This window comes from Jatrophihabitans fulvus (assembly GCF_054781375.1).
Window position 1 is genome coordinate 300041 of sequence record NZ_BAAGUN010000004.1, and the last position, 55675, is coordinate 355715.

Below are 55675 nucleotides of genomic sequence, written 5' to 3' on the forward strand. Positions count from 1 at the left end.
CGCTCCTGCACGTAGTGCGGGCGGTAGCAGTCCCAGAACACGATGCTCAGCCCGGCGGCGCGCGCCCGGTCGCCGGCCCGCCTCAGCCCCGGCGCCATGGACGAGTGGATCAGGCACCGTGCCCTGGTCGGATACAGCCGCACCCGCGTGAAGTTGTCGGGCGTCGCGTACCGCAGGTCGACGACCGCGTCGGGCACGACCGTGCGGACGTCGCGCAGGCCGGCCCGCCGGGCGGCGGCGGACACCGGCGGGATCGCCGCTGCGCGGCGCGGTGCGGACGACGGTGCTGCGGACGGGACTGCGGACGACGGTGCGGACGACGGTGCGGACGGCGCTGCCGTTGACGGTGCCGACGTGGTCACGCCCGCGCTCGTCGGCGTGCGGTCCGGCGCGAACGTATCGCTGCACGCCGACACGCTTCCGGACACCACGAGCAGCGCCGCGGTCACGGCCAGGGCGGATCGACGGGCGCTCACCGCGGCCGATCGTGTCACACCCGTGCCGCAGACTGGTGCCGTGCCGAGCCGCTATCCGACCTGGCCGGCCGCGGCGCGCGCGCTCGCGGACCCGGTCGACGACGCCGTCCGCGCGGCCGGTGTCCACGACGCGGACGGTTTCGCCGATGCGCTCGCCCGGTTGCGCCGCGCCGACCCCGACGTGCTGGCAACGCTGCTCGGCACGATGACGCAACAGTTGATCGAGCGTCGCTTCCCCGACGGTCTCGACTCCGACGACGCGCAGCAACTGCTCGACGCAGCGGCTGCGCCGTGGTTCGGACGGTTCGACTCCGACCATCTGGCCATCGCGCTCATCGGTGCGCTGGGCATGCACGACCCCGCCGAGACGCCCCGCGCCGAGCCGTCGCTCGTCACCGCGCACGGTCTGCTGCTGATCGCCGAGCTGCTGCCGTCCGAGAAGGGGCTGGTCGCCCTCGTCACGGACGCGCTCGGCGAGATCCACCGAGCGCAGACGGTCGAGATGCCCTGAGCCGCCTCACACCGTGCGGCCGTCGCGCTCCGTCCAGTACGGCGCCCGCAGGTCGCGCTTGAGGATCTTGCCGGTGGGGTTGCGCGGCAGCGTGTCGACGAAGTCGACCGACGACGGGCACTTGAACTTCGCAAGATTCGCGCGGCAATGCGCAATGAGTTCCTGCTCGGTGAGCGAGGCCCCCGGCTGCCGTGACACGACCGCCTTCACGACCTCGCCCCACTTCTCGTCGGGCACGCCGATCACCGCGACCTCCATGACGGCGGGGTGCTCGGCGATGACCCGTTCGACCTCGGGCGAGTAGATGTTCTCCCCGCCCGAGATGATCATGTCCTTCAGCCGGTCCTCGACGTAGACGTAGCCGTCCGCGTCGACCTTGCCCATGTCGCCGGTGCGGAACCAGCCACCGTCGACGACCACCTCGGCGGTCGCGTCCGGACGTCCGCGGTAGCCCTTCATCAGCTGGTCCGTGCGCAACCAGAGCTCGCCGTGCTCGCCGACCGGCAGGTCCTCGAGCGTCACCGGGTCGACGATGCGCAGCTCGACGCCGGGCAGCGGCTGTCCGGCCGAGACCAGTCGCTCGGGGTGGGTCGGGTCGCGATGCTCCGGCGGCATGAGGTGCGTGACCACGCCGCACACCTCGGTGAGGCCGTACACCTGGATGAAGTCGGTGTCCGGCCAGACCTCGATCGCCTTGCGCAGCAGCGGAAGCGGCATCGGCGCCGCCCCGTACGTGTACGTCTTGAGCCTGCCGAACACCGCGATCGCCTGCTCGCCCGACTGCAGCACCTGCGCGAGGACGGCGGGCACGAGGAAGATCCGGTTGGCGCCGGCCATGATCGCTCCGGCGAGCGACGGTCCGTCCGGGTCGCGGGTCATGATGCTGGGCACGCCGTCGTGCAGGCCGAACATGATGTAGCTCGACCCACCCACGTGGAACAGCGGCATCGCGACCAGGTTCTTGTCGCCCGGCTCGAAGCCCCAGCCGTCGTGCGCCGCGATCGTGTGCGCGCACATCGAGCGGTGGGTCAGCTCGACGCCCTTGGGGTAGCCGGTGGTGCCGGAGGAGTACATGACGAGCGCGACGTCGTCGGGCGTCACGTCCTCGGCGCGACCGCGCGGGGTGGCGCCGGCCAGCAGCTGCTCGTACGGGTCGGCTCTGCCGTCCTCGCCGCCGTCGGGCGTCACCTCGACCACGTGCTCGACCCCCGGGATGCGCTCGCGGATCGACTTCACCAGCGGCAGCAGGTCGGTGCCGACGACGAGCACCGTCGCGCCCGAGTCGTTGATCGCGTAGTCGACCTCGGCGCCGGCGAGCCTGAAGTTGAGGATCGCGTTCGCCGCCCCGAGCGACGACGCCGCGAGCGACAACTCCACGCACGCGGGATGGTTCTTGTCGAGGAACGCCACCGTGCCGCCCCGTCCGACGCCCCACGCGTGCAGCGCACCGGCCAGCCGCCGGATTCGCTCGTCCCACTGGGCCCACGTCCAGGTACGGCCGAGATACGTGATGGCCTCGGCGTCCGGGGTCGTCGCCGCCCAGTGAGCGACACGGTCGTCGAGGAACACCATCGGCGGCGCTGTGGCGGCGGTCACGATCGTCATGGGACGAGACTGTGACACAAGCACTGTCGGAACGGGCTATGTCTTCGCCGAGGGGTCACGCGTCGTGCGTGAACGAGTGGTGCTCGTGGGTGACGGTCCAGCGTCCGCCGGCCCGACGCAGCCCGATGGTCAGCCGCAGCCGACGGTCGGGATCGGCCGCGAACTCGGCCGGCGTACCGCAGCGGACGAGCGCCCATGCGAAGGCGACCTCGTCCCCCGCGGTCACGTCGAGCTCGTCGATCTCGAACGTCGCACCCGAGCGCTGCCACTCGAAGAACGGCAGCCAGACGTCGCGGTAGGCAGCGTTGCCGCGCACCCCGCGCTGCGGCGGCGGGACGTCGAACATGACGATGTCGGCGGCATGATCGGCCACGACCGTCGCCAGATCGCCGGTGTGGACGGCTTTCGCCCACCTCGCCACCAACGCCCGCACCTCGTCGGTATCGCCCATGGTCCGCTCCTCGTGCAGATCAGCAACATTGCTTGCGGTTTCGCGATGTGCGCGCGCACCCTGCATCCATGACGCACGCGCACCACGACCACGCGACCGACGCCCCCGACCCGGCGACCATGCACACCGCCGCGGTGTGGGACGAGCGGTACGGCACCACCGAAGCGGTGTGGAGCGGCAACGTCAACCAGCGCCTCGCCGAGCAGGCGTCCGACCTGCCGCCCGGCGACGCGCTCGAACTCGGGTGCGGCGAGGGTGCGGACGCGGTCTGGCTCGCGCAGCGCGGATGGACCGTCACCGCGTCGGACGTCTCCGGTGTGGTCGTCGACAAGAACCGCGCGCGCAGCGAGGCGACGCTGCCGGCGGACGTCGCGGCGCGGTTGACCTGGGTGCGCTCCGACATCAAGGAGTGGCAGCCGCCGGCCGCGGCCTACGACCTCGTCTCGATGCAGTTCCTGCACCTGCCGGCCGAACTGTTCGCGGACGTGCAGCGCCGGGTGGCCGTCGCCGTCCGTCCCGGCGGACGGCTGCTCGTCGTCAACCACGACCCGCGCGATCACGAGGCCGGCCTCCGGCCCCACGGCCTGCCGGGCATGATGCCGCGCCCCGAGGAGATCGCCGCCATGCTGGACCCGCACGCCTGGGACGTCGAGGTGGCCGAGACCCAGGCTCGGCGCTGGACGATGCCGGACGGGGACGAGGCGACGGTCCACGACGCGGTCGTGCGGGCGCGTCGCCGCTGACCCGTTGTCGTCCCCGCTGCCTAGGGTTGTGAACATGGCCGACCGCCGACTCACGCTCATGACCGTCCACGCCCACCCCGACGACGAGGCCACCGGCACCGGGGGTGTGCTGGCCAAGGCGGCTGCCGAGGGCATGCGCACGGTGCTCGTCACCTGCACCGACGGGCGCTGCGGCGACGGTCCCGGCGGGGTCAAGCCCGGCGACGACGGCCACGACCCGGCCGCGGTCGTCGAGATGCGCCGCGCCGAGCTCGAGCGCAGTTGCGCCGTCCTCGGGGTCACGGACCTCGAACTGCTCGGCTACGGCGACTCCGGGATGATGGGCTGGGCCACCAACGACGCGCCCGACTCGTTCTGGTCGACGCCCGTCGACGAGGCCGCCACCCGGCTGGCCGCGCTGATGCGCACCTACCGTCCCGACGTCGTCGTCACCTACGACGAGTTCGGCTTCTACGGCCACCCCGACCACATCCAGGCGCACCGCATCACCATGCGCGCCGTCGAGCTGCTGGCCGACCATCCGTCCGACCCGTGGGCGCCCGCGAAGGTCTACTGGACCACCGTGCCGCGCGACGAGATGGAGGAGTTCGGCCGCCGGCTGCGCGAGATGGGCCTCTGGGACGAGGAAGAGGAGCAGGCCGAGGGCGGCGACCAGCCCGAGATGGGGTTGCCGCGCGACCAGATCCACACCTTCGTCGACACCACCGAGTTCGGCCCGGCCAAGTTCCGCGCGCTCGAGGCGCACGGCAGCCAGGGCGACAACATCTTCTTCATGAAGCTCGGCGAGCAGCTGTTCACCGAGATGATGGGCATCGAGGCCTTCGTCCGGGTTCGCGACACCACCGACGCCCCGCTGCCTGAGGACGATCTGTTCGCCGGCCTGCGCTGAGCCGCGTTGCCTGAGTCTCCGCTGGGTTCCCGCTGTGGCGGGAATGTGTTTCGGGACCGTATGGTTAGGAACCGAAGTATTCGGCCCCTAAGTCTGCGGGCCCGAAACATCCGGACGGGGAGGCACTGTGGCCACCGATCAGCAACCCGATCAGAGGCGCGTCGACGCCGCTCAGGAGCTGTTCGACCTGTGGCACGCCATCCGGCGGGTCACGGCGGCCCGGTTCAACGACTACGGCGTCTCGTTCCCGCGGGCGAAGGTCCTCTGGACGCTCGCCGCATCCGGGCCCCTGCGCGCCAGCGCACTGGCCGACCAGCTCGACTGTTCGGGGGCCACCGCCACCGAGCTCGTCGACGCCCTCGTCCGTGACGGCCTGGCCGTCCGCTCGCCCGACCCGAAGGACCGCCGCGCGGTGCTGATCGACATCACGCCCGCCGGCCGCGAGGTCGCCGCCGAGGCGCGGGCGCACAAGCGCGCCGTGCTCGACGACGTCTTCTCGACCCTCTCCACCGCCGAGGTGGAGCACCTCACGGCGCTGTTGCACCAGCTCGCCTCGAGCCCGACCCTGAAAGAAGCATCGGCATGACCGCACCGACACCCACCACTGACCGCCGCTGGGTGCTCATGGCCTTCGTGGCCGTGGCCCAGCTGATGGTGGTCCTCGACGCCACCGTCGTGAACATCGCCCTGCCCCGCGCCCAGGCCGACCTCGGCTTCGGCGACGCCGCCCGCCAGTGGGTGGTGACCGCGTACGCGCTCGCGTTCGGCAGCCTGCTGCTGCTGGGCGGACGCCTGGCCGACCGCATCGGCCGCAAGGAATCGTTCGTCATCGGCCTCGCCGGCTTCGCCGCCGCGTCCGCGCTCGGTGGCGCCGCGACCTCGTTCGGGATGCTCGTCGCCGCGCGGGCGTTGCAGGGCATCTTCGGGGCGCTGCTCGCGCCGTCCGTCCTCTCGACGCTCGTCACGACGTTCACCGACCCCAAGGAGCGTCGCAAGGCGTTCGGCATCTTCGGCACCGTCGCCGTCAGCGGCGGCGCGGTCGGCCTGATCCTCGGCGGCCTGCTGACCGAGTACGCCTCCTGGCGCTGGTGCATGTACGTCAACGTCGCCTTCGCCGCCGTCGCGATCTCCGGGGTGGTCGCGGTCATGCCGCGCACCCGCAGCGAGCACCGTCCGCACATCGACCTCGTCGGCACCGTGCTCGCGTCCGCAGGCCTGTTCGCGCTCGTGTTCGGCTTCTCCCGCGCCGAGACCGAGGGCTGGTCGGCGCCGTCGTCCTGGCTGTCGCTCGCCGCGGCGGTCGTGCTGCTGGCGTCGTTCCTGCAGTCGCAGCGCATGCTCGCCACCCCGCTGCTGCCACTGCGCATCCCGGTCAACCGCACGCGCGGCGCGGCCTACGCCGCGGTGTTGCTCGCGATGATGGCGGTGTTCGGACTCTTCCTGTTCCTCACCTACTACCTGCAGGTCGTCAAGGGGTACAGCCCGGTGCGCAGCAGCCTCGCGTTCCTGCCGATGGTCGGCTGCATCGTGCTGATGTCGAACGTGGCGTCGCTGGTGCTCCTGCCGCGCATCGGCCCGCGTCGCCTGATCCCGCTCGGCATGCTGTCCGGCGCGGTCGGAATGACCTGGCTGTCGACCATCGAACCCGGCTCGGCGTACGCGGTGCACGTGCTGCCCGCGATCATGCTGATCGGCCTCGGCATGGGCTCGATCGTGGCCCCGGCGATGAACACCGCCACCACGGACGTCGCCCCGGCCGACGCCGGCATCGCGTCGGCGTTGGTCAACACCAGCCAGCAGGTCGGTGGCTCGATCGGCACCGCCGTGCTCAGCACCATCGCCGCGTCGGCGACCGCCGGGTACGCCGGCGGGCCGTTCGCCGCGGCCACGCACGGCTACTCGGTGGCGTTCGCCGTCTCGGCCGGCATCTACGTGCTCGGCGCGATCGTGGTTTTCGCCGTCCTGCCGCGCCGCGCGGCGAAGCCGGTCGTCGTCGAGACGCTGCGGCCCGCCGCCGAGAACGAGAAGACCGACAGCGACGCGATCGCCGAGCGGGTCTGACCGTCCGCCGCCGGCCGGTTCAGCGGAACCGGTCGGCGGCGTCCTGCACCCGCGCGCGGTAGGCCGCCCACGCGTCCGCGTCGCGCCCGGGCAGGTTGTCGTTGCCCTGCTGCAGACCGGCGGCACCGTCGATGGTCTCGCGCACGATGTCGAGCTGACCGGCGTGCCGGTTCAGCTCGGCGACGAGGTGCACGACGATGTGGCCCAACGACACCCGGCGCCGCTGCGGCGGCCACCACGGCACCTCGCCCGTCGCGTCGAGATCCAGGTCGTCGATCGTGTCGAGCGCGTGCGCCCACACCCGCCGGAAGAGCCCCACGATGTCGTCGCGGGTCTCGTCGGCGGTCGCCCACATGTCGGCGTCGTCGGGCATGCCCTCGGCCAGCCACGGCAGCGCCTCGGGGAAGGGCCGGCCGAACACGCTGCCGAGGTACTCCGACTCGACCGACGCGACGTGTTTGACGACGCCGAGCAGGTTGGTGCCGGTGGGCGTCATCGGCCTTCGCACATCGTGGTCGCCCAGCCCGTCGAGCTTCCACAGCAGCGCCTCGTGGGCGCGGTCGAGGTGGCGGCGCAGGTCCTGCTTGAGGTCCTCGAGCAGCACGTCGGCCGCGACCAGCGCGTCGGCCTCGGGGGTCTCGTCGGTATCGCCGTCGGTCGGCGTCAGCGGGTCGGTCATGCCCGCTGACCCTGCCATTAGGGTCGGACGCGGACCACCGTTCGACGACGGAAGGACACCCGATGGCCGCCGACCGCACCGAGTTCTACATCGGGGGCGCGTGGACCGCGCCCACCGGCACCGAGACGATCGAGGTCGAGAACCCGGCCACGCGCGAGATCGTCGCCCGGGTCCCGAGCGGGACGGCGGCGGATGCCGACGCCGCCGTCGAGGCCGCCGCCGCGGCGCTGCCCGCGTGGGCGGCGACGCCGCCGGCCGAACGCGCCGCGTACGTGCTGAAGCTGCACGAGGCGTTGAGCGCGCGGTCGGACGAGATGGCCGCGACGATCAGCACCGAGATGGGTTCGCCGATCGCCTTCTCGCAGCGTGTGCAGGCGCAGGTGCCGATCGCCAACCTGCGCGCGTTCGCGGAGAGCGCCGAGTCCTTCGCCTGGGAGGAGGAGGTCGGCAACTCCCTGGTCGTGAAGGAGCCGCTCGGCGTCGTCGCCGCGATCACGCCGTGGAACTACCCGCTCAACCAGATCACCGCGAAGCTCGGCGGCGCCGTCGTCGCGGGCAACACCGTCGTGCTCAAGCCGAGCGAGCTGACGCCGTTGTCGGCGTACCTGCTGTTCGACGCGATCCACGAGGTCGGCTTCCCGGCGGGCGTGCTCAACCTCGTCGTCGGCTACGGTCCCGTCGTGGGCGAGGCGCTGGCCGCCCACCCCCGTGTCGACATGGTGTCGTTCACCGGGTCGACGCTCGCCGGCAAGCGGGTCGCCGCGGTCGGCGCCGAGACGGTGAAGAAGGTGTCGCTCGAACTCGGCGGCAAGTCGGCCTGCGTGATCCTGCCCGACGCCGACCTGAAGAAGGCCGTGAAGATCGGCGTCGCGAACGCGCTCGTCAACGCCGGCCAGACGTGCATCGCGTGGACCCGCATGCTCGTGCACCGCGACCAGTACGACGAGGCCGTCGAGCTCGCCGCCGGCTTCGCCGAGGGCTACACGCCCGGCGACCCGTTCGCCGAGGGCACCCGCATGGGTCCGCTGGTGTCGCAGCGGCAGCTCGACCGCGTCCGCGGCTACATCGAGAAGGGCGTGGCCGAGGGTGCCCGCGTCGTCACCGGCGGCGTCGAGCCGCCCGAGGGTGCGGACGGTGGGTACTACGTCCGTCCGACCGTGCTCGCCGACGTGAAACCCGACGACACCGTCGCGCAGGAGGAGATCTTCGGGCCGGTGCTGTCGGTCATCGCCTACGACGACGAGGACGACGCGGCGGCCATCGCGAACAACTCACCCTACGGCCTGTCCGGCGCGGTCTGGGCCGGCGACACCGAGCACGCGATCGCGTTCGCGCGGCGGCTGCGCACCGGCGCCGTCGATGTCAACGGCGGTCGCTACAACCCGCTCGCACCGTTCGGCGGCTACAAGCAGTCGGGCGTCGGACGGGAGAACGGCGCCTACGGCATCGAGGAGTTCACGCAGACGAAGTCCATCCAGCGCTGACGATCTCTGCCAGACTGCGCCGGTGGTCGACCTGGCGCAGCTCATCGTCCCCGGCTGCCGCATCGCGCTCGGCGACGGCATGGGCGCGCCCCGCAGCGTCTTCGGCGCGCTGAGCGACGCCGCGGCCGCGGCCGGCGACGTCGAGCTCATCCTCGGCTGGCTGCCGCTCGCCGACCCCGCCCTGCGCTACGACGCGTTCGTCGACGTGCGGGCGCTGGTGTCGGGGTGGGGCCTACGGCGCGCCATCGACGCCGGTCAGGTGCACGCGGTGCCGATGCGGATGTCGACCGTCCCCGCGCTGCTCGCCGGCCACATGCGCCCCGACCTGCTCGTGGCCAGCGTCGTCCGCGTGGACGGCGGGTTCGCGTTCGGCAGCGAGGTGTCGTGGCAGCGCGCGGCCGTCGACGCCGGCGCGTTCGTGGCCGCGGTGGTGTCGCACGGCCATCCCCACGCCGATGCCGGCGAGCCGTTGCCCGCCGACCGGGTCACCGTCGTCGCCGAGACCGACGCACCCCCGCTGCCGCTCATGTCCACCCCGCCCAGCGCGGGGCACCACGAGCTGGCCGCCCAGGTGGCGCGGCTCGTGCCCGAGGGCGCGCGGCTGCAGATCGGGCCGGGCCCGCTCGGCTCGGCGCTGCTCGACGCGCTCACCGTGCCGGTGTCGATCGACACCGGTCAGCTGCCGGACGGCGTGATCGGGCTCGAGCGCCGCGGCCTGCTGCTCGGTGAACCGGTCGCGACCTACCTCGCCGGCGGTGACGAACTGCTGGCCTGGGCCGACGGCCGTCCGATCCTGCACCGCATCGAGTACGCGCAGGACGTCACCCGTCTCGCGACCGGCGCGCAGCCCTTCGTCGCCGTCAACCTGGCGGTCGAGATCGACGACCAGGCGCAGGTGAACGCCGAGCGCACCGCCGACGCCACCATCGGGGGCATCGGCAGCCACCCCGACTACGCGCTGGCCGGCACCCGCTCGCCCGGGGGGCTGTCGATCGTGGCGCTGCCGTCGCAGATGCGGGGCAGGTCCACGCTCGTCGAGCAGCTGTCGGCGCCGGTCAGCACGCCCGGCCACGACGTCGACGTCGTGGTCACCGAGCGGGGAGCGGCCGACCTGCGCGGCCTCGACCGGTCCGAGCGGCGCGCGGCCGTCCGCGGGCTGTGGCGCTGACGGCACGCGACCGACGCGAACGGTGCAACAACCGGCGGGGGTGCCGCGTGGAAGGACGTGTCCGCACCACCGTCCCTCGAGCCGCCGGCGGCCGCGGTGAGGCCGCTGCGCCGCGCTCCCGCGCCCCCGGACGAGTCGTTCGACACCTACGTGGCCGAGCACCAGGCGGCGCTGGTCCGCTTCGCGACGCTGCTCGCCGGGTCGCCCTCCCAGGCCGAGGACCTCGTGCAGGAGGTGCTGGTGCGGCTGTACCCGCGGTGGTCGCGCATCGCATCCCTGCGGGACCCGCACCCGTACGTCCGCCGGTGCGTCACCAACGAGTTCCTGTCGTGGAAGCGGCGCTGGAGCACCCGGCACGTGCACGCGGTGACCGACCTCGTGCTCGACCAGGCGGCGCCGTCCGTGCCCGGCCCGGAGACCGGCGGACGGGATCCCGAGTTGTGGCAGCACCTGCTGGACCTGCCCCCGCAGCAGCGTGCCGCGGTCGTGCTGCGCTACTGGGAGGGCCTGCGCGACGAGGAGATCGGCGAGGTGTTGTCGTGCAAGCCCGGCACGGTGCGCGGCCATGTCAGCCGCGGTCTCGCCGCCCTGCGCGCGGCGCTCGGTGAAACGGGGGTGACGCGGTGAGCGGTGACGACCTCGAACACCGGCTGCGCAGGTCACTGGCCGACCGCGCGGGGCAGGTCGACCCGCACTTGTCGGGACCGGCGCTGCGCGCCCGCGCCGCCGGAGCGGCCCACGCCGGACGCCGGCGTGCGGCCACCGTGCTCGCGTCGGCCGCCGCCGTGGTGCTCGTCGCCGCGGGCGCGCTCGGTGTCGCCGTCTGGCAGGGCGATCGCGGCGCGCCGCCGGTCTCACCGGGCGGCCCGGCACCGGCCACGTCCGTCCGGGTCGGGCCGTCGACCGCGAGCGACCCGGCGCGGCCGGCGAGTTCCTCTCCGCAGGTACCGCCCCTGACCGCGACGCCGGCGCCGGGCACGACCCCGGCCGGCACGACCCCGGCCGACACGACCCCCTCCGGGACCGCCACCCGGCCGGGGCTGCCGTCCCGCGTGCCGCCCACCACGAGCCCGTACCCGTCGACCGCGCAGCGGGCGTCCGACTCGCCGTCGCGCCCCGCACGCTGAGAACGGTCCGAGCTCTCGACCGGCCGGCGTCGCAACAGCACGGGGGTGGCGCGCATGGAGGGGGTGCGCGCGGGCGAACGACGCCCGCCACGACCGACTGGAGATCTCCGTGACCGTGACGTCCCGTACCGCCGCAGGCCTGCTCGCCGCCGCCGCGCTCGCCGCCCCGGTGGCCGCGTTGCTGCTCAGCGCCCCGGCGGCGTCCGCTGCGCCGGCCGCACCGGCGGCGGCCCCGTCCGTCGTCCCGTCGACGACGCCCACCGTCGCCGAGCCCGCGATGTCGGCGCAGCCGGCGCCCGGGCCGACCACGCCGGCGCGGCCGGTGCCCTCCGCCTACGACACCGGCGGCACCGGCGGCGACGGGCCGATCGCCGTCCCGGCGGGACACGTCGACGTGGGCCCCGCGTCCGGCGACGGCTCCGGGGGCGCCCCGGTCACCGCGATCGTCGCGCTCGCCGCGGGCGGGGCGCTGGTGCTGGCGGGCGGGTCGGTCGTGGTGGCCCGCGCCCGCCGATGACCGGACGGGCGCGCGCCCTGCTCGGCGGCGTGCTCGCGGCCGGAGTCGTCCTGCTGGGGGTGGGGATCGCGCTGCTGGCCGGCCGCGGGACGGCGGTCGCGGGGGAGCCCCGGCTCGCGCTCGGTGCGCCGGTGGTCGACGTCGGGCAGGTTCCCCTCGGCCGCTCGGCCGCGCCGGGCGGCGGCCGGGGTGACCCGGTCGCCGCGGGGGCCCGGCTCCGGGTGCCGAGGCTGGGTGTCGACGCGCCCGTCGTGCACGTCGCGGTGCGCGCCGCGGGCGGACAGCGGGTGATGCAGGTGCCGCGCGACCCGGGAACCGTCGGCTGGTGGTCGGGCTCGGCCCGTCCCGGAGCGGCCTCCGGCACGGTCGTGGTCGTCGGGCACGTCAACTACGACGGCGTGCCCGGGGCGTTGGGTGTGCTGCCGAGGGCCCGCCCGGGCGACCGGGTGGCGCTGGCGTCGCGGACGGGCCGCGAGACCTACCGGGTGACGGCGGTGCGCACCTACGCCAAGACGGTGGGCATCCCGCCGGACGCCTTCCGCACCGGCGGGGCACCGCGGCTGGTGCTCATCACCTGCGGTGGCCCGTTCGACCCGGCGACCGGGAACTACGAGGACAACGTGGTCGCCTACGCGGTTCCGGTCACCGGGCCGAGCTGAGGTCGCATCAGGCGCGGGTCGCCGGGCGCGAACCCGGACGGACGCCGGAGGCCCGGCGGACGTGCCGCAGCACGCGGCGGGCGCGCCGGGCGGTGCGGACCTCGGCGCGCTGCTGGGCGCGCAGCTGGTGGGCGTGCCCGAGCGCGGCGTAGACCGGCTGCGGGTAGGCGAGCGAACGGGCGGATCGGCTGCTGGACATCGGACTCGGCCCCTTTCCGGTACGGGTCGTGTCCGGGTCTCTCCCGGACACGTCCACCCTCGCGCGGACGGCCGGCCACGGGCAGGGCGTCACCAGGCGGTCCGGGGTGGTGGCACCGCCCGTGGTCCGTCGGGACCTTCGGGCCGCCGGTGACGCGCGAACCTGTGTTTAGGTCGAGTGATGTCGATCTTGCGGGAGGGCGTCCGGGTCCCGACGGTGGACGTCGACCGATTCGCCCGGCTCGCGGCCCGGGTCGTGTCCGCGCCGGGCGCGACCGTCGTGCTCGCCGGGCGCGGCGGTGATTCCGGTCCCAGAGCCGTGGTCGGGCGGCACGACGACCCCTCCGGCCCGCCCGCCGCCCTGACGTCCGCGATCGGCGTGCGGCTCGGCGCCCGGGTCGCACGCGAAGGCGTCCTGTGCACCCACGCGACCCACCCCGACCCCGAGCACGGCGCCGGCTCGTGGCTCGGTGTCCCCGTCGTCGCCGGCGAAGGCGTCGCCGGCGCGGTGTGCGTGCTCGACCCGGCTGACCGCGAGTGGACGTCCGACGAGCTGGAGGACGTCGTCGCCGTCGCCGAGGCGCTCGGCCGGCAGCTCACCGATTCCCAGGGCGGCACGTCCCCGTCCGCCGATCGTGCCGAACTCGAGCGGCGCAACGCGTTCCTCAACGCGGTGCTCGAGAACCTGTCCGAGGGCGTGGCGGCGTGCGACGCCGACGGCACGCTCGTGTACTTCAACCCCGAACTGCGGCGCATCCACGGATTGCCCGAGCGTCCGATCCCGCGCGAGGAGTGGGCCAGCGCCTACGACCTCTACGACGCCGACGGCGAGCGGCTGCTGACCGGTGGCGAGATCCCGCTGGCGCGAGCCTTCAACGGCGAGCAGGTGCGCCGGCAGCAGATGGTGGTCGTCAACGAGCGGGGCCGCCGTCATTTCGTGAGCAGCGGCGACCCGCTCGTGGGCGCCGGGGGCGAGCGTCTCGGCGCGGTCGTGCTGATGCACGACGTGACCCACGAGCACCGCCGTCGCCGGGTGCGGGCAGGGCACCTCGCCGTGGCCACCGAGCTCGCGCAGGCGCCCGAGCGCGCCGCGGGTGTGGCGACGGCGCTCACCCACCTGCGGGCGGCGCTCGAGGCGACCACCGCCGACCTCGTCGGGGTCCGCGAGCCGGTGGCACCCGACGTCGACCGGCGCGTGGTCGCCGAGGTGATCCGCTCGGGCGCGACGGTGCAGCGCGTGCTCGACGACCCGTACGAGGGCCACGTGGTCTGCGTGCCCGTCGCCGTCGACGGCACCACCACTGACGTGCTCTACCTCGCGGGACCGTCCGACGACCTGCTCGACGACCTCAGCGCGACGACCTGGCCCGGGCGGACAACGACGTGCGGCGGCTGGCGGGCCTGACGACCGCGTTCCTCTGGAGCGTCGAGATGCTGCCGTCCGGCTTCTCGGACCTGCGGACGATCACGTCGCCGGTGCACGTTCTCGGTGGCGAGTCACCGGCACCCGGCACCTGGTGGAACGCGATCGTCGCGCGCGCCGAGCCCGAGGACGTTCCGGCGCTCGAGGCGTTCCACCGGCGCATCCTGTCCGGACGTCCCGGCGAGGTGACCGTGCGGCTGCACGGTGCGGACGGCGTCGTGCGCTCGATCCGCACCCGTTGCCGGGTGCGCTCGGACGGCGTCCGCCGCCACCTCGACGGCGTCAGCGAGATCGTGGCTCAGCCCGGCGTCAGCCGGTAGATCGCTCCCGCGTAGTCGTCCGAGATGTAGATCGAGGACGACGCCGGCGACTTGACCGCGCTCACCGGCCGTCCCCAGCGCGAGCCGTCGGCGTTCTGGAAGCCCTTGACGAGCACCTGCCGGCCGCCGAGCGTCCCGTTCGCCCAGTGCATGAAGACCACGCAGGGCTCGCGCGGGGTCGCGCGGTTCCACGACCCGTGCACGCCGATCAGCGCACCGGTGCCGTAGCGGCTGACGGTCGCGAACGACATGCCCAGCGGCGCCGAGTGGGCGGGCAGGCCCTGCTCGATGCGCTTGAGGTTGCCGCACTTCATCGTCCGGCCGCCGCGATTGGTCTCGGCGTCGGCCACGAACGGACGCTTCGCGTAGGCGAGCGCCGACCTCGACCCCTTCGACGGCGTCACGTCCGCGTCGGCGAAGCAGTAGGGCCAGCCCAGGTCGCGGCCCGGGGTGAGGCGGGCGACCGGCTCGATCGGGTGGTTGTCGACGTAGCTCTGGATGACCTTGCCGTAGTCGTTGCTGCCGTCGCCGTTCCAGTCGCGGTTGTGCGGGTAGGGCATGTTGTCGCGGCTGTTCACGGCGGTCCAGAGGCCGCCGTTGGGTGCGAACGCGAGACCGGTGCCGTTGCGGACGCCGCGGGCGTAGACCCGCGCGCGACCGTCGGCGAACTTGTAGACCGTGGCGCGCTGCGGGCTCGAGCGGCGGTCGTTCGAGGACGTGTTGCCGATGCTGCCGATCGAGTAGAACAGCCCGGACGGGCCGGCGACGACGCTCTTGAGCGCGTGCGCGTACTGGCCACCCAGGTCGGGGCTCTTCGCGTCGGGCAGGTTGCGCACGACGATGCGGCGGTTGCTGACGAGCCCGTTCCGGTAGCGGTACGCGTTGATCTGGTTGCTCTCCGCGACGTAGAGCGTGCCCTTGCGGTACGCGAGTCCGTGCGGCTGCCGCAGGCCCTTGATCAGGATGCGGGTGAGCGGCGCCTTGACGCCCCGCGGCACCAGTTTCACGACGTCGCCGTGCTCGGGCCGTGAGATCAGCAGCCGGTGGTCGGGCGTCCAGAGCATGAGGCGCGGGTCGGCGACGCGGGCGAAGACCGACATCTTCCAGCCCTTGGGGATCACCACGCGGCGGGTCGTCGCGAAGGAGCCGGTCCGCATGCTCGCCGGCACGGACAGGACCGTGCTGCCCGCGGCGGCGGCCGCGCGTGCGGCGGGTGCCCGTTCGGGGACGGGCTGCGCCCCCGCCGAGCTCGAGGCGGCGGACGCCGCTGCGAGCAGCCCGACGACCGGGATCGTCAGCCTCAGAGCACGGGAGCGGGGACGTGACGAACGGATCGACATTCGGGCCTCCGGGGGTTCAGCCTGCCGTCCGGACGGACGTTACGCGGAATTCGTCCGGAGCGCCCCCGCCCTCGCCCGATGACTAGGGTCCGGGGAGTGGACCGCGACGGCGACGATCTCGCACGGCGGCTGCTCGATGCCCACGTCCGGTTCCAGGTCGAGCAACTGCGCGGGGACGGGTTCGCGGCGATCGTGGCCGAGGAGGTCGACGCCGCCCTCTCGCTGGCCGCGACGCTGACCCTCGACGACGTCGTCGACCGTGCGGACGTCCGCACGGTCGCCATCAAGTACGTGGCCGGGTTCCGGCTGCCGGGCGCCATCCCCGAACTGGCGGGTGACATCGCGCTGCGGGTGCGGGCCCACCCCGCCGGTGAGGCGCCGATCGCCGACGTGCTGCCGCGCCGCCACGTCGGCGCCCTGCTCGCGAAGCTCGCCGAGGTGCAGCCGGTGCGGGCCCGGTTCGCGGCGGCGCTGGCCGACGCCCCGAGCGTGCAGCTGTGGCTGGCCGACTTCCTGCACTCGCTGACCACCTCGACCGTCGCGGCCAACCGCCGGTTCGCCGAGCGGCTGCCCGGCGTCTCGGCAGCGCTCGCCGTGGGCGACCGTCTCGCCGGTGGCGCCGTGGGCCAGGCCGACCGCGCGGCGCGCGAGGTCGCCGAACGGGCCGCGCGCGGCCTGCTGCACCGGCTGCGTGACGCGGTGTCGCAACCGGTCGACGACGACACCGTCACCGCGTGGCTGCTCGTGTGGGACGACCTCGCCGAACGGTCCGTCGGCGACGCGCTGGCCTCGGTGCCCGAGGACGATCTCGTCGACCTGCTCGCGATCGGTTACGAACTCTGGCTCGAGCTGCGCGAGAACCCCTACCTGCACGCACTGGTCGGGGTCGGCATCGACTACTTCTTCGACACGTACGGCGGCTACCCGCTCGACGCACTGCTCGAGGAATTCGGTCTCGGTCGCGCCGACCTGGTCGAGGAGGCGATGCGCTTCGCCCCGCGGGTGATCGCCGCTCTCGACGAACGCGGGGCGCTCGACGCCGTCGTCCGCCGTCGTCTCGCCGCCTTCTACGAGTCGGACGCCTTCCGTGCCGCCGTCACCGAGTCGGAAAGTCCAACTGTCTGAACTCGCTGGAGTGGAAGACCAGGGGCGGACGGTCGGGGAACGCCTCGAGCTCGTGCACCTCGAGCACGGTGATCACGTGGTCACCGGCGGCGAACTCGGCGAACACGGTGCACTCGAGCCACAGGCAGGCGTGGTCGACGAGCACGGCACCGCCGTCGGCGGTGGTGGTGCGCACGCCGGCGAACCGGTCGATGCCGCGCGCCGCGAACTGCCGGGCGAGCGCGGGCTGGTCGTCGGCCAGCACGCTCACCCCGAGCCGTCCGCCCTGCCGCATGCCGTCGCGCAACGTCGCCCAGGTACCGGACGTGCGGGCGATGTTCACCGACACCAGCGGCGGGTCGAGCGACACCGACGTGAACGAACTGGCGGCCATGCCGACCGGCCCGTCGGCGAATTCGGCGGCGATGACGGTCACGCCGGTGGGGAAGGACGCGTAGGCCGACCGCAGCACCTCGGGTGCGAACCGGGCCGGGGTCAGCCCGGCGTCACCGCCGTCGGCGGCCTCTGTGGTCATGCCCCCATCATGGTCGCCGACCGTGAGGCGGCCCGGTGGCAGGATGCCCGTGTGGCCGATCCCTCGCTCGTCGGAGCGCTCGGCACCGTCGTGCGCGACATCCGCGGCGGACGGTTGCCCGGCGAGATCCGCGTGGTCGACGGCGGCGAAGCGGTGCTGCTCATGGCCTACTGCGAGCGCCCGCTGGCCGCCGGCGCCCGGGTGCGGGTCACCGGCGGCCGCGGGCCGCGCCAGGTCGACGTCCGGCCGTGGCCCTGAGCGTCATCCGTTCGGGATGACGGTGCCCTTGACCTCGCACCGCAGGTCGCCCGCGACGCTCTGCCCGACGACCTCGAGCGACGCGAAGGCGCTGTCCCCGTTCGAGGAGAAGAGGTTGAGCCCCTGCAGGTAGCGATGCGACCGGGACCCCTTGGGTGCGCCGAGCTGGTAGGTCAACGACGTCGCGTCCGAGTCGTCGACGATCGACGTACTCGTGCCGCTGTCGGTCAGGGCGAGAGTCGACGTCCCGCTGATGGACAGTTTGGCCGCCGAGGCAGGTTCGATCCGCACCGACGTGTAGGCGATCCCGCTGTCGATGTAGCACTGCGGGGTGACGAGGAACTCGCCCACGGAGATCGCCTGGGAGACCTCCGTCGAGGTGGCGGAGAAGTAGATGTTCTGCGATCCCGGGCCGGGGATGCCGCGCAGGCCCTGCTTGCCTGCGGGACCCTGCTTGCCGATCGGTCCCTGCTTGTTCAGCGTGACCGCCGTGAAGCCCTTGGGGCACTTGCCCGCGGAGTTCTTCAGGGCCAGCCGGCCCCACTTGTTGGCGCACGCGGCGACGGTCTTCGTGGTCGTGGCGGTGCCGGCCACGGCATAGCCGACGCTGCCGGCACCGAGCGTGAACGCGGTTCCGGCGGCGATGATCAGGGCGACGGTGCGGATGCGGGGCATGGGTCCCTCCCGGGTCTCGTGGACACCGGGAGCCTGCGGGCCACCCCTTCGGGAACCCTTAAGCCGCGCGAGCCGCGACCGCGACGGGAGGGTGTCGCGGCCGCGGCGGTTCGGCGCGTCGCTCAGCCGAGCTGCTTCGCCACCGAGAGCACGCCCGCCGGGTCGTGGACGGCAGCGATCGCCCGCAGCCGCTCGAGCGTGGCCGGGTCCCAGGTGAGCTCGGGGCGTCCGGCCTCGGTCACGCCGCCGAAGTTGGCCAGGCCGCCCACGGACCACGGCTGCATCGCGGCGGTGAGTGCGTCGGCGTCGGCCACGGTGGCCTCGGCGATCGGCGGCGCGAGGACGCCGATCGCGAGCAGCGAGAACGCGGCGTCGCGGTGGCTGACCGCGTTGGCGTGCCGCGGCGAGCGGGCGAACGCGCCGCCGAGCAGGCGCAGCTCGACCATCGCCAGCGGCGTCGTGGCGTGCGGCCCCACCCGGTCGAGGAAGACGTCGATCGCGGCGTCGTCGAGATCGCGCAGCAGGCGGCCCCGCTCGTGCACGGGCATCGGGTCGACCGGGTCCTTGTGCACCGCGGCCAGAGCGGCGAACGGCAGCTCGCCGATCTCGCCGAAGACCACGGGCGCGATGCGGCGCATCGGCGCGAGCACGCGCTCGCCCTCCGCGGCGTCACCGACGTATGCGAAGCGGACGGCGACAGTGGTGCGGCCGGCGAGCGGGGCGGGGACGAACGGCAGGTCGGGCATGCGCATGACCGCGATCGAGGTCGACGCCTGCTCGGGCAGGTCCCGGCACCAGGCGCGCCAGGCGCGGACGACCGCCGGCACGTGCTCGGCGGCGAAGTGCAGCGAGCCGCCGTGGATGCTCGCGACCGGGAACAGGTCGAACTCCATCGCGGTGACGATGCCGGCGGCACCCTTGCCACCGCGCAGGGCCCAGAACAGGTCCGGGTTCTCGAGCGGGGAGGCGTGCCGGATCTCGCCGTCGCCGGTGACGACGTCCAGGCTGCGCACGTGGTCGGCCGCGAAACCGAAGGTCCGTCCGACCGGCGACACGCCGCCGCCGGTGGTGTAGCCGACGACGCCGACGAGCGGGGACGAGCCCGCGAGCGGGGCGAGCCCGTGCACGGCGGCGGCGTCGAGCACCTGCTGCCAGCGCACGCCGGCGCCGACGCGGGCGGTGCGGGCCTCGGGGTCGATGGTCACCGAGTTCATGCGTCCGGTGTGGACGAGCAGGGTCGGGCGGGTCAACGGGGTGGCGCCGTGCCCGGTCGCCTGCACCGCGACCTCGACGCCGTGGTCACGGGCGAAGCGCATCGTGATCGCGACGTCCGCGGCGCCGGTGGCCTCGACGAGCGCGACGGGGGTCGACGCGGCGGCGACGTTGAACGGCAGCGCCACCTCGGCGTACCCCTCGTCGCCGGGCACGAGCACCCGGCCGGTGACGCCGGTGGCGAGCGCGGCGACGTCGGCCTCGCCGACGGGCTGGAGGGCGGGTGCGAACGTGGACATGGCGGGCTCCTGGCTTCGGGCTGTCGGACGGGTCGTGTGGTGGTGTCACAACCCTGGAGCCCGCGGGCGCGTCGGTCAGGCGTGCTGCCCAGCCGGTACGGAGGTGGTGCCAGCACCCCCACGTAGCCTCCCGGGGTGCGATTGATCCTGGTCCGGCATGCTCTGCCCGAACGCGTCGACGTGGTGTCCGACGCCCCCGACCCGGCACTCAGCCCGACCGGCGTGCGGCAGGCGGAGGCGCTCGCCCACGCCCTGGCCCACGAGCGCATCGACGCCGTGTGGTCGAGCCCGCTGCGGCGTGCGGTCGAGACCGCAGCGCCGCTCGCGTCCGCGCGCGGGTTGGATGTTCCGACCCACGACGGGCTGGTCGAGTTCGACTTCGGCCACGGCGTGTACATCCCGGCCGAGGAGGCCGACCACCCGGTGACGCAGCAGATCACCGCGCGCGTCGACGGGCCGCCGGACCCCGAGCTGCTCGCCTTCCGCGACCTCGTCGTCGCCTCCGTCGGTGACGTCGCCCGCGCCACCGCGGCGGACGAGACCGCGGCGATCGTCTGCCACGGCGGGGTGATCAACGCCTATCTCTCGGCACTCGTCGAGGCGCCGCGGATCATGTTCGCCAACGTGTCCTACACCGGGTTCTCGATCGTCACGTTGTCGCGCTCCGGCCCGCCCCGGATCGTCTCGGTCAACGAGCACCAGCACCTGCGCACGCTCGGAGAGTGACCGCAGCTGCGGGCCTTCAGGTCCTCGGCCTCCGCTTCTGCGGCAGAACCGTGACGATGCGGTGTGGGCGATGTGTCGTGCAGCTTTCGTGCAACGTCCCGGTGCCTACTGTCCGGGCCACGGACCTGGCCGATTCCCGTTCCTTCGGCCAGTCCGCCGGCTGACCCGTCGAGTGGGCAGGACGTGCGCTTATGACGATCCCGATCGACCGTGACGAGCGGTTGACGGTGCTGGACTCCGAGCGGCGGCGCATCGCGCTCGAGCTGCACGACGGGGTCGCCCAGGACGTGCTGTCGGCCGGGTTCGCGCTGTCGGCGTGCTGCGCCGAGGCGGTCGAGCGGGGCGACACCGCCACCGCCCGGCGACTCGCCGACGTGCGCGACCTGCTCGCCCACGCGAACGACGAGATCCGTTCGACCATCATCGAGCTGCACCGGCGCGAGTCCACCCGCGTGGCGGTGACGCGTGCCGACGACCTGCCCGCCCGGCTGCGCGAGCTTATCGCGCAGCACCCCGGCGCTCCCGCGGTGCGCCTCGACCTCGCGGGACGGGCGGACGCGCACCCGCTGCCCGCCGATGTCGTGCACGCGCTCGCCCGCGTCTCGGGCGAGGCGCTGGCCAACGTGCGGCGCCACGCCAAGGCGGACGAGGCGGTGGTGCGGCTGTCGGTCCGCCCCACGGCGCTCACGCTCTCGGTCGGCGACGACGGCGTGGGCGATCCCGCCGAACTGCGCCGGCTGCTGCGGCTCGAACGCGACGGCGTGGCCGACGGCGGCCACTGCGGCCTCGCGGGCATGGCCGCGAGGGCGGCGTCCGTCGGCGCCCGGTTGTCGATCCGGCGGGCGCGGCTCGGCGGTGTCTGCGTCGAGGTCCGGTTACCCCTGAGCGTTCCCGAGGAGCAGCGATGACCGGCACGATCGAGGCCCGTCCGCACGACGAGACCGACCCGCACACGGGAACCGACAGGCCTACCCGGCCGATCGGCATCGTCCTCGTCGACGACCACGCGATCCTGCGACAGGGCCTGCGCTCGGTGCTCGAGCGCGAGCCCGACATCGCGGTCGTCGGCGAGGCCGGCGCCCCCGACGACGCGCTGGTCGCCGTGCGGTCCGGCCGTCCCGATCTGGTGCTGCTCGACCTCAAGCTCTCGTCGGGGCCGGGCCTCGAGGGTCTGGACCTCTGCGAGCGGCTGACCGGCCTCGACCCGGCACCGGCCGTGCTCGTGCTGACCTCGACGCTCGAGGACGCCATCGTGGTCGCCGCGTTGCGGCGCGGCGCCCGCGGCTACGTGGTGAAGGACGTCGACACGACCGAGTTGCTGCGCGCGATCAGGGCCGTCGCCGCCGGGCACAACGCCTTCGACTCGCTGAGCGCGTCGGCGATGGTGCGCGGGCTGAACGCGTCGAGCGACGTGGGCGCCCACGCCCTGACCACGCGTGAGATGGAGGTGCTGCGCCTGCTCGCGAAGGGCATGTCGAACCGCGGCATCGCGCGCACACTGTTCGTGTCGGAGTCGACGGCCAAGTTCCACGTCGCCAACATCATGCGCAAGCTCGGCGTCACCCGCCGCGCGGAGGCGGTCTACGTGGCGTCGAAGACCGGAACCGTCTGACCGCGGCTCAGCGGGTGTGCGGCACCTGCTGGGCGGCGGCGGCGCGCGAGTGGAGCTCGAAGCTAGAGTCGAGGCCGTAGTTGCGGTCGACCACGATCGGGGCGTCGTCGCGGCGGTAGAGCCAGACGTGCTCGCAGCGCAGGGCGGGCAGGTCGCCGAGCACGAACCGCTCGCTGCGCCGGCCGTCCGGGCCGATCATGGTGAGTTCGTCGCCGGGCTGGATGGTGTGGATCATCAGTCGCATCGGTGCACTCCCAGGTCGTGCTGTCGTTGCCGTGGTGCACCCCCCGTGTGGTGCCTCGTACGGACGGATCAACGACGCGGCGGGCCGGTTCGTTACGCCCCGGGCCGCGGTTCGGCGACGAGCTGACCGTCCGCGAACCCGGCGGCCAGCGCGCGCAGGGCGGCGTCCAGGTAGACGGTCAGGTCCTGGGCCGACGTGCCCGCCGCGACCCATCGGTCGAACGCGGCGCGGCACACCGCGAGGGTCGCCCGTCCGACCGCGAGCGGCAGCAGCGAGTCGGTGGGCAACCCGCGGCGGCGGCCCACGAAGTCGGCGACCGCCCGCTCCCACGCGTCGTAGTGCACGGTCGCACTGGCCGCGAGCTCGGGCGTCGTGCCGATGAGATGCATGCGGGTGCGCAGGCCGTCGTAGTCGGGCGACGCGGACGCGTCGCCGTCCTCGCGGTAGTGGTTGACCTCGAGCACCGCCCGGCGGACGGCCTCCATCACCGGCACGTCGGCGGGCATCGCGTCCAGGGCGTCGCGCAGTCCGGCGACCTCGACGTCGAAGGCCCGCCACAGCACGCCGGTCTTGGTGTCGAAGTAGCGGAAGAACGTCCGCCTGCTCGTGCCCGCCTCGGCGGCGATCATCTCGACCGTCGTGCCGTCGAACCCGTGCTCGGCGAACAGCCGCAGGGCGATGGCCTCGAGCTCGGCGCGGCTGGTGCCCGGCGGGCGCCCGCGGCGGGGTGCCGGCCCGTCCGACCTGGCCGTCGGGTGGGTTTCGGTCATGGATCCGGTCCCACCCCTTGTGGCGTGCGCAGTGACGTGGCTAACGTTCCGCAGTATTCGTCACACGGTGACGAAAAGCCACCCTCCGAACGAAAGGCGAGCCGATGAGCGACCCCACCACCGACGTCACGGAGACGGCCGGCGTCATCGAGACGGCCATCCCGGTCGAGCAGGCCGACGAGTTGGTCGAGTCCACCCTGGTCGAAGAGGTCTCGATCGACGGCATGTGCGGTGTCTACTGAGCTGAAGCCGGGCTTCGACCTGGACGGCGCCTGGGGCATCGACCCCCGGGTGTCCGTCCGGCCCGAGCGCTTCGGCGCCCTGCTCTACCACTTCGGCACCCGGCGGCTGTCGTTCCTCAAGGACCCGAAGCTGCTGACGGTGCTGCGCGCGCTCGACACGTCGGCGTCCGCGCGGCACGCGTGCGAGGCGGCCGGCGTCACCGACATCGAACTGGCCGCCTACCGCACCGCCCTGCACACGCTCGCCACCTCCGAGATGATCAAGGAGCGTCCATGACCGTCGCCCCGCTCGTCGAGCAGTTCCAGTACGGCCTGGACGCCCCCATCTGCCTCACGTGGGAGCTCACCTACGCGTGCAACCTGTCGTGCGTGCACTGCCTGTCGTCCTCGGGCCGGCGCGACCCGCGCGAGCTCTCGACCGACGAGTGCAAGGCGCTCATCGACGAGTTCGAGCGGATGCAGATCTTCTACGTCAACATCGGCGGCGGCGAGCCGACCGTCCGCTCCGATTTCTGGGAGCTCGTCGACTACGCCACCGAGCACCACGTGGGAGTCAAGTTCTCGACCAACGGCGTCAAGATCACGCCCGAGGTCGCCCGGCGGCTCGCCGCCAGCGACTACGTCGACGTGCAGATCTCGCTCGACGGCGCGACCGCCGAGGTGAACGACAAGGTGCGGGGGCCGGGGTCGTTCGACACCGCCCTGCGCGCCATGCAGCACCTCGCCGACGCCGGCTTCGAGGGTTTCAAGATCTCGGTGGTCATGACCCGGGAGAACGTCGACCACCTCGACGCGTTCAAGGCCATCGCCGACCGCTTTCGCGCGCAACTGCGCATAACCCGGTTGCGCCCGTCGGGCCGTGGAGCCGACGTGTGGGACGACCTGCACGTCACCGACGCCCAGCAGCGCCAGCTCTACGACTGGCTCGTCGCCAACGGCGAGAACGTGCTCACCGGCGACTCGTTCTTCCACCTCGCCGCGTTCGGCGACGCCTTGCCCGGGCTCAATCTCTGCGGCGCCGGACGGGTCGTGTGCCTCGTCGACCCGGTGGGCGACGTCTACGCGTGCCCGTTCGCGATCCACGACAACTTCCTGGCCGGCAACGTCCGCGGCGAGGGCGGTTTCCAGCGGGTGTGGCAGACCTCCGACCTGTTCCTCTCGCTGCGCGAGCCGCAGACCGGCGGCGCGTGCACGCAGTGCTCGGCGTTCGACGCCTGCCGCGGCGGGTGCATGGCGGCCAAGTTCTTCACCGGCCTGCCGCTCGACGGCCCCGACCCCGAGTGCGTGAAGGGTCACGGCACGTCGGCGCTGCAGCTGGTCGACCGGCTCGCCGCGCCGAAGCCGTCGCTCGACCACTCGCACCGCACCACCCGCAAGCCGGTGCCGGTGTCGCTCACCGCCCGGCGTCCCGACCGGGCGTGCGACGAGAGTCCGCTGACGCTGGTGCCCGCGCGGCGATGACGCTGCTGGCCGACCTCAGCTGGCCCGACGTCCGTGACCGGGCGGGTGCCGGGGCGACGCTGGCCGTGCCGCTGGGGTCGACCGAGCAGCACGGCCCGCACCTGCCGCTGTCGACCGACGCCGACCTGGCGTGGGCGCTGTGCCGCGCGCTGGCGACGCAGCGCCACGACGTGCTCGTCGCGCCGGCGCTGCCCTACGGCGCGAGCGGCGAGCACCAGGCGTTCGCCGGCACGCTGTCCATCGGCCTGGACGCGCTCGAACACGTGCTGGTCGAGCTCGGCCGCTCGGCGGGCGAGACCTTCGCGCACGTGCTGTTCGTGTCCGCCCACGGGGGCAACGGCGAGGCGGTGCGGCGGGCGGTCGCGACGCTGCGCGACGAGGGTCGCGACGTCGCGCTGTACGAACCCCGGTGGACGGGTGACCCCCATGCCGGGCACACCGAGACGTCGCTGCTGCTGCACCTGCGTCCCGCCGCCGTCGACGTCGAACGCGCCGAGCGGGGTGACGTGCGGCCGCTGCCCGAGGTGCTGCCGCTGCTGCGCGAGGGCGGGGTCGCCGCCGTGAGCCCGAACGGTGTGCTCGGCGACCCGACGGGCGCGAACGCCGACTCGGGGGCGCAGGTCCACGACGCGCTGGTCGCCGCGCTCGTCGCGCAGGTCGCGGCCTGGCGGGACGGCGCATGAGCCGGGTCGCCGTGGTCACGGGCGCCGCCCGCGGCATCGGCGCCGCCACCGTGCGCGCGCTGGCCGCGGACGGATGGCGGGTGCTGGCCGTCGATCTCTGCCGCGACGACGCCGCGCTGCCGTACCCGATGGGCACCCGCGCCGAGCTGGACGCCGTCGCCGAGGCCACCGGGGCGGTGGCGTTCGAGGCCGACGTCAGGGATGCCGACGCGATGGCGGCCGCGGTCGCCCGGGCGGAGGACACGTTCGGCGGTCTCGACGCCGCCCTCGCGGTCGCCGGGGTCATCGCCGGGGGAGTGCCCCATCACGAGGTGCCGGTCGAGCAGGAACGCGCCGTCCTCGACGTCGACCTCGGCGGTGTGCTCGCGCTCGCCCGGGCCGCGGTGCCGGCGCTGCTGCGCCGTCCCGAACCGCGCTCCGGACGGTTCCTGGCCGTCGCCTCGGCCGCCGCCACCCGCGGCCTGCCGATGCTGGCCGCGTACTGCGCCGCGAAGGCCGGGGTGGCCGGTTTCGTGCGCGCGCTCGCGGCCGAGCTCGGTGGTTCGGGTGTCACCGCCAACGCCGTCAGTCCCGGGTCGACGGCGACGCCCATCCTGGACGAGAGCGCCCGGCTGTACGGGCTGCCCGCACGGGACGCCTTCGCCGCGCAGCAACCGGTGCAGCGCCTGCTCGACCCGACCGAGGTCGCCGCCGTCCTGGCCTTCCTGGCGGGGCCGGCCGCCTCCGCCGTCACCGGCGCGGTCGTTCCCGTCGACGGCGGGCTCGCATTATGAGCACGATCGCGCAAAAACGTCACGACCTGGTGCCGGCCGGGTTTTGCATCGTGCTCGACCCCGGCGCGCGCGAGCTGCGCCGCGGGCTGTGGTTCGGCGGTTCGCCCGCCCGGGTGCTGCGGCTGAGCGCGGCCGCCGCCGACGCCCTCGACCGGCTGCGCGAGCACCCGGCGCGCACCCCGGTCGAGCGGCGCCTGGCGCGCCGGCTCACCGACGTCGGGCTCGCCCACCCGGTGCCGCCGCCGGACGGGGCCCTCGAGCTCACCGTCGTCGTCCCGGTGCGCGACCGCACCGCCGCGCTGGCGAGATGTCTCGCGTCCCTCGGTGCCCGCCATCCCGTGGTGGTCGTCGACGACGGCTCGGCCGACCCCGCGGCCGTCCGTGCGGTGGCCCGCGAGCACGGCGCGCACGCGCTGCGGCACCTGGTGAACGCCGGGCCCGCGCAGGCGCGCAACACCGGCCTCGGGGCGGTGACGACGTCGCTCGTCGCGTTCGTCGACAGCGACACCGAGCCCGACGGGGCGGCCCTCGAGGCGCTCGCCGCGCACCTGGCGGACGAGGCCGTCGCCGCCGCCGCACCCCGGATCGCGCCGCGCGCCGGCGACTCCGCGGCCGGTCGCTACACCCGCAGCCGCGGCACGCTCGACCTCGGCGCACTGCCGGCCCGGGTGCTGCCGTACACGACCGTGTCCTACGTGCCCACGGCAGCGCTGGTCGCACGAACGTCGGCCCTGCGCGAGGTCGCCCGCGACGTCGCGGGGGTCGGTCACGTCTTCGACACGACGATGCGCGTCGGCGAGGACGTCGACCTGATCTGGCGGCTCGTCGCCGCCGGGCACCGGGTGCGCTACGACCCGTCGATCACGGTGCCGCACGACGAGCCGCGCACCTGGCGCGGGCTCACCGCACGGCGGTTCCGGTACGGGACCTCGGCGGCGCCGCTGTCCGAACGGCATCCGGGGCACGTCGCGCCGCTGGTCGTGCACCCGCTCTTCACCGGTGCCGTGGCGGCGGCGCTCCTGCGCCGTCCACTGCCGGCCGCCGCACTGGCGGTCACCGCCGCGCTGCGCACCCGCACGGCCCTGCGGCGCGCGGACGTCCCGGCCGGCGGGGTGCCGCGCGCGACGGCCGACGCGCTCGGCCAGACGTTCCTCGGCACCGCGCGCGCCGCCACGCAGCTGGCCGCGCCGCTGCTGCTCGCCGCCCTGCGGCCGCGCGCCACCCGCGCGGGCGCGATCGCCGTGCTCGCCGTACCTCCGCTCGTCGCCTGGCGACGCGCGGGCGGACGGACGACCGGGCTCGACCCCGTCCGCTTCGCCGCGCTCGCGCTGGCCGACGACCTCGCCTACGGCGCCGGTGTGATCACCGGCTGCCTGCGGCACCGCACGACCGTCCCGCTGCGCCCGAGGCGCGCCCGTTCCACCTCCTGAGGAGCACTCCCATGGCCAATCCCTGGTTCGAGACCGTCGCCGAAGCGCAGCGACGCGCGAAGAAGCGGCTGCCGCCGTCGGTCTACAGCGCGCTCGTCGCCGGCTCCGAGCGCGGCACCACCATCGAGGACAACCTCGACGCCTTCGGCGAACTCGGCTTCAAGCCGATCACCGCGGGCCAGCCGTCCAGCCGCGAGCTCGCGGTGAACGTCATGGGCCAGGACGTCTCCATGCCCGTGCTGATCTCGCCCACCGGCGTGCAGGCCGTGCACCCCGACGGCGAGGTCGCGGTGGCCCGCGCCGCCGCCGCCCGCGGCGTCGCGATGGGGCTGTCCGGGTTCGCGTCCAAGCCGATCGAGGAGGTCGTGCAGGCCAACCCCCAGACCTTCTTCCAGCTCTACTGGTCGGGCAGCAAGGAGCAGATCGCACAGCGCATCGAACGCGCCCGCGCCGCCGGCGCCGTCGGCATGATCGCCACGCTCGACTGGTCGTTCTCGCTGGGCCGCGACTGGGGCAGCCCGCACATCCCCGAGCGCATCGACCTCAAGGAGGCGCTGCGGTTCGCGCCCGAGGCGCTCACCCACCCGAAGTGGTTGGCCGCCTTCCTCAAGACCAAGAAGATCCCCGACCTGACGGTGCCGAACATGCAGGACCCCGGCAAGGACGCCCCCACCTTCTTCGGCGTGTACGGCGAGTGGATGCAGACCCCGCCGCCCACCTGGGACGACGTCGCCTGGGCGCGCGAGCTGTGGGGAGGCCCGTTCATGGTCAAGGGCATCACCCGCGTGGACGAGGCGAAGCGGGCGGTCGACGCGGGTGCCACGGCCCTGTCGGTGTCGAACCACGGCGGCAACAACCTCGACGGCACCCCGGCGACCATCCGCGTGCTGCCCTCGATCGCCGAGGCGGTCGGCGACCGGATCGAGGTGCTGCTCGACGGCGGCGTGCGCCGTGGCGGCGACGTGTTCAAGGCGCTCGCGCTCGGGGCCAAGGCCGTCATGATCGGCCGCGCCTACCTCTGGGGTCTCGGCGCGAACGGCCAGGCGGGCGTCGAGAACGTGCTCGACCTGCTGCGCATGGGCCTCGACTCGGCCCTGCTCGGGTCGGGCAAGGCGTCCGTCAAGGAGCTGACCATCGACGACGTCCTCGTGCCCGAGGGCTTCACGCGGGTGCTCGGAAGCGCCTGACTACCGTGGTCCACGAGCACCATCCGCCTGTCGAGACGAGGTATGCGGAATGCGCGTGAGCGTCGACAACCGTCGCTGCGAGGCCATGGCCCAGTGCGAGGCCGTGGCCCCCGGGATCTTCACCCTCGACGACGACGGCTACAGCACCATCGGCCAGGGCAAGGAGGTCCCGGCGGGGCAGGAGGACGCCGCCCGGGAGGGCGTGGCGTCCTGTCCGATGGCGGCGCTGTCGATCGACGACTGAGCGCGTCCCGGTGCACGCCGAAGCGGGACGCTGGTTCCGCGAGCGCACCTTCGACGTGCCGGCGACACCCGCCCGGCGCGGTGACGTCTCGGTCAGCGTCGTCATCCCCGCCCGCAACGAGGCGGCGACCGTCGGCGACGTCGTCGCACGCATTTGCGCCGAACTGCGCGAAACCGGGTTCGTCGACGAGGTCGTCGTGATCGACTCGCTGTCGTCCGACGGCACGGCCGCCGCCGCGCGCGCGGCGGGAGCCGACGTGCACTCCGTCGCCGACATCCGTCCCGACCTGGGCGTTCGCGCCGGCAAGGGCGAGGCGCTCTGGAAGTCGCAGTTCGTCACGCACGGGTCGGTGCTCGTGTTCGTCGACGCCGACCTCACCGAGTGGGGCACGCACTTCGTCACCGGCCTCGTCGCGCCGTTCGTGCGCGACCCGGCGCTGTGCCTCGTGAAGGGTTTCTACGACCGTGTGCTCGACGACGGCAGCGGCGCCCGCTCGACCGAGGGCGGACGGGTGACCGAGCTGGTGGCCCGTCCGCTGCTCGCCGCCCGGTGGCCGCAGCTGTCGGCCGTCGTCCAACCGCTCGCCGGCGAGTGGGCGATCCGGCGCGACCACTTCGCCCGGCTGTCCGTGCCCGTCGGCTACGGCGTCGAGTTCTCGACGCTCGTCGACACCGCGCGCGACCCCGGTCTCGACGCCATCGCCCAGGTCGACCTGGGTTCGCGCGCCCACCGGCACCAGAACGTGCACGACCTGGGGGTCATGGCCGCCGAGATCCTCGCCGTCGCCGACCGCCGCACCGGCAGCGGATACGCCGACGCGGTCACCCTCGCGCAGTACGACCGCGCCACGCCCGGACGCTGGCACGAGCGCGAGGTGCCCGTCGCCGAGCGTCCGCCCATGAAGGAGGTGGCACCGTGCTGAGGCTCGGGCCGCGCACGTACGGTCCCGGCGAGTTCGGGATCATGGCCATCGTCAACCGCACGCCCGACTCGTTCTACGACAGGGGCGCCACGTTCGCGTTCGACCAGGCGCTCGAGCGCGTGCACACGGTGGTCGGGCAGGGTGCCGACATCGTCGACATCGGCGGGGTCAAGGCCGCCCCCGGCACCGAGGTCGGGGTGGCCGAGGAGATCGACCGCACCGTGCCGTTCGTCGAGGCCGTCCGCGCCGCCCATCCCGGGCTGGTGATCAGCGTCGACACCTGGCGGCACGAGGTGGGCGAGGCGGTGTGCGCCGCGGGCGCAGACCTGATCAACGACGCGTGGGGCGGGCACGACCCGCTGCTCGCCGAGGTCGCGGCGCGCCACGACGTCGGCATCGTGTGCACCCACGTCGGCGGCGTGACGCCGCGCACCCGTCCGCACCGCACCGCCTACGACCCGGCCACCGGCGGCGTGATGGGCGACGTGCTGCGCCACACCCTCGCGCTCGCCGACCGCGCCGTCGAACTCGGCGTCGACCGGGAGCGCGTGATCATCGACCCGACCCACGACTTCGGCAAGAACACCTATCACTCGCTCGAGGTCACCCGGCGGTTGCCGGAGATGGTCGCGACGGGGTGGCCGGTGCTGGTGTCGCTGTCGAACAAGGACTTCGTGGGCGAGACCCTCGGCGGCCTGCCCGTCGGCGAACGCCTCGTCGGCACGCTCGCGACCACTGCGGTGTGCGCGTGGCTGGGCGCCGTGATCTACCGCGTGCACAACGTCGTCGAGACCAAGCAGACCCTCGAGATGGTCGCGTCCATCAAGGGCGACCGGCCGCCTGCGCGCACCGTCCGCGGACTGGCCTGACCTCAGCCGGTCGGCGCCTGGCAGGACGGGCACCAGAACAGGTTGCGGGTGGCGAGCACCGAGGCTGCGATCGGCGTGGAGCAGACGCGGCACGGCAGGCCGGTGCGCCGGTAGACGTAGTGCGCCTTGTCGCGGGTGACGCGGCCGGACGGACGGTCCTCGGGCCGGGTGGTGACGATGCGTCCCGAGCGGACGCCGGCGCGCATGAGCACGACCAGGTCGTCCCACATCTCCTCGGCGAGGCGGGCGGGAACGTCGCGTCCGGGACGCAGCGGGTCGAGTCGGGCGCGGAACAGCACCTCGGCGCGGTAGACGTTGCCCACGCCGGCGAGGACGGCCTGGTCCATCAGCATGCCGCCGATGGGTGAACGACTTTTCGCGACCTTGCGCAAATACGGCCCGGGATCGGTGCGGGGCCGCAGCGGGTCGGGGCCGAGTCGGGCGAGGAGCGCGTCGACCTGGTCGGGCGTGACCAGCTCGCACGCGGTGGCGCCGCGCAGGTCCGTCCACGCCTCGCCGTTGGCCAGCCGCAGCCGCAGCGCGCCCCGCGGCGGCGGCGGTTCGCCCGCGCCGGTGGTGAACTTGCCGTAGAGGCCGAGGTGCACGTGCAGGATGCGGCCGTTGCCGTAGTGGTGCAGCAGGTGCTTGCCGTACGCCTCGGCGCGCACCATGGTCTGCCCGTCGAGCTCGGCCGCGCCCGCTGCGAAGCGGCCCTGCGGGCTGCTCGCCGTCACGACCGTGCCGGCGAACAGGCGGTTCTGGTCGCGTGCCAGACGATGCAGCGTGTGTCCCTCCGGCACACCTGCGACGTTACGTCACCGGTAGCGCACGACCAGCGTCGCGTCCGACCGTCCGCCGGCGGCCACGACGACCTCGGTGCCGCGGGCCGTCGTCCGGACGGTCGCGGCGATCTTCCGGCCGTTCAGGGTGACCGTGGTCGCCTTCGCGCCCGCAGGCATCACGGCGCCGATCGTCAGCGACGTACGCAGGTCGTGCCGGACGACGCGGGTCGTCACCTTCCCCTTCGTCCGCGTGGCAGCGACGTCGGCCGAACCGCTGCCGAGACGGACGTCGCGCACCGAGCCCGCGCCCTGCGGCACCACGCTCAGCGCGCGCCGACCGAGGTCGGGGGAGATGCCGAGCCGGAGGTGCAGCGTCGGCCAGAGGACGCCGTACGTGCCCCACGCCTGCAGGCCCATCGACCGCGTGTAGTACGGCTGGTCGATGTTGGCGTCGAACCCCGGGGACGCGACGATCTCCGGCATCATGCCGGGCGCCTCCCACAGCCGCGGGTCCAGCTGGGTGCGCGCGATGTCGTCGCTGTAGCGGTAGGACTGCGCGGTGCGGCCCATCGCCGCCTCGGCGACCGCGGCGATCGACGTCGTCAGCGTGAACACCTGCGGCAGCGGCGCCAGGGACGACACCACGGTGTCGCAGCTCGGCCCGGTGTTGCCGCCCGACGCGGACGTCGGGCCGTAGCCGGTGTGGTAGAGCCCGTTGGTGCCGGTGAAGCACGGCCGCTCGTGCTGCTTCAGGGTGGTGCGGCCGTGTCCCGTGCTCGCGACCGGACGCGCCGGGGTCGTGCCCGTGGCCGGCAGCTCGGCCTCGGCCGGCACGAGCCCGATCCAGTGCCGCTGGAACAACTTGGTGTTGTCGGGGTTCTCGAGCGAGTCGGCGTACGAGCGGGACGACCCGCCGTACCACCACGTCGACTCGAAGCGCTTCAGCAGGCCGTTCGCCTTCGTGGTCGCCCACGACGCGGTCGCGGAGTCGCCCTTGCTCCGCGCCATGTCGGCCAGGTCGAGCAGGCCGCGGATCGTGTAGACCGCGTTGTCGAGCTTCTCGGCGCCCATGCCCTTCAGCTCGACGTTGCCGGCGCCCTCGGGCCACCCGTCCTTGTCCTGGTCGAGCACCGTGGTCGCGTACTTCATGTTGCGGATCGCGAAGTCGTACATGTCGTCGCGGAACTCGTTGTCGCCCGTCCACCGCCACACCAGGGCCACCGCGCTCGGGAACTTCACCGTCTCGTCGGTGTTGCCGTCGTCGGAGTTCGCGCCGAAGAACACGCTGCCGTCGGGCGTCACCTCGTGCACGACCTTGCCGCTGCGCTTGTTCACGATCTCGCTGATGTTCTTCAGCGTCCGCAGGTGGCGTTCGATCGGTCCGAACTGGCCGGCGGCCACGGCGGCGAAGTTCGTGTACTCGCCGTCGGTCGCGAAGATCCACGTGTAGTCGGGCCAGCCGGCGCCGATCCAGTCGGCGCGGTCGAGGGTGCCCACCGGCGCCGGGTACTTCGTGCCCGCGTTGGTGACGCGCAGCTGCAGGTCACGCGCCTGCTGCCGGGAGTCGAGCAGGTTCTGCTTGGACCACCGGATGGACCGGGCCAGCAGCGGGTCGTCCGGCAGGCTGACGGCCGTCCGCCTGTCGTAGCGCAGCCGCTCGGCGACCTTCGTGCGCAGCAGGTCGGCCGGACGGGTCAACGCCGCCCGCTGCGCCGACTGCGCCTCGCCCAGGCCCTTGTCGGACCCGGAGACGGCGAACCAGACCGTACGCGAGCCGGCCGGCACGTCGACGCGGTAGCGCAGCTGGCCGCCGGTGCCCTTGCCGTAGGCGGTGTCGTCGCACGTCGTCGGCGGCGCCGGGGTGTTCGCGCCGGACTCCGGGCAGATCACGGCCGGGTCCTGCGGGCCACGGTGGTTCCTGCCGAGGCTGCTGCCGTTCGGGGTCAGGGTCGAGCCCACGACGGCGGCGTAGTCGTGGGCGGCGGTCGCGCCCGGGGACGTGCCGCGGTCGCGAAAGACGAGCCTGCCGTTGCTCACGCTGCCGGTGTCCTGCAGGTTGAACGTCTTCTGGTTCGGCGTCGTCTCGCCCCACGGGTAGGCGCTCATGAGCTCGGAGTGCGCGTCGAGCGTCAGGTTCAGTGTCGTGCGCCGGGGCGAGCTGAGGGTGAGGCCGATCAGGCCGGCGCGCAGCCCGTCAGGGGCGACGTCGGTGCGCCGGATACGAACACCGTCCGCGCTGCCGAGGTCCATGCGGGTGTAGCCCCAGCCCTGCGTGAACGCCCGGGCCTGCAGCCATCGTCCGCCGGCCTTGAACCAGACGCCGTCGAGCAGCTTGATCGGCATCGACCAGAACCCGCCCATCTCGCCGCGGGTGTGGAACCCGGTGGCGGGGTAGGTGCCGTCCTCGGCGCCGGTCTGCCAGAACCGGGTGCCGATCACGAACGACCGGCGATCGGCCAGCCGGGTGGTGACCGTGAGCTCGGGCGAGCGGGCCAGCCCCGTCGTCGGGGCCGCCTGGACCGGCGCCGTCACGGCAGCGAGCGGGACGACCAGCGTGGCCAGGGCGAGCGGGACGAACAGCTTTCGGCGCATGGCGCACTCCCCAGGCAGCGGCGACCGGTGGGGACGTCGTACCCGGCGGCGTAGGCGGGCGAAACCCCGCCGGTTAGGCTGGGGAGTCGCCCCGGGGTGTGGCGCAGCTTGGTAGCGCACTCGCTTTGGGAGCGAGGGGCCGTGGGTTCGAATCCCGCCACCCCGACCGCCCATGGAGCAGCACCGCACCCGACCACGGATCCCGAGGAGTACCCGCACGTGAAGAGCACCGTCGAGAACCTGAGCCCGACCCGCGTCCGGCTCGCCGTCGAGGTGCCCTTCGACGCGCTGCAGCCGTCCCTGGACAAGGCCTACAAGGCCATCGCCCAGCAGGTGCGGGTGCCCGGCTTCCGTCCCGGCAAGGTCCCGGCCCGCGTGATCGACCAGCGCGTCGGCCGCGGCGCCGTGCTGCAGGAGGCGGTGAACGAGATGCTGCCGCAGCTCTACACCGACGCCGCGCGCGAGCACGAGATCAACCCTCTCGGCCAGCCCGAGATCGACATCACCAACCTCGACGACGGCAACTCGCTGAGCTTCACCGCCGAGGTCGACATCCGGCCCGAGGTGACCCTGCCCGAGCTCGAGGGCATCGCCGTCAGCGTCGACGACACCGACGTGAGCGACGCCGACGTCGACGAGCAGCTCGAGGAGCTGCGCAAGCGCTTCGGCACCCTCAAGGGCGTCGAGCGGCCGGCCGAGGACGGCGACTACGTGTCGCTCGACCTCACCTCCGTCGTCGACGGCGAGGCCGTCGAGGGCGGCTCGGCCACCGGACGGTCCTACGTCGTGGGTTCCGGCGACTTCGTCGACGGCCTGGACGAGGCGATCACGGGCAAGTCCGCCGGCGAGAGCGTCACCTTCACCGCTCCGCTGCGCCACGGCGAGCACGCCGGCACCGACGCCGAGGTCACCGCGACCGTCAAGTCGGTCAAGGTCCAGGAGCTGCCCGAGCTCGACGACGAGTTCGCGCAGCTGGCCAGCGAGTTCGACACCGTCGACGAGCTGCGCGCCGACCTTCGCGAGCGCCTCGGCCGCGTCAAGCTCATGGAGCAGGGCGCCCAGGCCCGCGACAAGGTGCTCGAGCACCTGATCGAGGCCAGCGAATTCCCGCTGCCCGAGTCGGCCGTCAAGGCCGAGGTCGACTACCGCGAGCACGAGATCGTGCACCAGCTCGGCCACGACGACAAGCAGTTCGAGGCCTACCTCGAGTTCCAGGGCAAGACCCGCGAGGAGTTCGACACCGAGATGCGCGAGAGCGCCGAGAAGTCGGTGCGGGCGCAGTTCATCCTCGACGCGGTCGCCGACAAGACCGACGTCCAGGTGGCCGACGGCGAGCTGACCGCCTACCTCGTACGCCAGGCGCAGCAGTACGGCATGGCCCCGCAGGAGTTCGCGAACCAGATCGTCCAGAACGGCAACCTGCCGATGCTGGTCGCCGACCTGCGCCGCAACAAGGCGCTCGCCGACATCCTCGAGAAGGCCGTCGTCACGGACGCGTCCGGCAACACCGTCGACCTGGCCGCGCTCGACGCCGCTGCCGAGGGCGAGTCGGACGAGTCGGACGAGTCGCAGGACTGACCGTCACGCCCTGAGCGAACGGGGCGGGTGTCGGGACTCCTGGGGTCCCGCGCTTCGTTAGGGTCGAACGAAGCACTTGAGATTCAGCGAGACCCCATCGAGAGAAGGTGCACGTGACTTACCCGGTGAACCGAGCGGGCGGCGGTATGACGCTCAACGACTCGGTCTACGACCGCCTGCTGCGAGAGCGGATCATCTTCCTCGGCCAGGGCGTCGACGACCAGATCGCGAACCAGATCTGCGCGCAGCTGCTCCTGCTCGCCGCCGAGCACCCCGACCGCGACATCAACCTCTACATCAACTCGCCGGGCGGCTCGGTGACCGCCGGCATGGCCATCTTCGACACGATGGAACTCATCGAGTGCGACGTGGCCACGTGGTCGCTGGGCCTGTCCGCGTCGATGGGGCAGTTCCTGCTCTCGGCCGGCACCCGCGGCAAGCGCTACTCGCTGCCGCACTCGCGCATCCTGATGCACCAGGGCTCAGCCGGCCTCGGCGGCACCGCCTCCGACATCAAGATCCAGGCCGAGCAGTGGAACCTCACCAAGCAGGAGATGGCCGAGATCACGGCCGAGCACACCGGCCAGACCGTCGAGCAGATCATCAAGGACGGCGACCGCGACCGCTGGTTCACGGCCAAGGAAGCGCTCGAGTACGGCTTCATCGACAAGATCGTCAGCCGCGTCGGCCAGGTGTCGGACGACAACAGCCCGGCCCCGTCGGCCTGAGAGGGAATCCGATGAGCATGAACCCCCAGTCGCGGTACGTCCTGCCGTCCTTCGTCGAGAAGACGAACTACGGCGTCAAGGAGTCGAACCCGTACAACAAGCTGTTCGAGGAGCGCATCATCTTCCTCGGCGCCCCCATCGACGACGTCGTCGCCAACGACGTCATGGCGCAGCTGATCGTGCTCGAGTCGACCGACCCCGACCGCGACATCCAGATCTACATCAACTCGCCCGGCGGCTCGTTCACGGCGCTCACCGCCATCTACGACACGCTGCAGTACGTCCGGCCCGAGATCCAGACGATCTGCATGGGCCAGGCCGCGTCCGCGGCCGCCGTGCTGCTCGCCGCCGGCAACAAGGGCAAGCGGTTCGCGCTGCAGAACGCGCGCATCCTCATCCACCAGCCCTCGGGCGGCACCGAGGGCGCGCAGCAGATCTCCGACCTGGACATCCAGGCCAAGGAGATCCAGCGCATGCGTGACCTCGAGGAGGAGATCCTCGCCCGTCACACCGGGCAGCCGATCGAGACCGTCCGCCAGGACATCGAGCGCGACAAGATCTTCACCGCGCAGCAGGCCAAGGACTACGGCCTGGTCGACGAGGTCATCACCTCCCGCAAGATGGTCCCGCAGGTCTGATCGTCCGGACCACGGGTCCCCGGGTCCCGGCCGACGGGCGACACCGCCCGTCCGGCCGGGGCGAATCCGGTGCCGACGCACCGTGTTTCCCGGCGACTTCCACGGGATTTCCGGGTACGGTGCGAAATCAGGCCGTGGCCGCGCGAGCGGTCCTCAGCAGCTTTTCCGAGCAGGTTAAGGAGTGTCCCAGTGGCACCACGTGTCGGTGAGACGGGCGACCTGCTGAAGTGCTCGTTCTGCGGCAAGAGTCAGAAGCAGGTCAAGAAGTTGATCGCCGGTCCCGGCGTCTACATCTGTGACGAGTGCATCGACCTCTGCAACGAGATCATCGAGGAGGAGCTCGCCGAGACCAGCGAGTTCAGCTTCGACGAGCTGCCCAAGCCGAACGAGATCTACGAGTTCCTCAACGGCTACGTGGTCGGCCAGGACGTCGCGAAGAAGACCCTCGCGGTCGCCGTCTACAACCACTACAAGCGCGTCCAGGCCGGCGGCGAGGCCAAGCCCCGCAACGCCGACGCCGCGGTCGAGCTGGCCAAGTCGAACATCCTGCTGCTCGGCCCCACCGGCTCGGGCAAGACGCTGCTGGCCCAGACGCTGGCGCGCATGCTCAACGTGCCGTTCGCCATCGCCGACGCCACCGCCCTCACCGAGGCCGGCTACGTCGGTGAGGACGTCGAGAACATCCTGCTGAAGCTGATCCAGGCCGCCGACTACGACGTCAAGCGGGCCGAGACCGGCATCATCTACATCGACGAGGTCGACAAGATCGCCCGCAAGGCCGAGAACCCGTCGATCACCCGCGACGTCTCCGGCGAAGGCGTGCAGCAGGCGCTGCTGAAGATCCTCGAGGGCACCGCGGCGTCCGTCCCCCCGCAGGGCGGCCGCAAGCACCCGCACCAGGAGTTCATCCAGATCGACACCACCAACGTGCTGTTCATCGTCGGTGGCGCCTTCGCCGGCCTCGACACCCTGATCGAGAACCGCGTCGGCAAGAAGGGCCTGGGCTTCGGCGCCGAGCTGCACACCAAGTTCGACCGCGAGACCAAGGACGTCTTCGGTGACGTCATGCCCGAGGACCTCATCAAGTTCGGGCTCATCCCCGAGTTCATCGGCCGGCTGCCCGTCATCACGTCGGTGCGCCCGCTCGACCGCGACGCGCTCGTGCAGATCCTCACCGAGCCCAAGAACGCGCTCGTGCGGCAGTACGCCAAGATGTTCGAACTCGACAACGTCGAGCTCGAGTTCACCGACGACGCCCTCGAGGCCATCGCCGACCAGGCCGTCATGCGCGGCACCGGCGCCCGCGGCCTGCGCGCGATCATGGAAGAGGTCCTGCTCTCGGTGATGTACGAGGTGCCGTCCCGCGAGGACGTCGCCCGCGTCGTCATCACCCGCGAGTCGGTCCTCGACCACGTCTACCCGACGCTGGTGCCGCGCGAGCAGACCAAGCGTCCGCCGCGCGAGAAGAGCGCCTGACCGCTCGCCTCCCGGCGCGACACTGCATCACCGCCCGGCGGACACGCCGGGTGTGGACCGGGTAGCGCTTCACTGTTCCCGCTGCGCCTGCCGTCCACAGGGCGAGCGGCCGTCCACAGCCGTGCGACACCCCGCGCCGCGCCGGCGTCGAAATCGTCATTCTCGCCTGGTGAGAGAGGCCATCGACCAACTGTTGACGGGCACCGTGGCCACGCGCAGCACATTGCTGACGGTGGTGACACCGGCCCAGCTCGATGACGAGATCCGTCGCGGTCACCTCGTTCGCGTCTTCCACCGGACCTACTGCCGCCCGTGGGACGCGGACCTGGAAGAGACCCTCGAACGTGCCGCGGTGGCCAGCGTCGGGCCGCCCGTCGCTCTGACGGGTGTCACTGCGCTGCGGCGCTGGCGAACGCGGGCCACCGCGCCGCTTGTCCACGCGGCGGTGCCGGTGTCTCGGATGACTCGCGCACAGCCGGGACTCGTGGTGCACCGCGTTCGGGCGATGCCGGAGACCGTGCTGCTCGACGGAGTCCCAACGGCTCGGATCGCCCCCGCGCTGGTCGCCGCTTGGCCCACGCTGCCGGCCGACCGGAGACGCGGTCACGTGATCGACGCTGTCCGATCCGGACGGGTCAGCACGCGGCAACTCCGGGCCGAGGTGGCCGTAGCCACGCGACTGCCCGGGCGGCGCGAGTTGGTGCACCTGATCGGCCTGCTCGACGTGGGGTGCGAGAGCGAGCTCGAAATCTGGGGCCACCTGCATGTGTTCGACTCGCCGGGCCTTCGGCATGCCAAGCCTCGTCACTGGGTAACGACGCCCCGCGGTCGGTTCCGCCTCGATCTCGGTTACGTCGGCGAGCGGGTTGCGGTCGAGATGGACGGCGACGCCTCTCACTCGAGCCGGGAACAGCGGGGCCGGGACCGGCGTCGCGATGCGGCGCTCGCCGGCGTCGGCTGGCTGACCCTGCGGTTCACGCACGACCGGCTCCACCATGACGTGGACGGGTGCCGACAGGACACGCTGGCGACCCTCGCTACACGACCGTGAAGCGTCGACAGGCGCAGAGGCGGCGTGTCCTCCGGGTGGTGATGCACTGACCTACCCGCACGACACAGCGCCCCGCACCGACGGGTGCGGGGCGCTGCGCCGGTGGGGTCTAGAAGCTCGTGTAGAGCAGGTCGTTGTTCGGGGTCGCGGGGGTGCAGAGGACGAACAGCGTGCAGCCGCCGGCGGTGTCGGTGACCTTGTCCTTGGTCGTGGCGCCGAGCACGGCGGACGAGACCGTCGACGGCGAGGCGGACGGGTTCGTCTGCAGGTACTGCGCCGCGACACCGGCCACGTGCGGCGTCGCCATCGACGTGCCGCTGATGGTGTTGGTGCCGTTGTCGAGCCAGTCGGACGTGATGTCGACGCCGGGGGCGAACAGGTCGACGCACGACCCGACGTTCGAGAACGACGCCCGCTTGTCGGTGCGGCCGGACGCGCCCACGGTCAGGGCGTTCGGCACCCGCGAGGGCGAGCCCTTGCAGGCGTCCGCGTTGTCGTTGCCGGCCGCGACGGCGGTGGTGACGCCGTCGCCGATGAGCCGGTTGATCGCCGAGTCGACCGCGGTGCTGGCGGTGCCTCCCAGGCTCATGTTCGCGACGGCCGGCGCGCCCGCGGCGTGGTTGCCCACGACCCAGTCGATGCCCGCGATGACGCCGGAGTTGGTGCCCGAGCCGTCGCAGCCCAGCACGCGCACGGCCACCAGCGAGGCCTGCTTCGCGACACCGTGGTTCGACCCGCCGATGGTGCCGGCGACGTGGGTGCCGTGGCCGTTGCAGTCCTCGGCGGCGCCGCCGTCGACGGCGTCGTACCCGGTGACGGCGCGTCCGCCGAAGTCCGGGTGGCCCAGGACGATGCCGGTGTCGATGACGTACGCGGTGACGCCCGACCCGGTCGAGTTGTAGGTGTAGGTGCTGTTCGCGGGGAGGGCGCGCTGGTCGATGCGGTCGAGACCCCAGCTCGGGGTCGGCGACTGCGTTCCGGTGGTGCGCACCGTCCGGTCGAGTTCGACGCTCACGACGCGGGAGTCGCCGCGCAGCGTCGACAGCAACGTCTCGGGCAGAGAACCGGCGAAACCGTTGAGGGCGTTGCGGTAGACGTGCGTGACGTTCCCGCTGCCGCCGAGCAGCGAGGTCGCCGTGGCGCTCGCGTTCGCCGACGGCTCGAGGGTCACGATCACGTTCAGCAGGGGAGCGGCGGTGGCGGGCGCGGCGACGGCCAGCGTCGAGCCGGCGAGCACCACCGCCCCCACCGCTGCGGTCGATGCGGTCAGCAGGCGGCGGCGTGCTCGCATGCACGGACTCCTTCGGTCTCGTTACCACCCAGTAGGGACGAAGTGCCCGAAACGTAGCGAATGACCCATTGAACGGACATAAGGGACGATCTTTCGTCCATGGCGAACACACCGGAAACGCCGAGGTCCCGCTGGCTAGGGTCGGACGGGTGACCGCTGCTGCCCCGCTGGACCTGCCCGCCGACGACTGGACCGCCTGGCTGTCGACCCGCGTCGACGACCACCTGCGGGCGGCGCAGGAGCTGCTCGATCGCCTCAAGGACGGGTCGGCCCGCCCGGCGCAGGAGGTGCTCGCGCTCTGGAACGACGCCGACCTCGAACTGCGCGGCGCCGACTCGGTGGCGGGGCTGATGCAGGAGGTACATCCCGACGAGGACGTCCGCACGCTGGCCGAGACCCGCTCGCAGGACATCGCCCGCGTCGTCACCGAGCGCGGCATGGACGGCGAGCTGTTCGCGGCGATCGAGGCCACCGACCCGTCCGAGCTGGGCGACGACGCCGAGGCGCTGCGACTGCGCGAGCTGGTGCTGCGCGACTTCCGCCGCAGCGGGGTCGACCGGTCCGAGGACGTCCGCACAAGGCTGCGCGAGATCGCCGAGCGGCTCACCGTGCTCGACCAGGACTTCGGCCGGGCGATCCGCGACGACGTCCGCTCGATCCGCATCGGCCCCGACCGTCTCACCGGTCTCCCGCAGGACTGGATCGACGCCCACCCCGCCGGCGACGACGGCCTCGTCACCGTCACCACCGACTACCCCGACTGGCTGCCGTTCGGCGCGTTCGCCGCCGACGCCGCGGCGCGCCGCGAGCTCGCGGTCGAGTTCCTCAACCGCGGGTGGCCGGACAACGACGCCGTGCTGCGGGAGATGTTCGCGCTGCGCCACGAGAAGGCGACGCTGCTGGGCTACGCCAGCTGGCCCGACTACGACGCCGACGTGAAGATGATCAAGACGTCCGCCGCCATCGGCGAGTTCGTCGAGCGGGTCGCCGACGCCGCCGAAGCGGCCGGACGGCGGGACGCCGAGACCGTCCTCGCGCGGCGCCGGCAGGACGAGCCGGACGCGGACGGCCTCGACGCGTCGAGCACCCGCTACTACAGCGAACTGGTGCGGCGCGAGCAGTTCGACGTCGACGCACAGTCCGTCCGCCGGTACTTCGAGTTCCCCAAGGTGCGGGCCGGCCTGCTGGACGTGACCGGACGGCTGTTCGGCGTCGAGTACCGGCCGGTCGACGTGCCGGTCTGGCACGACGACGTCGCCAGCTACGACGTCGTGAAGGACGGGCGGACGCTCGGGCGCATCCACCTCGACCTGCACCCGCGCGAGGGCAAGTTCAAGCACGCCGCGCAGTTCGACCTGCGCGCCGGCATCGAGGGACGGCAGCTGGCCGAGGGCGTCCTCGTCTGCAACTTCTCGCGCGGGCTGATGGAGCACAACGACGTCGTCACCCTGTTCCACGAGTTCGGGCACCTCGTGCACCACGTGCTCGGCGGCGCCGGCCAGCGCTTCGTCCGCTTCAGCGGCGTGGCGACCGAGTGGGACTTCGTCGAGGCGCCGTCGCAGATGCTCGAGGAGTGGGCGTGGGACGCCGACGTGCTGCGCACGTTCGCGACCGACGCCGACGGCGAGCCGATCCCCGCCGACCTCGTCGCGCGGATGCGCGCGGCCAAGGACTTCGGCAAGGGCCTGTTCGTGCGCGGCCAGCTGTTCTACACCGCGCTCGCCTACGAGGTGCACCGCGACCGTCCGGACGACCTCACCGAGCGGGTGAAGCAGCTGCAGTCGCGCTACGACTTCAACCGCTACCTCGAGGGCACGCACTTCCACGCGTCGTTCGGGCACCTCGCGGGCTACACGTCGGCGTACTACACGTACATGTGGTCGCTGGTGATCGCGAAGGACCTGTTCTCGGCGTTCGACCCGTCCGACCTGTTCGCCCCCGACGTCGCCGGCCGTTACCGCGACCGCATCCTCGCCCAGGGCGGACGGAAGGACGCCGCCGACCTGGTCGAGGACTTCCTGGGACGCCCGTTCGGCTTCGACGCGTTCGCCGCGTGGCTCGACCGCGCGCCGGTGCCCGCGAGCTGACCCGCGGGCACCGGACGGTGTCCTAGAGGCGGCCGGGGTTGCAGAACGTCAGGTAGCCGGCGTAGCTCGTCGCGCCGACACGGTTGATGCCGAGCGCGACGAAGCAGCGCCCGTTCGAGCGCGGCACGGCGATGCCGCCGGCGTACTTGTCGTACGTCCCGACGTCGCTGCCGATGTTGGGCAGGTCGCGCCGCTTGAGGGCGACCGTCATCCTGTGCTTCCCGGCGGTGTTGTCGTAGGTCTGGGCGCACACGGTGCCGCCCAGCGCGCCCGAGTAGCGGATGACCAGCGAGCCCTTGACCTTGCCGTCGTTGTGCAGCGCGGTCTTGGCGATCACGCGGCCGGCGCACGGCTCGACGTAGTAGTACGCGCCGGGAACGGACACGCCGGGCGGGAGCGTGGCGGCCTGGGCGGCGGGAGCCGCCGCGACGACGGTCGCGGCCGCGGCCCCGCCGAGGGCGAGGGCGGTGAGGGTCTTGCGGATCATGGTGCCTCCTGGGGAGTCGGTCCTGACCCGTCCGACGCTAGGAACGGCGCATCCCCGGATGAATGGGGCGAACTTCCCGCGGGCAGCAGTTCCCCGAACCTGTGACCGTGCGCTGAAAGCCGTCCGGCGCTGCTTCGTAGGATTGCCGGGTGACCGACACACCCGCCGCCGCCCCGAGTCTGCCGAGCCAGTACCGGCCGGCGGACGTAGAGGGCCCGCTGTACGAGCGGTGGGTCGAGCGGGGGTACTTCACGGCCGACCCGGCCAGTGACAAGCCCCGCTGGTCGCTGGTCATCCCGCCGCCGAACGTGACCGGCAGCCTGCACATCGGGCACGCCCTCGAGCAGTCGATGATGGACGCGCTGTCGCGCCGCGCCCGCATGCAGGGCCACGACACCTTGTGGCTGCCGGGCATGGACCACGCCTCGATCGCGGTGAACAACCTGGTCGAGCGCCACCTGGCCGAGACCGAGGGCAGGTCGCGCACCGACTACACGCGCGAGGAGTTCCTGCAGCACGCGTGGGACTGGAAGAACACCTACGGCGGACGGATCCTCGGCCAGATGCGCCGCCTCGGCGACGGCGTCGACTGGAGCCGCGAGCGTTTCACCATGGACGAGGGCCTCAACCGGGCCGTCACCACGATCTTCAAGAAGCTCTACGACGACGACCTCATCTACCGCGCCGAACGCATCATCAACTGGTGCCCCCGGGACATGACCGCGCTCAGCGACGCCGAGGTCGACCACAGCGACGAGCCGGGTGAGCTCGTGTCGATCCGCTACGGCGACGGCGACGACGCCATCGTGGTGGCGACGACGCGCGCCGAGACGATGCTCGGCGACACCGCGGTGGCCGTCCACCCCGAGGACGAGCGCTACCGGCATCTGATCGGCACCGAGGTGCCCCTGCCGTTGACGAACCGCCGCATCCCGGTGGTGGCCGACGAGCACGTCGACCCGTCGTTCGGCACCGGCGCGGTGAAGGTGACGCCCGCGCACGACCCGAACGACTTCGAGATCGGCCGCCGGCACGACCTGCCGTCGCTGACGATCATGGACGAGCGCGCCCGCATCACCGTCCCCGGCCCGTTCGAGGGTCTCGACCGCACCGACGCCCGCGTCGCGGTGGTGGCGGCGCTGCGCGAGGAGGGCCGCATCGTCGCCGAGAAGCGGCCGTACGTGCACGCGGTGGGCCACTGCTCGCGCTGCGACACCGTGGTCGAGCCGCGGCTGTCGCTGCAGTGGTGGGTGCGCGTCGAGACGCTGGCGAAGGCCGCGGGCGACGCCGTGCGCGACGGACGCGTGACCATCGAGCCGGCCTCGATGAACAGCCGGTACTTCCAGTGGGTCGACGGCCTGCGCGACTGGTGCATCAGCCGCCAGCTGTGGTGGGGCCACCGCATCCCGGTCTGGTACTCGCCCGACGGCGACGAGGAGTGCTTCGGCCCCGACGAGCAGCCGCCGGCGGGCTGGACGCAGGACGAGGACGTGCTCGACACGTGGTTCTCGTCCGCCCTCTGGCCGTTCTCGACGCTCGGCTGGCCCGACGACACCGAGGACCTGCGCGCCTACTACCCGACCACGGTGCTGGTCACCGGCTACGACATCCTCTTCTTCTGGGTCGTGCGCATGATGCTGTTCGGCCTGTACGCGATGGACGGCGAGGTGCCGTTCCGCACCGTCGTCCTGCACGGCCTGGTGCGCGACTCCAGCGGCAAGAAGATGTCCAAGTCGCGGGGCAACGTGGTCGACCCGCTGGTGTGGATCGACGAGTACGGCGCCGACGCCGTGCGCCTGTCGCTGCTGCAGGGCGCGAACCCCGGCGCCGACCAGGCCATCAACGAGGAGTGGGTGGTCGGCGCCCGCAACTTCTGCACCAAGTTGTGGAACGCGACCCGCTTCGCGCTGATGTCCGGCGCGACCACCGAGGGCGAACTGCCCGCGGACGTCACCGGTCCCGACGCGTGGATCCTGTCGCGGCTCGCCGAGGTCAACGCCGAGGTCGACGCGCTCTACGGGCGCTACGAGTTCGCGAAGACGGCCGACGTGCTCTTCCACTTCGCGTGGGACGAGGTGTGCGACTGGTACATCGAGCTGGCCAAGCTGTCGCTCGCCGGCCCCGGCGCCGCCACCACACGCCGCGTGCTCGGCGAGGTGCTCGACCGGCTGCTGCGCCTGTTGCACCCGATGATCCCGTTCGTCACCGAGACGTTGTGGACGACGCTCACGGGTGGCGAGTCGGTTGTGATCTCCGACTGGCCGACGCCGGACGAGTCGCGCCGCGAGACCGAGGCGACCGCCGACGTGCGGACGATCCAGGCGGTCGTCACCGAGGCACGGCGCTTCCGCTCCGACCAGGGCGTGAAGCCGTCGCAGCGGGTGCCGGCGCGCGTGTCCGGCGCGTCCGGCACCGTCGAGCCCGCGGTGCGCTCGCTGTTGCGCCTCGACGAGCCGGCGGACGGGTTCGCCGTGACGACCTCGATCACCACAGCTGTCGGCGTGACGCTCGAGTTCGACCTCTCGGGCGCGATCGACGTCGCCGCCGAGCGGGCCCGGTTGACCAAGGACCGCGCCGCCGCCGAGAAGGAGCGTGCGGTCAACGCCGGCAAGCTGGGCAACGAGGCGTTCACCGGCAAGGCGCCCGAGGCGGTCGTGGCCAAGGTGCGCGACCGGCTCGCCGCCGCCGAGGCGGATCTCGCGCGCATCGACGCCGCGCTCGCGGCGCTGCCCGCCGGATGACGGACGGGCCGCTGCACTACGCGTGCGAGATCGCCCCGGACGACCCGCGCCGGGCGGCGCGCGCGGCGATCCGGCAGCGGGCGATGGCGCCGAACTTCTGGGTGCCCGTCGCGGTGTTCGTCGGCTTCGGGGCCGCGATGCTCTCCCGGCTGACGTGGCTCGCGGTCGTGCTGCTCGTCGTCGCCGGGCTGTCGGTGGTCGCGCTGCTGACCCGCGCCCCCAAACTCGCCCGGCAGCTCGCCGCGCGGGGCCTGCGGCCGGGCACGACCGTCACCGCCGACTACGACGACACCGCGCTCACCGTCACGTCGCCGTCCGGACGGTCGGTGCACCGGTACGCGAGCGTCCGCGACGTGCGCGTCGCCGACGGCATCGCCGCCCTGCGCTTCCACCGACGCGGCGTGCTCGTCCTGCTGCCGGCGGCGCTCGTGCCGGGGGAGGCCGTCCGCCGGTTGCAGGCGGGGTAGACGTCCCTGCCGGTCCGGAGCGCGGAGCGCAGGTCCGTACGATGGGGCGCCGTGGCGTCCCGTTCCGAGAACGACTGGTCCGCAGAGCTGCGGCAGATCGAGCACGACATCTTCTCGCGCCGCGGCGAGGGGCACGTCCACCCGACCAACGAGCGCATGCAGGCACTCGTCGACGTGCTGGGCGAACCGCAGAAGGCCTACCGCGCGATCCACCTGACGGGCACGAACGGCAAGACGACGACCGCGCGCATGATCGACGAGCTGCTGCGCGGGTTCGGCATCCGCACCGGTCGCTACACCAGCCCGCACCTCACCAGCGTCACCGAACGCATCGTGGTCGACGGCGAGCCCATCAGTGACCAGCGCTTCGTCGAGACCTACCGCGAGATCGAGCCGTACATCGCGATGGTCGACGAGCGGTTCGACACCCCGCTGTCGTTCTTCGAGATCGTCACCGCCCTCGGCTTCGCCGTCTTCGCGGACGTGCCCGTCGACGTCGCGGTGGTCGAGGTCGGCCTCGGCGGCGCGTGGGACAACACCAACGTCCTCGACGGTGAGGTCGCCGTCATCACGCCCATCGGGCTCGACCACATGCAGTACCTCGGCCACACGGTCGCCGACATCGCGACCGAGAAGGCCGGCATCATCAAGCCGTCCGCCACCGCGGTGCTCGCGCTGCAGCCGACGGACGCGCAGCGCAAGCTGCTCGAGCGGGTCGTCGAGGTCGACGCCACCGTCGCGCGCGAGGGCATGGAGTTCGGCATCGTCGACCGGTCGGTCGCGGTCGGGGGCCAGATGCTGGCGGTGCAGGGGCTGGGCGGCGTCTACGACGAGGTCTTCCTGCCGCTGTTCGGCGCCCACCAGGCGCAGAACGCCGCCGTCGCCCTCGCCGCTGTCGAGGCGTTCCTGGGCGCCAGCCGCTCGACCGGGCCGATCTCGGTCGACGTCGTGCGCGAGGCGTTCGCGGCCGTCCGTTCGCCGGGACGGCTCGAGCCCATCCGGTCGGCGCCGACGGTGCTGCTCGACGCGGCGCACAACCCGTCCGGCATGAAGGCGACGCTCGAGGCGGTGGGCGAGTCGTTCTCGTTCCGCCGGCTCGTCGCGGTCGTCGGCGTGATGAGCGACAAGGACGTCACCGGCATGCTCGACCTGCTCGAACCGGCCGTCGACGAGATCGTGGTGACCGAGGTGGCCACCGGCGACCGCCGCCTCGACGTCGACGAGCTCGCCGCGCTCGCGGTGCCGATCTTCGGCGCCGACCGGGTGACGGTCGAACCGCGCCTCGACGACGCCATCGCGACCGCCGTGTCGCTGGCCGAGCAGACCGACGACCCGGTCGTGTCCGGCTCGGGCGTGCTCGTCACGGGTTCGGTCGTCACCGTCGGCGAGGCACGCGTGCTGTTGGGACGCCATCGATGAGCCCCGAGACCGACGAGCCCGACGAGGTCGTCGACCCGACGCCGGAGCAGTACGCCGCGCGAGCCAAGCGCGCCGACAGGGCGAGCCGGGGGGCGCTCGCGGGCATCCTCGGCCTCGAGGCGGTGGTGATGCTGCTCGTGCCCCGCACCATCGCCTTCACCAGCGGGCTCGGGCCCGTCCGCACGACGATCGTGTTCGTCATCGTGGCGCTGCTGATCTTCGGGGCGGCCTGCACCCGGCGCAGCTGGGGCATCGGCTTCGGGTCGGGGCTGCAGCTGGTGTTCATCGCGACGGGTTTCCTGATCGGCACGATGTTCCTGGTCGGCGGCATCTTCGCCGCGATCTGGCTGCGCATCCTGATGTTCCGCCACGAGGTGGTCGGCAGCCCCGGCGGCGCCCGGATGCTGCTCGGATAGATCAGCCCAAGCGGTCGAGCTGCATGGACATCGTCCGCGTCACGGCGGCCAGGGGCGCCTTCGTCCCGCTGTAGACGAACTGCTCGACGACGTAGGTGCCGACCTGCGCGTACGCCTTCGTCAGCCACAGTCCGTCCTTGACGGCGGTGTCCGAGGAGAACGCCACGGGGTCGTGCGCGGTGTCGAGAACGGTGCGGCTGAACGCGGTGTCCTTGCCCGCGTTGCTCTCGAGGAACTCGAGCTGGGCGGACGCGCCGGCGGTGTCGCGGAACTGCAGCACCACGACGTCGCTCTGCAGCTCCTGGCTCACCCAGAGCACGTGCGCGATGTCCCGCACGCCCTGCTGCTTCAGCGTGGACGTGACCTTCGGGCGTGCCTTCTTCGCGTAGAAGTAGGCGACGTACCGGGGCAGCGAGGGCTTGTAGTCGCGCGCCCAGTCGCTGCTGCCGGGGTCGGCGCCGCGCGGTGGTTCGACCAGGCGCGCGACGAGGGCGTCGGCCGGGCGGGACGCGAACGTCGAGGGACCGGTCCGGGACGTCCCTCCGCCGCAGCCCGCGAGCAGCATCGCCGCCGCGAGCACGGCGCCGGTCACTCGCGCGCGTGCAGTCATGGTTGTCGTCAGGGTAGTCACGCGGGTTCGTTAGGGTCTGAGGACGTGACCTCCGCCGAAACGCCGTCCGTCGAACGCACCCTCGTGCTCGTCAAGCCCGACGGTGTGCGCCGGGGCCTGAGCGGCGAGGTGATCCGCCGCATCGAGACCAAGGGCTACCGCATCGCGGCGCTGCAGCTGCGCCCCGCCACCCGCGAGCTGCTGGCCGACCACTACGCCGAGCACGTCGGCAAGCCGTTCTACGAGCCCCTCGTCGAGTTCATGCTCTCCGGGCCCGTCGTGGCCGTCGTGGCCGAGGGCGAGCGGGTGATCGAGGGGTTCCGTGCGCTCGCCGGCGCCACCGACCCGACGGCCGCGCTGCCCGGCACCATCCGCGGCGACCTCGGCCGTGACTGGGGCGAGAAGGTGCAGCAGAACATCGTCCACGGGTCCGACTCGCCCGAGTCGGCCGAGCGCGAGATCGCGCTGTGGTTCCCCGAGGGCCGCCGCGGGGGCGACCCCGCCTGACGCCGGCGTCGACCTGAGCGCCGGCTCAGTGTCGTCCCACGAGTAACACGCGCCCCGCGCGTCGCAACAGTCCCGGGCGTGTCGGCGACCATACGATCCCGGAGTGACCTTCACCCCCCTCGCGAAGCGCGCCGTCGTCGCGCGCGTCTCGCAACGCGGGGGCGATCTGCTCGGCGGCGACCTGGCCATCGATCTCGGCACCGCCAACACGCTCGTCTACGCCCGCGGCCGCGGCATCCTGCTCAACGAACCGTCCGTGGTCGCGGTCGACACGTCGACGAACTCGGTGGTGGCGGTCGGCGCCGAGGCCAAGCGCATGATCGGCCGCACCCCCGACCACATCCGCGCCGTCCGCCCCCTGCAGGACGGCGTCATCGCCGACTACGACGTCACGTCGGAGATGCTGCGCTACTTCGTGCGCAAGGTGCTGCGCCGCCGCGGCGCGTTCACCGGCCCGCGCATCGTCGTCTGCGTGCCGTCCGGCATCACCGGTGTCGAGCAGCGCGCGGTGAGCGAGGCCGCGTACGCCGCCGGCGCCCGCAAGGTGCACATCATCAGCGAGCCCATGGCCGCTGCGATCGGCGCCGGGTTGCCCGTCAACCAACCGTCCGGCTCGATGGTCGTCGACATCGGCGGCGGCACCACCGAGGTCGCGATCCTCGCGCTCGGCGGCATCGTCGCCTCGACCAGCGTCCGCGTGGCCGGCGACGCCATCGACCTCGCGATCGTCGACCACGTGCGCGCGGAGTTCTCGCTGCTCATCGGCGACCGCACCGCCGAGGAACTCAAGATCTCGGTCGGGTCGGCGTTCCCGACCGCGGGCCCGCGCACCGCCGAGATCCGCGGCCGCGACGTCGGCACCGGCCTGCCGCGCACCGTCACGATCAGCGGCGACGCCCTGCGCAAGGCCATGGACCCGCCGCTCACCCGCATCGTCGCCGCGGTGCGCGCGACGCTCGACCGCTGTCCGCCCGAACTCGCGGGCGACCTCGTGCAGCGCGGCATCGTGCTCACCGGCGGCGGCGCGCTGCTGCGCGGCATCGACGCGCGCCTGCAGCACGAGCTGGGGGTCCCGGTGCTGGTCGCCGAGCGTCCGCTCGACTCCGTCGTCCTCGGCACCGCCACCGTCGTCGAGCACTTCGACCAGCTGCAGAAGGTCGTCGTCGACGGCCATCGCCGCTGACGGGACGATGCAGTGCGGCAGCCCACCACCCGCCTGACCCGGCGTCAGCGCACCGCGGCGATCGTGCTCGCCACCATCGCCCTCGGCTTCCTCACCCTCGACCTCGGCGGGGGCAGCCTGCAGAACGCCCACGGCGGCGTGCGCGGCTTCTTCGGCGCGCTGTACCGGGGCACCGACGGGGTCATCGGGCCCGTCCGCCGCTGGGTGCAGGGCGTCCCGTCCGCCGGCACGCACGAGTCCGAGATCCGCGACCTGCGCGCCGAGAACGCGAAGCTGCGCGGCCAGGTGCAGGCCGAGAAGCTCGACCGCGCCGACGCGAAACAGATCGACCGCCTCGACCGCGCCGGCACCGTCGCCGGGTACAGCGTGCTGCCCGGACGGGTGGTCGCGTTCGGCCCGGGACAGGGCTTCGACTGGACCGTCACCCTCGCTGTCGGACGCTCCGACGGCGTCCGTCCGGGCCAGACCGTCACCGACGGCGCCGGGCTGGCCGGACGCGTGCTGTCGGTCGACACCAGCAGCGCGGTGGTGCTGCTCGCCGCCGACCCCGGGTCGGGCGTGGGCGTGCGCGACACCCGCTCGGGCGAGCTCGGCGTCGCCACCGGCGCGGGAACGTCCGGGTTCACCTTCACGCCGCTCGATCCGCACGCGTCGGTGAAGCCGGGCGACACGCTGGTGTCCGGACCGGGTGGTGCCTCGACCTTCGTCGCCGGCCTGGCGGTGGGCACCGTGGCGTCGGTGCGGACGTCGGCGGACGGCACCACGACCGCCACGGTCATGCCCGCCGCGAGCCCCACCACCGTCGACGTGCTCGGCGTGCTCGTCACGCGCACGGTCGCCGCGGACGGCGACCGGTGACGCGCGCCCGTGTGGCCGCGGCCGTCGCCGGCATCGTCACCGCGGTGCTGCTGCAGGCCACGCTGATCGGTCCCGGCCTGGCGCCGATCGCCGTCAGCCTGCCCGCCGTGCTCGTCGCCGCCGTCGGCCTGGCGGACGGTCCCGGTGCCGGCATGTCGGTCGGGTTCGCCGCCGGGCTCACCGCCGACCTCGCCTCGCGCCACCCGGCGGGAGTCCTGACGTTGTGCTGGCTCGGCCTCGGCCTGGGCTGCGGCATGCTCGCCACGGGCGGACGGGTGCTGCGCGACGTCGCCGTGGCCGCAGCCCTCTGCGGTGTCTCGGGCGCCGCCACCACCCTCGTGCTCACGGTCGTCGGACGGGGCGGCACGCTGCGCGAGACGTACGTCGAGCTGCTACCGGCCGTGGCGGCGAGTGCCGTGCTCGCGCTGGCGATCGTCCCGTTCGTGCGCCGGCTGCTCGACACCGAGCACCTGCGCGCGCCGCACCCGGTCTACACCGAGCTCGTGCTGGGGCCGCGTCCGTGACCGCGTTGCTGACTCCCCGCACGACCCCGTCGCCGGGACCGCTGCGCCGCACCCCCCGCACCCGCCGCCGGCTCGGCATCGTGGTCGCCCTGGTCACCTCGATGATGGTGACGCTGCTGGCCCGGCTGTACTACGTGCAGGTGCTCGACCCCGACAAGCCGACGCAGACCGCGCACCTCACCAGCGACGCCGCGATCGTCGTGCCCGCGCCGCGCGGCCTGGTCGTCGACGCCCTGGGACGCGTGCTGGTCGGCAACGTGCCCGTGCAGCAGGTCACCGTGAACCGCGAGGCGCTGCAGAAGCGGGCCGACAAGGGCCGTCCGGTGCTCGAGCGGCTCGCGAAGCTGCTGCACACCTCGGCCGACCTGCTGGCCAAGCGCATCACGCCCTGCTCCGCGAGCGTCCCGGCGCCGTGCTCGACCACCGCGCCGTTCGTGCCGGTCACCGTGTCGAAGAACGCGCCGACCGACGTCGTGCTGGCGATCAGCGAACGGCGCGAGGACTTCCCCGGCGTCACCGTGCAGACCGTGAGCGTGCCCAGTTACCCCGGCGGGGACCTCGCCGCGCACCTGCTCGGGTACACCGGACAGATCACCGCCGACGACAAAAAGCGGAACCCGGCCCTGCACGACGTCGACTCGATCGGTCTGGCGGGGCTGCAGGAGCAGTACGACGCCGCGCTGCGCGGCGTCGACGGCGAGCAGACGGTGCTGCTCAACCCGCAGGGCCTCACCGTCGGCTACGGCAAGAAGGTCGCGGCCACGCAGGGCGACACCCTGGTCACGAGCCTCGACGCCCGGCTGCAGAAGCTGGCCGAGACGTCGCTCGCGCAGCAGATCCGCGACTCGCGCAAGGCCGGCAAGCCGGCCCCGTCCGGGTCGGTCGTGATCATGGACCCGCAGACCGGACGGGTGGTGGCGTCGGCCAGCTACCCGACCTACGACCCGGCCGTGTTCACCGGCGGCATCTCGAACGCCGACTACGCCCGGCTGACGTCCGCGAAGGCCAACGTGCCGCTGCTGAACCGGGCGATGGCGGGGCAGTACGCACCGGGTTCGACCTTCAAACTCATCACGTCGACGTCGTTGCTGCGCCACCGCCAGATCAACACCTACGACCGTTATCCGTGCCCGGGCTCGCTGACGATCGACGGCCGGGTCAAGACGAACTTCGAGAGCGAGTCCCTCGGTCCGGTCGACCTGCGCGACGCGCTCGGCTACTCGTGCGACACGTTCTACTACGCACCGACGGCCGCCGAGTACTACGCCGACCAGCGGCGCATCGCGCAGGGCAAGAAGCCGGACGAGTGGCTGCAGGCCACCGCCCGCGCCTTCGGCGTCGGAACGTCACCGGGCATCGACCTGCCGGCGGGGGAGCAGGCGTCCGGCAGCTACGCAGACCGCGAGTCGCGCCTGGCGCGTTGGAAGGCGAACCGCGCGCAGTACTGCGCCGACGGCCGCCGCGGCTACCCCGAGATCAAGGACGCGAAGCAGCGGGCCTACCTCACCCTGCTGGCGAAGGAGAACTGCACCGACGGCTGGCGTTACCGCGCGGGCGACAACGCCGACATGTCCATCGGGCAGGGCGAGACCACCATGTCGCCCCTGCAGCTCGCGGTCGCCTACAGCGCCCTCGTCAACGGCGGCAAGCTCTACCAGCCGACGCTGGGTCGGGCGATCGTCGACGGTGAGGGCAAGGTCGTGAAGACGATCACCGCGAAGGTGCGCGACCGGGTCCCGGCCAAGCAGGGCTGGCTCGACTACATCGCGCGGTCGCTGAGCTTCGGCCGGGGGTATGCGGTGTCGGGCGCTTTTGCGTACATCGGCGCGAAGTACGCCGACCGCATCGGCGGCAAGACCGGCACCGCCGAGGTCGAGGGCAAGCAGGACACGTCCTGGCTCGCGTCCTGGGGTCCGACGTACAACCAGGGCGGGCACGTCCGGGCCCGCTTCGTCATGGTCGGCATGATCGAGCAGGCGGGCACCGGCGCCACGGCCGCCGGACCGATGTTGAAGCGCATCTGGGACGGCATCTTCGGCGTCGGGCAGAAGCCGGTGGTCGCCGGCGCGCGTCCCGCGACGGCCCTGCCGAAGCTCGGCCCGCAGACGAAGGTCACGGGCCGGTGACCTTCGCGCCCGAGCGTCCGTCCGCCCGTGACCCGCGGGAGCCGTTCCGGCTCACGTCACCGGTCCTTCCCCCGCGGCCGCGGGTGCGCGGGTACGACCTGCTGCTCGCCGGCGCCGCGCTCGCGCTCGCCCTGATCGGGGCCGTGCTCGTGTGGGCCGCCACCCACGCCGAACAGGTGCAGGAGGGGGCCGACCCCCAGGCGTTCCTGTACCGGCACCTGACCAACGTGGTCATCGCCGCCGCGCTGATGGTCGCGGCGTCGCGCCTTGACGCCCGCCTGATCCGGCTGTTCGGGCCCATCGTCTACGTGGTCTCGATCGTCGGGTTGCTGCTCGTGTTCGTCGCCGGCTCGACCATCAACGGCGCGCGCGCCTGGATCGTGCTGCCCGGTGGCCTCGAGGTGCAGCCGTCCGAGTTCTGCAAGCTGGGCCTCGTCGTGGGCATGGCCGTGCTCTTCACCGCGGGATCGCGCGACTCCGACCGTCCGGACGATCCCGACCGGGACGAGACCGTGCCGCCGCGCCGTGACATCGTGCGGGCCATCGGGCTGCTGGCGGTGCCCTTCGCGCTGATCATGCTGCAGCCCGACCTGGGTTCGGCGATCGTGCTGTCGTGCGCCGGCTTCGGGGTACTCGTGACGGCGAACGTGCCCGCCCGCTGGACGCTCGGCCTGCTCGCCGCCGGCATCGGGGTGGCGGTCGCGGCCGTGCAGGCCGGCGTGCTCGCCGACTACCAGCTCGCGCGGTTCGCCAACTTCATGCACCCGCTCGCGGACGTCCAGGGGACGGGCTACAACTACCACCAGGCACACATCGCGATCGCCAACGGCGGGCTGTTCGGCACCGGACTGTTCGACGGACCGCAGACCAACGGCGGGTTCGTGCCCGAGCAGCAGACCGACTTCGTGTTCTCGGTCGCGGGCGAGGAGTTCGGCCTCGTGGGCGGCGCGGTCGTCATCGCGCTGGTCGCGCTGCTGTGCTGGCGCGGGCTGCGCATCGCCCGCAACGCCGACGCCGCCGGACGCCTCGTCGCGGTCGGGGTCGTCTGCTGGATCGCGTTCCAGTCGTTCCAGAACATCGGCATGAATCTCGGTCTGACGCCCGTCACCGGCGTGCCGCTGCCGTTCGTCTCGTACGGCGGCTCGTCGATGTTCGCGCAGGCCCTCGCACTCGGCCTGTTGCAGGCGGTGCACCGCCGGTCCCGGCTCGCCTGAACT

Annotated in this window: 59 protein-coding genes, 1 tRNA gene and 1 pseudogene (1 of these 61 only partly in view); 45 read left to right on the forward strand and 16 right to left on the reverse strand. The window is 72.7% G+C overall.

The genetic code is table 11. The features are described from left to right. A protein-coding gene (locus ACYVP9_RS15650) for a M15 family metallopeptidase (protein WP_460605923.1) crosses the window boundary here: on the reverse strand, positions 1–362 show its 5' portion. Its footprint begins 364 nt before the window's first position; the window shows 362 of its 726 coding nt (coding positions 1–362); its start codon is at positions 360–362; its stop codon lies beyond the left edge, outside the window. A gap of 154 nt (positions 363–516) precedes the next feature. Here ACYVP9_RS15650 and ACYVP9_RS15655 point away from each other — a divergent pair, with 154 nt between their 5' ends. After that, positions 517–987: a hypothetical protein gene (locus ACYVP9_RS15655; RefSeq protein ID WP_460605832.1), complete on the forward strand. Its 471-nt coding sequence runs from the start codon at positions 517–519 to the stop codon at positions 985–987. Between the two features lie 6 nt (positions 988–993). Here ACYVP9_RS15655 and ACYVP9_RS15660 read toward each other — a convergent pair whose 3' ends face one another. Together ACYVP9_RS15660 and ACYVP9_RS15665 are read right to left on the reverse strand one after the other, a co-directional pair. After that, entirely contained in the window at positions 994–2592 is a 1599-nt protein-coding gene (locus tag ACYVP9_RS15660) for a long-chain-fatty-acid--CoA ligase (RefSeq protein WP_460605833.1), read from the reverse strand. Positions 2593–2662: 70 nt separating this feature from the next. Continuing rightward, positions 2663–3043 (reverse strand): annotated as a pseudogene (locus tag ACYVP9_RS15665) (YybH family protein); the annotation flags it as partial. A 68-nt stretch (positions 3044–3111) separates the two neighbouring features. Between ACYVP9_RS15665 and ACYVP9_RS15670 the strand changes: the two are divergent. The 4 genes from ACYVP9_RS15670 to ACYVP9_RS15685 all read left to right on the forward strand — a co-directional run bounded on the left by ACYVP9_RS15670 (position 3112) and on the right by ACYVP9_RS15685 (position 6736). Beyond that, a complete protein-coding gene (locus ACYVP9_RS15670; protein ID WP_460605834.1) occupies positions 3112–3786 on the forward strand; it encodes a class I SAM-dependent methyltransferase in 675 nt (224 codons plus the stop codon). Between the two features lie 34 nt (positions 3787–3820). Then, positions 3821–4675: a PIG-L family deacetylase gene (locus tag ACYVP9_RS15675; RefSeq protein ID WP_460605835.1), complete on the forward strand. Its 855-nt coding sequence runs from the start codon at positions 3821–3823 to the stop codon at positions 4673–4675. 127 nt (positions 4676–4802) lie between these two features. Next, a complete protein-coding gene (locus ACYVP9_RS15680) occupies positions 4803–5261 on the forward strand; it encodes a MarR family winged helix-turn-helix transcriptional regulator (RefSeq protein ID WP_460605836.1) in 459 nt (152 codons plus the stop codon). Next, on the forward strand, positions 5258–6736 hold the full coding sequence (locus ACYVP9_RS15685) for an MFS transporter (RefSeq protein ID WP_460605837.1): 1479 nt from the start codon (positions 5258–5260) through the stop codon (positions 6734–6736). The genes ACYVP9_RS15680 and ACYVP9_RS15685 overlap by 4 nt, the downstream gene beginning before the upstream one ends. 19 nt (positions 6737–6755) lie before the next feature. Here the strand turns inward: ACYVP9_RS15685 and ACYVP9_RS15690 are convergent, their stop codons facing one another. Continuing rightward, positions 6756–7415 carry a DinB family protein gene (locus ACYVP9_RS15690; protein ID WP_460605838.1) on the reverse strand — a complete coding sequence of 220 codons (660 nt, stop codon included), beginning with the start codon at positions 7413–7415 and terminating at the stop codon, positions 6756–6758. A 62-nt stretch (positions 7416–7477) separates the two neighbouring features. Between ACYVP9_RS15690 and ACYVP9_RS15695 the strand changes: the two genes are divergently transcribed. The 6 genes from ACYVP9_RS15695 (at position 7478) to ACYVP9_RS15720 (ending at position 12370) form a co-directional block, all read left to right on the forward strand. Beyond that, entirely contained in the window at positions 7478–8899 is a 1422-nt protein-coding gene (locus ACYVP9_RS15695) for an aldehyde dehydrogenase family protein (RefSeq protein WP_460605839.1), read from the forward strand. Between the two features lie 79 nt (positions 8900–8978). Then, positions 8979–10067 carry an acetyl-CoA hydrolase/transferase C-terminal domain-containing protein gene (locus ACYVP9_RS15700; protein ID WP_460605924.1) on the forward strand — a complete coding sequence of 363 codons (1089 nt, stop codon included), beginning with the start codon at positions 8979–8981 and terminating at the stop codon, positions 10065–10067. A gap of 57 nt (positions 10068–10124) precedes the next feature. Then, positions 10125–10694, forward strand: a complete 570-nt coding sequence (locus tag ACYVP9_RS15705) for a SigE family RNA polymerase sigma factor (protein ID WP_460605840.1) — start codon at positions 10125–10127, stop codon at positions 10692–10694. Next, the gene (locus ACYVP9_RS15710; RefSeq protein ID WP_460605841.1) at positions 10691–11194 is read left to right on the forward strand and encodes a hypothetical protein; all 504 of its coding nucleotides are present in this window, start codon (positions 10691–10693) and stop codon (positions 11192–11194) included. Before ACYVP9_RS15705 ends, ACYVP9_RS15710 begins: the two co-directional genes overlap by 4 nt. 109 nt (positions 11195–11303) lie before the next feature. Further along, positions 11304–11711: a sortase-dependent protein gene (locus ACYVP9_RS15715; RefSeq protein WP_460605842.1), complete on the forward strand. Its 408-nt coding sequence runs from the start codon at positions 11304–11306 to the stop codon at positions 11709–11711. Beyond that, positions 11708–12370 (forward strand): class F sortase, encoded by a 663-nt coding sequence (locus ACYVP9_RS15720; protein WP_460605843.1) that lies wholly within the window; start codon positions 11708–11710, stop codon positions 12368–12370. The genes ACYVP9_RS15715 and ACYVP9_RS15720 overlap by 4 nt, the downstream gene beginning before the upstream one ends. A 7-nt stretch (positions 12371–12377) precedes the next feature. Here the strand turns inward: ACYVP9_RS15720 and ACYVP9_RS15725 are convergent, their stop codons facing one another. After that, complete coding sequence (locus ACYVP9_RS15725; protein WP_460605844.1) at positions 12378–12569, reverse strand: hypothetical protein; 192 nt, start codon at positions 12567–12569, stop codon at positions 12378–12380. A 180-nt stretch (positions 12570–12749) separates the two neighbouring features. Between ACYVP9_RS15725 and ACYVP9_RS15730 the strand changes: the two genes are divergently transcribed. Next, on the forward strand, positions 12750–13973 hold the full coding sequence (locus ACYVP9_RS15730) for a GAF domain-containing protein (RefSeq protein WP_460605845.1): 1224 nt from the start codon (positions 12750–12752) through the stop codon (positions 13971–13973). Further along, on the forward strand, positions 13952–14311 hold the full coding sequence (locus ACYVP9_RS15735; protein ID WP_460605846.1) for a hypothetical protein: 360 nt from the start codon (positions 13952–13954) through the stop codon (positions 14309–14311). The genes ACYVP9_RS15730 and ACYVP9_RS15735 overlap by 22 nt, the downstream gene beginning before the upstream one ends. Here the strand turns inward: ACYVP9_RS15735 and ACYVP9_RS15740 are convergent. After that, positions 14290–15651 carry a PQQ-dependent sugar dehydrogenase gene (locus ACYVP9_RS15740; RefSeq protein WP_460605847.1) on the reverse strand — a complete coding sequence of 454 codons (1362 nt, stop codon included), beginning with the start codon at positions 15649–15651 and terminating at the stop codon, positions 14290–14292. The two genes, ACYVP9_RS15735 and ACYVP9_RS15740, sit on opposite strands and share 22 nt — an antisense overlap. Positions 15652–15747: 96 nt before the next feature. Between ACYVP9_RS15740 and ACYVP9_RS15745 the strand changes: the two genes are divergently transcribed. Further along, a complete protein-coding gene (locus ACYVP9_RS15745; RefSeq protein ID WP_460605848.1) occupies positions 15748–16776 on the forward strand; it encodes a hypothetical protein in 1029 nt (342 codons plus the stop codon). On the opposite strand, the gene ACYVP9_RS15750 is transcribed toward ACYVP9_RS15745, so the two are convergent. After that, positions 16748–17290, reverse strand: coding sequence for a flavin reductase family protein (locus tag ACYVP9_RS15750; RefSeq protein WP_460605849.1), 543 nt, complete (start codon positions 17288–17290; stop codon positions 16748–16750). The genes ACYVP9_RS15745 and ACYVP9_RS15750 overlap by 29 nt on opposite strands. A gap of 51 nt (positions 17291–17341) precedes the next feature. Here ACYVP9_RS15750 and ACYVP9_RS15755 point away from each other — a divergent pair, with 51 nt between their 5' ends. Then, entirely contained in the window at positions 17342–17548 is a 207-nt protein-coding gene (locus ACYVP9_RS15755; protein ID WP_460605850.1) for an NfeD family protein, read from the forward strand. Between the two features lie 3 nt (positions 17549–17551). Here ACYVP9_RS15755 and ACYVP9_RS15760 read toward each other — a convergent pair whose 3' ends face one another. Next, positions 17552–18223, reverse strand: coding sequence for a hypothetical protein (locus ACYVP9_RS15760; protein ID WP_460605851.1), 672 nt, complete (start codon positions 18221–18223; stop codon positions 17552–17554). A 122-nt stretch (positions 18224–18345) separates the two neighbouring features. Beyond that, the gene (locus tag ACYVP9_RS15765) at positions 18346–19734 is read right to left on the reverse strand and encodes an FAD-binding oxidoreductase (RefSeq protein ID WP_460605852.1); all 1389 of its coding nucleotides are present in this window, start codon (positions 19732–19734) and stop codon (positions 18346–18348) included. Between the two features lie 135 nt (positions 19735–19869). Between ACYVP9_RS15765 and ACYVP9_RS15770 the strand changes: the two genes are divergently transcribed. The 3 genes from ACYVP9_RS15770 to ACYVP9_RS15780 all read left to right on the forward strand — a co-directional run bounded on the left by ACYVP9_RS15770 (position 19870) and on the right by ACYVP9_RS15780 (position 22072). Further along, positions 19870–20460 (forward strand): histidine phosphatase family protein, encoded by a 591-nt coding sequence (locus tag ACYVP9_RS15770; RefSeq protein ID WP_460605853.1) that lies wholly within the window; start codon positions 19870–19872, stop codon positions 20458–20460. Positions 20461–20651: 191 nt separating this feature from the next. Then, positions 20652–21368, forward strand: coding sequence for a sensor histidine kinase (locus ACYVP9_RS15775; RefSeq protein ID WP_460605854.1), 717 nt, complete (start codon positions 20652–20654; stop codon positions 21366–21368). Then, positions 21365–22072, forward strand: coding sequence for a transcriptional regulator (locus ACYVP9_RS15780; protein WP_460605855.1), 708 nt, complete (start codon positions 21365–21367; stop codon positions 22070–22072). Before ACYVP9_RS15775 ends, ACYVP9_RS15780 begins: the two co-directional genes overlap by 4 nt. A gap of 7 nt (positions 22073–22079) precedes the next feature. On the opposite strand, the gene ACYVP9_RS15785 is transcribed toward ACYVP9_RS15780, so the two are convergent. Continuing rightward, positions 22080–22316: a hypothetical protein gene (locus ACYVP9_RS15785; protein ID WP_460605856.1), complete on the reverse strand. Its 237-nt coding sequence runs from the start codon at positions 22314–22316 to the stop codon at positions 22080–22082. A 92-nt stretch (positions 22317–22408) separates the two neighbouring features. Then, a complete protein-coding gene (mftR, locus tag ACYVP9_RS15790) occupies positions 22409–23086 on the reverse strand; it encodes a TetR/AcrR family transcriptional regulator (protein WP_460605857.1) in 678 nt (225 codons plus the stop codon). Positions 23087–23190: 104 nt separating this feature from the next. Between mftR and mftA the strand changes: the two genes are divergently transcribed. The 10 genes from mftA to folP are packed head-to-tail and all read left to right on the forward strand — an operon-like array spanning position 23191 to position 30897. Then, complete coding sequence (gene mftA, locus ACYVP9_RS15795; protein WP_460605858.1) at positions 23191–23328, forward strand: electron carrier mycofactocin; 138 nt, start codon at positions 23191–23193, stop codon at positions 23326–23328. Further along, entirely contained in the window at positions 23318–23605 is a 288-nt protein-coding gene (gene mftB / locus ACYVP9_RS15800; protein WP_460605859.1) for a mycofactocin biosynthesis chaperone MftB, read from the forward strand. The genes mftA and mftB overlap by 11 nt, the downstream gene beginning before the upstream one ends. Further along, positions 23602–24789: a radical SAM/SPASM domain-containing protein gene (gene mftC / locus ACYVP9_RS15805; RefSeq protein ID WP_460605860.1), complete on the forward strand. Its 1188-nt coding sequence runs from the start codon at positions 23602–23604 to the stop codon at positions 24787–24789. The genes mftB and mftC overlap by 4 nt, the downstream gene beginning before the upstream one ends. Then, the gene (gene mftE, locus ACYVP9_RS15810; RefSeq protein WP_460605861.1) at positions 24786–25472 is read left to right on the forward strand and encodes a mycofactocin biosynthesis peptidyl-dipeptidase MftE; all 687 of its coding nucleotides are present in this window, start codon (positions 24786–24788) and stop codon (positions 25470–25472) included. Before mftC ends, mftE begins: the two co-directional genes overlap by 4 nt. Beyond that, entirely contained in the window at positions 25469–26245 is a 777-nt protein-coding gene (locus tag ACYVP9_RS15815) for an SDR family oxidoreductase (RefSeq protein ID WP_460605862.1), read from the forward strand. The genes mftE and ACYVP9_RS15815 overlap by 4 nt, the downstream gene beginning before the upstream one ends. Next, positions 26242–27675, forward strand: a complete 1434-nt coding sequence (gene mftF / locus ACYVP9_RS15820) for a mycofactocin biosynthesis glycosyltransferase MftF (RefSeq protein WP_460605863.1) — start codon at positions 26242–26244, stop codon at positions 27673–27675. The genes ACYVP9_RS15815 and mftF overlap by 4 nt, the downstream gene beginning before the upstream one ends. An 11-nt stretch (positions 27676–27686) precedes the next feature. Then, the gene (mftD, locus tag ACYVP9_RS15825; RefSeq protein WP_460605864.1) at positions 27687–28862 is read left to right on the forward strand and encodes a beta/alpha barrel domain-containing protein; all 1176 of its coding nucleotides are present in this window, start codon (positions 27687–27689) and stop codon (positions 28860–28862) included. A gap of 55 nt (positions 28863–28917) precedes the next feature. After that, the gene (locus ACYVP9_RS15830) at positions 28918–29106 is read left to right on the forward strand and encodes a ferredoxin (RefSeq protein WP_460605865.1); all 189 of its coding nucleotides are present in this window, start codon (positions 28918–28920) and stop codon (positions 29104–29106) included. A gap of 10 nt (positions 29107–29116) precedes the next feature. Beyond that, positions 29117–30028: a glucosyl-3-phosphoglycerate synthase gene (locus ACYVP9_RS15835; protein ID WP_460605866.1), complete on the forward strand. Its 912-nt coding sequence runs from the start codon at positions 29117–29119 to the stop codon at positions 30026–30028. Positions 30029–30069: 41 nt separating this feature from the next. Beyond that, positions 30070–30897: a dihydropteroate synthase gene (gene folP / locus ACYVP9_RS15840; protein ID WP_460605925.1), complete on the forward strand. Its 828-nt coding sequence runs from the start codon at positions 30070–30072 to the stop codon at positions 30895–30897. A gap of 2 nt (positions 30898–30899) precedes the next feature. On the opposite strand, the gene ACYVP9_RS15845 is transcribed toward folP, so the two are convergent. Both ACYVP9_RS15845 and ACYVP9_RS15850 read right to left on the reverse strand, forming a co-directional pair. After that, on the reverse strand, positions 30900–31697 hold the full coding sequence (locus ACYVP9_RS15845) for an Fpg/Nei family DNA glycosylase (protein WP_460605867.1): 798 nt from the start codon (positions 31695–31697) through the stop codon (positions 30900–30902). A 15-nt stretch (positions 31698–31712) separates the two neighbouring features. After that, complete coding sequence (locus tag ACYVP9_RS15850) at positions 31713–34271, reverse strand: glucosidase family protein (protein WP_460605868.1); 2559 nt, start codon at positions 34269–34271, stop codon at positions 31713–31715. Between the two features lie 92 nt (positions 34272–34363). Between ACYVP9_RS15850 and ACYVP9_RS15855 the strand changes: the two genes are divergently transcribed. From ACYVP9_RS15855 to ACYVP9_RS15880, 6 genes are all read left to right on the forward strand, one after another. Continuing rightward, positions 34364–34437: transfer RNA gene (locus ACYVP9_RS15855), tRNA-Pro, on the forward strand. Continuing rightward, positions 34413–35849, forward strand: coding sequence for a trigger factor (gene tig, locus ACYVP9_RS15860; RefSeq protein ID WP_460605869.1), 1437 nt, complete (start codon positions 34413–34415; stop codon positions 35847–35849). The genes ACYVP9_RS15855 and tig overlap by 25 nt, the downstream gene beginning before the upstream one ends. A gap of 146 nt (positions 35850–35995) precedes the next feature. Then, on the forward strand, positions 35996–36577 hold the full coding sequence (locus ACYVP9_RS15865) for an ATP-dependent Clp protease proteolytic subunit (RefSeq protein WP_460605926.1): 582 nt from the start codon (positions 35996–35998) through the stop codon (positions 36575–36577). 17 nt (positions 36578–36594) lie between these two features. Beyond that, the gene (locus ACYVP9_RS15870) at positions 36595–37215 is read left to right on the forward strand and encodes an ATP-dependent Clp protease proteolytic subunit (RefSeq protein WP_460605927.1); all 621 of its coding nucleotides are present in this window, start codon (positions 36595–36597) and stop codon (positions 37213–37215) included. 189 nt (positions 37216–37404) lie between these two features. Continuing rightward, a complete protein-coding gene (clpX, locus tag ACYVP9_RS15875) occupies positions 37405–38691 on the forward strand; it encodes an ATP-dependent Clp protease ATP-binding subunit ClpX (protein WP_460605870.1) in 1287 nt (428 codons plus the stop codon). Between the two features lie 169 nt (positions 38692–38860). Further along, complete coding sequence (locus ACYVP9_RS15880) at positions 38861–39742, forward strand: DUF559 domain-containing protein (protein WP_460605871.1); 882 nt, start codon at positions 38861–38863, stop codon at positions 39740–39742. 109 nt (positions 39743–39851) lie between these two features. Here the strand turns inward: ACYVP9_RS15880 and ACYVP9_RS15885 are convergent, their stop codons facing one another. Next, positions 39852–41033 carry a S8 family peptidase gene (locus ACYVP9_RS15885; RefSeq protein WP_460605872.1) on the reverse strand — a complete coding sequence of 394 codons (1182 nt, stop codon included), beginning with the start codon at positions 41031–41033 and terminating at the stop codon, positions 39852–39854. 149 nt (positions 41034–41182) lie between these two features. Here ACYVP9_RS15885 and ACYVP9_RS15890 point away from each other — a divergent pair, with 149 nt between their 5' ends. Beyond that, positions 41183–43120 (forward strand): M3 family metallopeptidase, encoded by a 1938-nt coding sequence (locus ACYVP9_RS15890; protein WP_460605873.1) that lies wholly within the window; start codon positions 41183–41185, stop codon positions 43118–43120. Between the two features lie 22 nt (positions 43121–43142). Here the strand turns inward: ACYVP9_RS15890 and ACYVP9_RS15895 are convergent, their stop codons facing one another. Beyond that, positions 43143–43607, reverse strand: coding sequence for a hypothetical protein (locus tag ACYVP9_RS15895; protein ID WP_460605874.1), 465 nt, complete (start codon positions 43605–43607; stop codon positions 43143–43145). Between the two features lie 149 nt (positions 43608–43756). Here ACYVP9_RS15895 and ACYVP9_RS15900 point away from each other — a divergent pair, with 149 nt between their 5' ends. Genes ACYVP9_RS15900 through ACYVP9_RS15915 form a run of 4 tightly spaced genes read left to right on the forward strand, consistent with a single transcriptional unit; the run spans position 43757 to position 48650 of the window. After that, entirely contained in the window at positions 43757–46348 is a 2592-nt protein-coding gene (locus ACYVP9_RS15900; protein ID WP_460605875.1) for a valine--tRNA ligase, read from the forward strand. After that, positions 46345–46815, forward strand: a complete 471-nt coding sequence (locus ACYVP9_RS15905; protein WP_460605876.1) for a hypothetical protein — start codon at positions 46345–46347, stop codon at positions 46813–46815. Before ACYVP9_RS15900 ends, ACYVP9_RS15905 begins: the two co-directional genes overlap by 4 nt. Before the next feature lie 51 nt (positions 46816–46866). After that, complete coding sequence (locus ACYVP9_RS15910; protein ID WP_460605877.1) at positions 46867–48234, forward strand: bifunctional folylpolyglutamate synthase/dihydrofolate synthase; 1368 nt, start codon at positions 46867–46869, stop codon at positions 48232–48234. Beyond that, the gene (locus ACYVP9_RS15915; protein WP_460605878.1) at positions 48231–48650 is read left to right on the forward strand and encodes a DUF4233 domain-containing protein; all 420 of its coding nucleotides are present in this window, start codon (positions 48231–48233) and stop codon (positions 48648–48650) included. The genes ACYVP9_RS15910 and ACYVP9_RS15915 overlap by 4 nt, the downstream gene beginning before the upstream one ends. 1 nt (position 48651) lies before the next feature. Here the strand turns inward: ACYVP9_RS15915 and ACYVP9_RS15920 are convergent, their stop codons facing one another. After that, positions 48652–49260, reverse strand: coding sequence for a hypothetical protein (locus tag ACYVP9_RS15920; protein ID WP_460605879.1), 609 nt, complete (start codon positions 49258–49260; stop codon positions 48652–48654). A 45-nt stretch (positions 49261–49305) separates the two neighbouring features. On the opposite strand from ACYVP9_RS15920, the gene ndk reads away from it, so the two are divergent. The 6 genes from ndk to ACYVP9_RS15950 all read left to right on the forward strand — a co-directional run bounded on the left by ndk (position 49306) and on the right by ACYVP9_RS15950 (position 55672). Then, positions 49306–49767 (forward strand): nucleoside-diphosphate kinase, encoded by a 462-nt coding sequence (ndk, locus tag ACYVP9_RS15925; RefSeq protein WP_460605880.1) that lies wholly within the window; start codon positions 49306–49308, stop codon positions 49765–49767. A gap of 166 nt (positions 49768–49933) precedes the next feature. Further along, complete coding sequence (mreB, locus tag ACYVP9_RS15930; protein WP_460605928.1) at positions 49934–50950, forward strand: rod shape-determining protein MreB; 1017 nt, start codon at positions 49934–49936, stop codon at positions 50948–50950. A 12-nt stretch (positions 50951–50962) separates the two neighbouring features. Further along, positions 50963–51808, forward strand: a complete 846-nt coding sequence (gene mreC / locus ACYVP9_RS15935; protein ID WP_460605881.1) for a rod shape-determining protein MreC — start codon at positions 50963–50965, stop codon at positions 51806–51808. Continuing rightward, positions 51805–52332 (forward strand): hypothetical protein, encoded by a 528-nt coding sequence (locus tag ACYVP9_RS15940; protein WP_460605882.1) that lies wholly within the window; start codon positions 51805–51807, stop codon positions 52330–52332. The genes mreC and ACYVP9_RS15940 overlap by 4 nt, the downstream gene beginning before the upstream one ends. Next, a complete protein-coding gene (locus ACYVP9_RS15945; protein WP_460605883.1) occupies positions 52329–54458 on the forward strand; it encodes a penicillin-binding protein 2 in 2130 nt (709 codons plus the stop codon). Before ACYVP9_RS15940 ends, ACYVP9_RS15945 begins: the two co-directional genes overlap by 4 nt. Continuing rightward, positions 54455–55672 carry an FtsW/RodA/SpoVE family cell cycle protein gene (locus ACYVP9_RS15950; RefSeq protein WP_460605884.1) on the forward strand — a complete coding sequence of 406 codons (1218 nt, stop codon included), beginning with the start codon at positions 54455–54457 and terminating at the stop codon, positions 55670–55672. Before ACYVP9_RS15945 ends, ACYVP9_RS15950 begins: the two co-directional genes overlap by 4 nt. Positions 55673–55675: the final 3 nt, after the last annotated feature.

Excerpts from the sequence above, each read along its gene's own strand:
- ACYVP9_RS15660 (WP_460605833.1), bottom strand. The coding sequence starts at position 2,592 with ATGACGATCGTGACCGCCGCCACAGCGCCGCCGATGGTGTTCCTCGAC.
- ACYVP9_RS15670 (WP_460605834.1), top strand. The coding sequence starts at position 3,112 with ATGACGCACGCGCACCACGACCACGCGACCGACGCCCCCGACCCGGCG.
- ACYVP9_RS15675 (WP_460605835.1), top strand. The coding sequence starts at position 3,821 with ATGGCCGACCGCCGACTCACGCTCATGACCGTCCACGCCCACCCCGAC.
- ACYVP9_RS15685 (WP_460605837.1), top strand. The coding sequence starts at position 5,258 with ATGACCGCACCGACACCCACCACTGACCGCCGCTGGGTGCTCATGGCC.
- ACYVP9_RS15690 (WP_460605838.1), bottom strand. The coding sequence starts at position 7,415 with ATGACCGACCCGCTGACGCCGACCGACGGCGATACCGACGAGACCCCC.
- ACYVP9_RS15695 (WP_460605839.1), top strand. The coding sequence starts at position 7,478 with ATGGCCGCCGACCGCACCGAGTTCTACATCGGGGGCGCGTGGACCGCG.
- ACYVP9_RS15700 (WP_460605924.1), top strand. The coding sequence starts at position 8,979 with ATGGGCGCGCCCCGCAGCGTCTTCGGCGCGCTGAGCGACGCCGCGGCC.
- ACYVP9_RS15720 (WP_460605843.1), top strand. The coding sequence starts at position 11,708 with ATGACCGGACGGGCGCGCGCCCTGCTCGGCGGCGTGCTCGCGGCCGGA.
- ACYVP9_RS15725 (WP_460605844.1), bottom strand. The coding sequence starts at position 12,569 with ATGTCCAGCAGCCGATCCGCCCGTTCGCTCGCCTACCCGCAGCCGGTC.
- ACYVP9_RS15730 (WP_460605845.1), top strand. The coding sequence starts at position 12,750 with ATGTCGATCTTGCGGGAGGGCGTCCGGGTCCCGACGGTGGACGTCGAC.
- ACYVP9_RS15740 (WP_460605847.1), bottom strand. The coding sequence starts at position 15,651 with ATGTCGATCCGTTCGTCACGTCCCCGCTCCCGTGCTCTGAGGCTGACG.
- ACYVP9_RS15750 (WP_460605849.1), bottom strand. The coding sequence starts at position 17,290 with ATGACCACAGAGGCCGCCGACGGCGGTGACGCCGGGCTGACCCCGGCC.
- ACYVP9_RS15760 (WP_460605851.1), bottom strand. The coding sequence starts at position 18,223 with ATGCCCCGCATCCGCACCGTCGCCCTGATCATCGCCGCCGGAACCGCG.
- ACYVP9_RS15765 (WP_460605852.1), bottom strand. The coding sequence starts at position 19,734 with ATGTCCACGTTCGCACCCGCCCTCCAGCCCGTCGGCGAGGCCGACGTC.
- ACYVP9_RS15775 (WP_460605854.1), top strand. The coding sequence starts at position 20,652 with ATGACGATCCCGATCGACCGTGACGAGCGGTTGACGGTGCTGGACTCC.
- ACYVP9_RS15780 (WP_460605855.1), top strand. The coding sequence starts at position 21,365 with ATGACCGGCACGATCGAGGCCCGTCCGCACGACGAGACCGACCCGCAC.
- ACYVP9_RS15785 (WP_460605856.1), bottom strand. The coding sequence starts at position 22,316 with ATGCGACTGATGATCCACACCATCCAGCCCGGCGACGAACTCACCATG.
- mftR (WP_460605857.1), bottom strand. The coding sequence starts at position 23,086 with ATGACCGAAACCCACCCGACGGCCAGGTCGGACGGGCCGGCACCCCGC.
- mftA (WP_460605858.1), top strand. The coding sequence starts at position 23,191 with ATGAGCGACCCCACCACCGACGTCACGGAGACGGCCGGCGTCATCGAG.
- mftC (WP_460605860.1), top strand. The coding sequence starts at position 23,602 with ATGACCGTCGCCCCGCTCGTCGAGCAGTTCCAGTACGGCCTGGACGCC.
- mftE (WP_460605861.1), top strand. The coding sequence starts at position 24,786 with ATGACGCTGCTGGCCGACCTCAGCTGGCCCGACGTCCGTGACCGGGCG.
- ACYVP9_RS15815 (WP_460605862.1), top strand. The coding sequence starts at position 25,469 with ATGAGCCGGGTCGCCGTGGTCACGGGCGCCGCCCGCGGCATCGGCGCC.
- mftF (WP_460605863.1), top strand. The coding sequence starts at position 26,242 with ATGAGCACGATCGCGCAAAAACGTCACGACCTGGTGCCGGCCGGGTTT.
- mftD (WP_460605864.1), top strand. The coding sequence starts at position 27,687 with ATGGCCAATCCCTGGTTCGAGACCGTCGCCGAAGCGCAGCGACGCGCG.
- folP (WP_460605925.1), top strand. The coding sequence starts at position 30,070 with ATGGCCATCGTCAACCGCACGCCCGACTCGTTCTACGACAGGGGCGCC.
- ACYVP9_RS15850 (WP_460605868.1), bottom strand. The coding sequence starts at position 34,271 with ATGCGCCGAAAGCTGTTCGTCCCGCTCGCCCTGGCCACGCTGGTCGTC.
- ACYVP9_RS15865 (WP_460605926.1), top strand. The coding sequence starts at position 35,996 with ATGACGCTCAACGACTCGGTCTACGACCGCCTGCTGCGAGAGCGGATC.
- ACYVP9_RS15870 (WP_460605927.1), top strand. The coding sequence starts at position 36,595 with ATGAACCCCCAGTCGCGGTACGTCCTGCCGTCCTTCGTCGAGAAGACG.
- ACYVP9_RS15885 (WP_460605872.1), bottom strand. The coding sequence starts at position 41,033 with ATGCGAGCACGCCGCCGCCTGCTGACCGCATCGACCGCAGCGGTGGGG.
- ACYVP9_RS15895 (WP_460605874.1), bottom strand. The coding sequence starts at position 43,607 with ATGATCCGCAAGACCCTCACCGCCCTCGCCCTCGGCGGGGCCGCGGCC.
- ACYVP9_RS15905 (WP_460605876.1), top strand. The coding sequence starts at position 46,345 with ATGACGGACGGGCCGCTGCACTACGCGTGCGAGATCGCCCCGGACGAC.
- ACYVP9_RS15915 (WP_460605878.1), top strand. The coding sequence starts at position 48,231 with ATGAGCCCCGAGACCGACGAGCCCGACGAGGTCGTCGACCCGACGCCG.
- ACYVP9_RS15920 (WP_460605879.1), bottom strand. The coding sequence starts at position 49,260 with ATGACTGCACGCGCGCGAGTGACCGGCGCCGTGCTCGCGGCGGCGATG.